The following is a 56,236-nucleotide window of genomic DNA, read 5'->3' on the forward strand; positions in this document are numbered from 1 at the left end:
CGTTCTGTATATTGAGCGCGTTTTGCGGTTTCTAAAATATGAAAATCAAGATCTGTTGCTTGAATTTCAAAACGAAATGGAGCTAGATGCTTTGATAAAATTAAAGAGAGTGTATATGGTTCTTCACCAGCAGCGCAAGCGGCACTCCATACCTTTAATTTTCCGCTATTTTGTTCGAGTAATTTTGGTAGTGCTTTCGACTCTAAAGTTTGCCATCGTTCTTTATTTCTAAAAAACTCTGAAACGTTAATTGTAATATAGTCAATAAAATTTAAAAATAAATTTTGATCAGCGCGTAATTTGTTTAAAAAATTAGTGTAGTTTTCGAAGCCTTTTCTCGAAATGAAAGCATCGATTCTACGGCGCATTCTATCTTGTTTATATGAAGCGATGTCCATATTGAATTGTTGTTTAAAACTCGCGATAAAATGATCATAATCTTGTTCAATTATCATATTTACAATGGGCACAATAATGGTATTGTGCCTCCCCCTTTACATCATACGAATTTTTTGTTCAAAGCTTTTTTTCATTTGCTTTTCATGTAATCCTGGTAAATCATAAATGACAGCATCAATACCTGCTTCTTTTGCAACATCGACAGGGATGACAGATGTATGTTTGTCACCATTATAAAAACAGAGAACTAAATCAGTGTCTTCAATAATTTGTTTAACAAAAAACATATAATCTGATCGGTAAATGGAGTCAGAAGGATGATCAAAAGCAACATATTCGGCTCCGTGTTTTTTTAAGTAATCAACGACTTCTTGAAATTCATCTGTTATTGCTTGCAATGGTTGCAGCGTGTAAAGGCATAAATTTTGAGCGAGTCTTTCATTCTCAACGAAAAAACGAAGAACCTCATTTTCAATAGATTTATAACATAATATGTAAATTTTATGTTTGTGAGCATAGTCAGTTAAAAATTTTTTAATTTCTTCTTGATCTAATGCTGTTAATTGATTTGAACCACAAAGGAAAATATTCATAGAATTGTGCCACCTCATGCTAAATTGTAACATATCTTTTATAAAAAATAACTGCAAAATATTACTGTTCAGAGTATAATTATAAATAACTGGATTTTACGATTAAGTTTAGGAAGAAATAAAAAAATAAATAGGTGATATATATGCTACGTTCTATCTCGCATAATCCAATTTTATCGCATATACCGCCTGCTACTCAAATGCCGAAAGAAGCAAATGTCAGAACAGGACTTGCATTTTCGGATAATTTGCATGCAGATCCGAAAAAAGATAAATTGCTAGAACAAATGGAAGCGTTTGTCGATAATATTGGAGAAATTAAAGAGAAAATTGAAATGGAATTAACGCTTGATAATGTAATGGAATACAAAAATACAGTAAAATCATTTTTGAATTTTTACGTTGATAATGTATTGCAGTATAAAGATGTCACGTCTCGTCACCCGCGTTACGGATATTCACAGAAAATGACGATTGTGAAACAGGCAGAAATGGGATTGAATGAATTAGAAGATGTTATGAATTTAATCAATACGAAAACAGGACATTTAGAAATGTTAAATCAAATTGGAGAAATCCATGGTTTAATTGTGAATTTAGTCTTGTAAAAGAAAGGAAGCTATATGTACATACAATTATATGAAAAACTCGTTATTATTCAAAAAGCGTATGAAAATATTCAAGCGCTTGGAGAGCAAATATATGAGAATTTAAAAAATAAAAATGTAAATGCAGTTCAAAAATTGCAAGTAGAGCAATTGCAGTACATTGATGGTTTAAAAGGGTTATCAAGCTCATTTGAAGAAATGGTTGTTCAGTTCTGTAAAGAACAAGGGGTTGAATCGTTTCGTGTAAGTGCGTTATTTTCGTATTTTTCTCAAGAAGAAATTGAAAAAATGGAAGAATTACAAAAAAACGTAACTGAATTAGAAGAGAATGTAAAAATGATTCTTTTGAAAAATCAATATTACTTAAACGTACTATTAAAAACTACAGAAAGTATTGTGGATTCTGTTTCTGAATATAACTTAGAGCGAAACAATAATTCGCAAATCTTTATGAATGAACTATTGTAAAGGAGAAGTGAAGCTTTATGAGATTATCTGATTATAATACACCGCTATCGGGTATGTTAGCGGCTCAAATGGGGTTACAAACAACGAAACAAAACTTGTCTAACATTCATACACCAGGTTATGTTCGTCAAATGGTGAATTACGGATCTGTTGGAGCAAGCAATGGTCATACGCCAGAACAGAGAATTGGTTACGGTGTACAAACGCTAGGTGTTGACCGTATTACTGATGAGGTAAAGACGAAGCAGTTTAATGATCAATTATCTCAGCTCTCTTACTATAACTACATGAATTCAACATTATCACGTGTAGAGTCTATGGTTGGAACGACAGGAAAAAATTCATTATCTAGTTTAATGGACGGTTTCTTTAATGCCTTTCGTGAAGTAGCAAAAAATCCAGAACAACCAAACTACTACGATACATTAATTTCTGAAACTGGGAAGTTCACTAGTCAAGTAAATCGTCTTGCGAAAAACTTAGATACAGTGGAAGCGCAGACGGCAGAAGATATTGAAGCGCATGTTAATGAATTTAATCGTCTGGCTGCTAGTTTAGCAGAAGCGAATCATAAAATTGGACAAGCGGGTACACAAGTGCCGAATCAACTTTTAGACGAACGAGATCGCATCGTTACAGAGATGTCTAAGTATGCAAACATCGAAGTATCTTATGAATCTATGAATCCTAATATCGCGAGTGTTAGAATGAATGGTATTTTAACAGTAAATGGACAAGATACATATCCACTTCAATTAAATAAAGAAAAAGACCCAATGTCAGTTGAGATTTACGGTTCAGAAATCTCTGTAACTAGCGGAGCGATAAAATCAGCGATTGATACGAAAGCAAAGATTGTTGATTATAAAAAAAATCTCGAAGACTTAATGAGTTCAGTGAAAAATCAAGTGAATACAGTGATGGGAAAAGATTTCTTCGTTGGAGATTATGCGAAAGATATGAAGTTAAATCCAGAATTCCAAAAAGATGTTTCGAAAATGAAAATGTCTGCTGAAACAGCAAATAAACTAGCAGCAGTTACAGATGGAGATTATAAAGAAGGTCTTTCTTATAAACAAGCATTAGACCAATTTATAGTTCGTGTTGCATCTGATAAAAGTGCAGTAAATGGTTATCAAAAAATTCATGGAGACTTATTAGAAGGTATTCAGCAAGAAAAAATGAGCGTTGAAGGTGTAAATATGGAAGAGGAAATGGTAAATTTAATGGCCTTCCAAAAATATTTCGTCGCAAACTCTAAAGCTATTAATACGATGAATGAAGTGTTTGATAGTCTATTTTCGATTATTCGATAAGTGATAATAATTGATTGGAAATATATAAGGAGGAGATAGAAATGAGAGTATCTACATTTCAAAATGCAAACTGGGCGAAGAATCAGTTAATGGATTTAAATGTGCAACAACAATACCATAGAAACCAAGTAACTTCAGGGAAGAAAAATCTTCTTATGAGTGAAGACCCACTTGCAGCAAGTAAATCATTTGCGATTCAACATTCATTGGCAAATATTGAACAAATGCAAAAGGATATAGCGGATTCGAAAAATGTATTAACACAAACTGAAAATACTTTACAAGGTGTTTTGAAATCTTTAACGAGGGCAGATCAATTAACAGTACAAGCGTTAAATGAAACAAATAGTGAAAAAGAATTGAAAGCCATCGGTGCAGAGATAGATCAAATTTTAAAACAAGTTGTATATTTAGCGAATACGAAAGAGCAAGGTCGTTATATTTTCGGTGGTGATAGTGCAGAAAAGTCACCATTTACAGAAGATGGTACGTACCAGGGCGGAAAAAATGATGTGAACTGGCAACTAAATGATGGTTATGAATTAAAAGCATTCCGTAACGGAGAAGCATTGTTATCCCCGGTAATAAAAACGTTAAAACAGATGAGCGAAGCGATGCAAAAAGGTGACCAAAAAGCGTTACAACCGTTATTAGGAGAAAACAAGAAAAACTTAGATGGCATCATTAACCGTACGACTGAAGTTGGTTCAACAATGAACACAATGGAGACGTTTAAAACAATTTTAAGCGAGCAAAACTTAGCGCTTCAAGAAAACCGTAAAGAAATTGAGGATGTCGATTTAGCGGTCGCGATTTCTGACTTGGCATATATAAATGCAACGTATGAAGCGACGCTTAAAGCGGTTAGTACGATGAGTAAAACAAGTATTTTAGACTACATGTAATCTATAAGGAGTGAGAAAAATGGCAGGAACAACGATGACAGGTATTGGTGGTAGACAACAAATTTGGAACCTCGGAAATAATATGATCGATACTTCTAACCTAGTAGAATTAGAGATGCAAGCGTTAGATATGAGGAAAACACCGTATACTACTGAGAAGCAAAAACTTACGCAAGATAAACAAGTATATGCAAGTTTAAAGACACAATTTACTCCTTTTACTCAAGTGTTTAAAGATTTAGCAGCTTTTAAAGGGAATGAGAAAAAAGTAACGACAACACAAGACGGCTACATTAATGTGAAAGCTGATGGTGGGGCGATTGCAGGAACTTTTAATATGACTATTACACAGCTTGCGCAGCGTCATCAAATAGCTTCAAATGACATTAAAGATATAAATGCGAAGCTTCCTAAAGATGAAACATTAAAGCTAGGCGGTAAAGAATTAAAAGTAACAACTGATATGACATATAAAGATTTAATTAATAAGATTAATGATGGAGATTATGGTGTATCAGCTTATACACTTGGAAATAAGATTTTCATGACCTCGAAAAAAGAGGGAACAGATGGACAGATTAAGTTTGAGGGGAACACATCTACACTATTTCAAGATATTGGTTTAGCTAATGCGGATGGCCTAGCGCTTAATACAATCAATGAAGCACAAAATGCTAAATATAGTATTAATGGTATTGAAGCTGAAAGTTTTACTAATACAATTGAGGCTCTTCCGGGCGTGAAAATTGAATTGTTAAAAGTAACTGAGCCGAAAGTAGAAGGGACACCAGATGCGGGTACAACAACAGATCCAAAAACAAAAGGTGTAGAATTAAAATTTACGGTAAGTGATTCCAATGTAACAGACACAGCCAATATTATTAAAAAGATGGTAGCAGAGTATAATAAAGCAGTTTCTACAGTTGACCTTTTTGCTGGGAAAGATGGAGTTTTCCAAGGGCAGGTAATTATGCAAAGCGTACGTCAAGCGATGAACAATGTTGCAACATTTTCTCAAGATGGTAATTATTTATTCACATTTGGTATTCAATTAAAGCAAGATGGAACGATGGAAGTTAATGATGAAAAATTAACACAAGCGCTAAAAGAAAAACCCGATGCAGCGAAGCAATTTTTCTTTAGTTCTAACGGTTTAGGAAAAATGATGGAAGAACCACTTGATAAAATATTCGGTGATAAAGGTGTAGTTGGAGAACGTGTAAAAAATATTGATTCACGTGTAAGTGATTTAGATAAAAAGATTAAAGATATTGAAACGCAAAACTTGCAAAAACAAGATGAAATTGTGAAGAAGTATCAAAAGCTAGAGAGTACATTAGCGGCGCTTGATAGCCAACTAAAAACAATTAAAGCAATGACAAAACAAAAAAGTGATGATTAATGAAAGTTGAGGAAGTGATCGTATGCAAGCATGGCAACGTTATATGCAAAATGATATTATGACGAGTAATCCGATTAAAAATACAATTTTTATTTATGAAAGATGTATTGTAGAGTTTCGTAATTTAGAAGAACTTTTACATACTTTTAAACTTCAAGAAGGGGACGCACTTCTTGAAAAATTAGAACGTATTTTTGAAGAACTAAAGCTTCAATTAAATCCTGAGATTACGAAAGATTTATATGATAGTCTCTATGGTTTATATGATTGGATTAGCATTCAAATTCAAACGATGAAAGTAACGCGTGAAGCAAAAGATATTGATGCAATTGTGAAAGTGTTACAAGATTTAATAGACGGTTACCGCGGAGCACTTGAAAATGAACAATGATATTTATCGGACGTTTGTCAGCTGTTTTAATGAAATCGGTGAATTGCAAGTGTCAGACAGAGAGTTTGCTGAGAAGAGTGAGATGTTAAATCGCTGGATGATGACATTGGATGAAGAAACGCGTGCACAAGTTGCAGCAGAAGTAAGCCCGTTCATTATTAAGGCAGCACAGCATATTCGAGATAAGCAAAAGATTTTGGAAGAAATGATTATGACAAATGATGGGCGAATGAAGGCTAATTCATTTTACGGTAAATATTAATAATAACGTTTGGAAACAGATTCCCCTTTTAAAAGGGGGTCTATTCCTTCGTTTACATAAAGAACTCCGCTGATTGAGGTTTCATTTTATGACTGTGATGAAAAAATAATAGTAATCTAAATAATAGAAAAATGGACTTTAGTTTATATATTGAGATGTTCTATAGATTACCGTGTGTATACAGTTTTTTGCATTCTTTTTTATATTTTTATATTTTTCTAAAGACAACAATGAAAAAATGGAATAAAATATGTAAGGGTACATAATAGTAAATATTTTAATAAACGCATATAAGAAAATAAATAATGAAGTGAAACTTCTATCAGTGGATCATTACGTTAGAAAAGGAAGGGTGTGGAATATGCCAGATTTAGTGAGTGATGTAAGCCATTATATGAATTATTTAGTAACGAAACGAAATACTGTTTCTAGTAATATTGCAAATGCGAATACACCTGGCTATAAAGCACAAGATGTAACATTTGCTGAGCAGATGAATAAAAGTAGTGCGTTATATAAAAATAATGCGGCTGATTTAAAGAGCAATCCAGATTTATATCAAACGAATGAAATGCACTTGCCGACAGTAAATACGAAAAATACATATGCAAAGATTCAAACAAAATCAATGCAAACGAATAAAGACGGAAATAGTGTGGATGTAACGACAGAAATGCTAGATTTAATGAAAGCAAATCAGTTATACGGTATTTCAGTTAACGCAATTAATACACAATATGCAATTAACCAAGCGGCACGCGGACGTTAAAAGTAGAAGGAGAGACAACGGATGTTTCAGGCAATTAATGCAAGTGGCTCAGGACTAACGACAGCGAGAAAGTGGATGGAAGTTACTTCTAACAATATTGTAAATGCAAATACGACGGCGGCTCCGGGGGCAGATTTATATGAGCGTCGTAGTGTGGTGCTAGAATCAAACAATAGTTTTGCAAGTATGCTAGATGGGGCTCCTACTAACGGAGTAAAAATAAAAAGTATTGAAGCAGACAAAACGGAAAATTTAGTGTATGATCCGACGCATCCGCACGCAAATGAAGAAGGATATGTACGTTATCCCAATATTGATGTAACTGCTGAAATGACGAATGTAATGGTGGCTCAAAAAATGTATGAAGCGAATACGAGTGTATTAAATGCGAATAAAAAAATGCTTGATAAAGATTTAGAAATCGGCCGAGGATAAGGGGGAAGATAGTAATATGAAAATTCAACCAATGTTACATACACAACCATTTGGAGCAATTCAGTCAATTGGTGCACCGAAAACTTCTCAAACATCTGTAGTTGAGGGGAAAAAGTTTATTGATTTATTGGAAGATATGAATCAAACGCAAAACAATGCGCAAACAGCAGTATATGATTTACTAACTAAAGGGGTAGGAGAAACACATGACGTTTTAATTCAGCAAAAGAAAGCTGAGTCTCAAATGAAAACAGCTGCTCTTGTACGTGATAATCTTATTGAAAATTATAAGTCACTAATTAATATGCAAATTTAGGAAAGTGGACGGGTGTGTTTAAATGGAAAAGATGAAAAATGTTATCCAATCGTTAAAAACGTGGCATAAGTTAGTAATTGGTGCTGCGCTTTTAGCGATTGTAACAGGAGCACTTTTATACTTCACCTTGCCAGATAAATATGTTGTTGTATATCAAAATTTAAATGATACAGATAAACAAGAGATTACAGCAGAATTATCGAAGTTAGGTGTCGATTATCAATTAGCGGCCGATGGTTCGATTCGTGTGCAAAAGAATGATGCTCCATGGGTTCGAAAAGAAATGAATGGGATGGGCTTACCGTTTAATTCGAAAAGCGGTGAGGAAATTTTATTAGAAAGCTCGCTCGGTTCAAGTGAGCAAGATAAAAAAATGAAGCAAATTGTCGGTACGAAGAAGCAATTGGAGCAAGATATTGTAAGAAATTTTGCGACAGTTGAAACGGCAAATGTTCAAATTACATTGCCTGAAAAAGAGACAATTTTTGATGAAGAAAAAGCAAAAGGAACAGCGGCGATTACGGTTGGAGTGAAGCGTGGACAATTGTTAACAGCTGATCAAGTTGCGGGTATACAGCAAATGATTAGTGCAGCAGTTCCTGGTGTGAAGGCAGAAGAAGTAAGTGTTATTGATAGTAAAAAAGGTGTTATCTCAAAAGGTACAGATGAAGCACATTCTAGTAGTTCCTCTTCTTACGAGAAAGAAGTAGAGATGCAGCACCAACTTGAAGGTAAATTAAAGCAAGATATTGATGCAACGTTAATGACGATGTTTAAACCGAATGAATATAAAGTGAATACGAAAGTATCTGTAAACTACGATGAAGTTACACGTCAGTCAGAAAAGTATGGTGATAAAGGTGTACTTCGTAGTAAACAAGAGCAAGAGGAAAGCTCTACTGCGCAAGAAGGGGCAGATACGAAGCAAGGTGCTGGTATTACAGCTAACGGTGAAGTGCCAAACTACGGTACGAACAATAATCAAAATGGTAAAGTTGTCTACGATAATAAAAATGGCAACAAAATCGAAAACTATGAAATAGATAAAACAGTTGAAACAATTAAGAAACACCCAGAATTAACGAAAACGAATGTTGTTGTATGGGTAGATAATGATACGTTAGTAAAACGTAGAATTGATATGACAACTTTTAAAGAAGCAATCGGAACAGCGGCAGGACTTCAAGCTGATCCGAACGGTAACTTTATAAATGGTCAAGTTAACGTTGTAACTGTTCAGTTCGATCAGCCGAAAGCCGAAAAAGAGAAAGAGCCAGAAAAAAGTGGTATGAACTGGTGGTTATTCGGTGGAATTACAGCTGGCTTATTAGCAATCGGTGGTCTAGTATGGTTCTTATTAGCAAGACGTAAGAGAAAGAAAGAAGAAGAGGAATATGAAGAATACTTAGCAGAAGAGGAAATTGCTGCAAGTAATGAAAGTATCTTGGAAATTCCTGAAGAAAAAATAGTGCCAGAGCCAAAACCTGAACCAGAAGAACCGAAAGAACCTACGTTAGATGAACAAGTGCAGGATGCTACGAAAGAACATGTAGAAGGTACTGCAAAAGTAATTAAAAAATGGTTAAACGGACAGTAAGGGAGGAACAACGATGTTAGATGAAATCTCCTCCAAAGAAAAAGCTGCCATCCTTATTCGTACATTAGAAGAAGGGGTGGCAGCAAAAGTCATTGAATATATGACAGCTGAGGAAAAAGAAGTATTACTTCGTGAAATCGCAAAGTTTCGTGTATACAAACCAGAAACGTTAGAAAATGTACTAGGAGAGTTCTTATATGAACTAAATGTAAAAGAATTGAACTTAGTCACTCCAGATAAAGAATACATTCGTCGCATATTTAAAAACATGCCAGAAGACGAACTGGAAAAATTATTGGAAGATCTTTGGTATAACAAAGATAATCCGTTTGAGTTCTTAAATTCACTTACAGATTTAGAGCCACTTCTTACAGTGCTTAATGATGAGTCACCACAAACAATTGCAATTATCGCTTCTTATATTAAACCGCAACTTGCGTCTCAATTAATTGAGAGATTGCCAGATCATAAACGAGTAGAGACGGTAATGGGTATTGCGAAGTTAGAACAAGTTGATGGCGAATTAATTAATCAAATTGGTGAGTTGTTAAAATCGAAATTAAATAATATGGCATTCAGTGCAATTAATAAAACTGATGGCTTGAAAACAATCGTAAACATTTTAAATAATGTTTCACGTGGTGTTGAAAAAACAGTCTTTCAAAAGCTGGATGAAGTCGATTATGAGTTATCTGAGAAAATTAAAGAAAATATGTTTGTCTTTGAAGACTTACTTGGTCTTGAAGATCTTGCGCTTCGCCGTGTATTAGAAGAAATTACAGATAACGGTGTTCTTGCGAAAGCACTTAAAATTGCAAAAGAAGAAATTAAAGAGAAACTATTTACATGTATGTCTTCAAACCGTAAAGAGATGATTCTAGAAGAATTAGATGGCTTAGGACCGCTTAAGATGACGGATGCTGAAAAAGCACAGCAAACGATCACTGGTACAGTGAAAAAGCTAGAGAAAGAAGGAAGAATTATCGTTCAAAGAGGTGAAGAGGATGTCCTTATTTAAAAACAGAATTCCGAAGAATTCTGTTTCTTTTTCTGAAGAAACGTATGAATTACAATTTCCAAAATCAGCTTCAGTCCAAATAGAAGAGGAAGAATTACAAGCTGATCATGCAGAGCTTCGCGCCCAGCAAGAATCATTACATATGGAAATGAATCAGCTAAGGCAAGAGCAGCAAATGCTAGAACGAGAGCGTCAGCAGTTATTACAAGATAAAGAACAATTTCAAATGCATATTCATGAACAAATGGAACAGATGGAAGCAGCGCGTGTGCAGTTTCAAAAAGAACAACAAGAAATAGCATATGAATGGACAGAGTTATTATGGGATCAATCATTTCATTTAGCAGAAAAAATCGTGAATCAAGCGGTAGATTCACGATTGCTTGATGTGTTACCTATTTTAACTGGCATCGTGCAAACATTGCCAACTTCGTTTGAAAAATTAATCATTACAGTACATCCAGAAACGTTTGAACGTATTCAAGAAGAGAAGGAGAATACGAGAGAATATTGGTTACTACAATTAGTAGAATGGAAATATGATTTCTCCCTGCAGTTTGGTGAATTTGTTCTGGAAGAAGAGAAAGAGTTCTTTGAATTTAAATTTGCACCTATATTTGCGAAACTTCGTCAGAAATGGGAAGAAGAGAAGTTATTTGAGGAGCAAAATGTATGAGCCGCCTGTTAATGAATGAGAACGAAAAATGGAATAAGTTCATTGAAACACCGCTGTATACAAAAGTAGGCAAAGTTCATAGTGTACAAGAACAGTTTTTCGTAGCAAAAGGGCCGAAAGCGAAGATCGGAGATGTTTGCTTCGTTGGAGAACATAACGTCTTATGTGAAGTGATTGCCATTGAAAAAGAAAATAATATGCTACTTCCATTTGAACAGACAGAAAAAGTATGTTATGGAGATTCAGTGACATTAGTTTCAGAAGATGTTGTTGTACCACGTGGTAATCACTTGCTCGGAAAAGTGTTAAGTGCAAATGGTGAAGTGTTAAATGAGGAAGCTGAAAACATTCCATTACAGAAAATAAAACTAGATGCACCACCTATACATGCATTTGAACGTGAAGAGATTACCGATGTATTTGAAACAGGAATAAAATCAATTGATTCTATGCTAACAATTGGTATCGGTCAAAAGATTGGTATTTTTGCTGGGTCAGGTGTTGGTAAATCAACTTTACTTGGAATGATAGCAAAAAATGCAAAAGCTGATATAAATGTTATTAGTTTAGTAGGAGAACGTGGCCGGGAAGTAAAAGACTTTATTCGAAAAGAGTTAGGCGAGGAAGGTATGCGAAAAAGCGTCGTTGTTGTAGCGACGTCAGATGAAAGTCACCTTATGCAACTTCGTGCAGCGAAACTTGCAACGTCTATTGCTGAATACTTCCGTGATCAAGGCAATAACGTATTACTTATGATGGACTCTGTTACTCGTTTTGCCGATGCACGAAGAAGTGTTGATATTGCTGTTAAAGAGTTACCGATTGGTGGTAAAACACTGTTAATGGAAAGTTATATGAAGAAGTTGTTAGAGCGTTCCGGAAAAACACAAAAGGGATCTATAACAGGTATTTATACGGTGCTTGTTGATGGGGACGATTTAAATGGTCCTGTACCAGATTTAGCACGTGGTATTTTAGATGGACATATCGTATTAAAGCGTGAGCTTGCAACGCTTAGTCATTATCCTGCAATTTCAGTATTAGATTCAGTAAGTAGGATTATGGAAGAAATTGTTTCGCCACATCATTGGCAACTTGCAAATGAAATGAGAAAGATTTTATCAATTTATAAAGAAAATGAATTGTATTTTAAGCTAGGAACGATTCAAGAAAATGAAGAAAATGCTTATATTTTTGAATGTAAAAATAAAGTAGAAGGCATAAATACATTTTTAAAGCAAGGTCGATCGGATAGTTTCCAATTTGATGATATCGTTGAAGCGATACAGCATATAGTATAAGGCCTCTGCATAAGAGGTCTTATTTTTTTGTTTTTTAATATTTCACAGATTTTTTTGGAAAAAAACTATATAATAGAAAAAGAGAACGTTATAATAGAAAGGGGTTATGAAAACAGGTGGATAAACAGCAGTACGACACAATAAAATTGCAAATAAATCAAGAAAAAGAACATATTTTAAAAGAAGTGTATGAATTAACAGCTGAAAAAAGAAAAATAGAACAAAAAAAAGAATATGATTTATATGTTGTGAAATCGCGTAGTAAAGTCGTACAAACTGGGCAACGTATTATGGCTGGTATGCTTTCTTCACATACGTTTTCACCTGAAAGAATAGAAGAATGGAATCGGAAAATTAAAAAAACGGAAGGTTTTATTCAAAAAAATGAAAGTCTTTTAGAGCAAGTAAAAGAAAAAGAACGTGTCATTGATGAGATGTATCAAGAAGATTGCAAAAAGCTTGCGAAAGCACAAGAAAAGCTGGAAGAAAAAATGCTTCTGGATTTGAAAATGTGTATGAATGGATGAGGTGAATGTAGTGATACAGTCTGTATTACCGGTGCAACAAAGTTTACCTCCGCAAAAAGAAAAAGGGCTAGAAGTACAATCAAAAAATGAAGATTCTTCATTCGATCGTACGATGAGAATGGAAAATAAAAAACAGCCGCAAACGGAGAAAACGAAACGAGAAGAAGCACCAAAAGAAGAGAGAAAAGATTATATTCTTTCTAAAAAATCGGTAACGGAAGAAGAACCTATTGTAAAGAAAGAAGAAAAAAAAGAGACAGAACAGTTGTTATTAGCTGTATCTGAGCAAATGGTTGCAATTGAGCAATTACATGTGCAGCCGGAATTGTTATATCAATACATACAAAAAATACAAGAGCTATATAAAGAATATGGCAATATTAAACTTAATGAATTACCTGCAGCTGAATTACAACAATTACAAGAACTTCTTTCAAATATGAATATCAAAAATGCTATATGTTTAGAAGATACAATGCAAATGGTATTAGACAAAATGAAGATGCCAGAGCAAGCGATGCAAGCATTGAAGGCTGTAGAAACAGAAACTTGTAATATTGCAAAGAAACAAGAAGAGTTTAAAGACGTAGATCTTCCGAAAGCTGAGAGTGATGATGCAAAGATAGAGTTGCCAGAAGTTGATGCATTAAACGATTCGAGCTCTGCAGGTGCAGAATTATTAAATAAAACGACGAGTACCGAACAAATAGGGAAATCAAATAGTGGTGCTGAGAAAGTTTCATTACCTGACTTAGGAAAGAAAATGGAAGCGCAAGTAGAAGCGCTGCAAAAATTTGTAGTGAAACAAGAACGTGTTTTATTTCAGTTAAATCCAGAAAAACTTGGTACATTAACAGTGTTTATGAAAAAACACGGAGATCAAATTGACGTTCACGTAGAAATGGAAAAACACGATGCGAAAAAACGTGTTGAAATCATTTTTGATGAATTGAGATTAAAGTTAAAAGAAAAAGAAATCAATATTCAAATTAGCTATTCAGATAAAGATGAAAATCGTAAAGAACAGCGAGAACAAGAGCAAAGGCAAAAACAGAAATTAGCAAATACAAATCATGAAAAACAACAATCAACAGAATTTGCGGGATTATTGGAGGAATAAAGCGTGCCAACAGTTGGATTAAATACAACGAGTACAAATCATATTCCGTTACAAGCAGGAGCGCAAAAAAGTAATGTACCTGTTAATGGTGTACAATCGCCAGTGCAACAAAGTAATGGAGTTTCAGCAGGAGCGCAAAAGACTCCTGGGGTAATGGGGAAAGATGATTTCTTAAAATTGTTTTTATCAAGTTTCCAACATCAAGATCCATTTAATGCGATGGATATGAATCAAATGATGAATCAGACAGCGCAGCTATCTCTTATGGAACAAGTACAGAATATGACGAAAGCAGTAGATAAGCTGCAATCAACGATGTATTCAACAGCACTTGATGGTGGAATGAAGTTTTTAGGGAAATACGTAAGAGGTGTTGACGGTGACGGAAACAAAGTAACCGGTCAAGTAGAAACGGTTCGTCTTGCGGAAAATAACGATGTACAGCTCGTTATTAATAATAAAGTTGTCTCTCTTCGTTTCGTTGAGAGAGTGTCTGATAAACCGATTGGGGAAACGAATCCAGAAGACGCAAAGAAAGACGATCAAAAAGTAACTGAAGAAGTAAAAACTACAAATTCATAAGGAGTGTCCATACGTTATGATTAAAGCGTTATATACAAGTATTACAGGGATGAATGCAACACAAAATGCATTAAGTGTAACTTCAAATAATATTGCCAATGCACAAACAGTAGGTTATAAAAAACAAAAAGCAATGTTTGATGATTTACTATATAACAATTCGATTGGTGCAAAAGGTGACGGTAAGTACGCAGGAACGAATCCGAAAAGTATTGGTAACGGTGTGAAAATGAGTGGTACTGTTACGGATTATAGTGATGGTACAATTACGTTAACAGGTGGAAAAACACAAGCAGCAATGGAAGGTAATGGTTTCTTCGTTGTAGGTGATTCAAAAGGCGGAAATATGGAATTTACTCGTAAAGGTACGTTTGGGATATCTTCAGATTACTATATTACGAATACTGAAGGTCAATACGTGTTTGCATACCCTGCAAATGAGGCAACTGGTGAAGTTGATTTATCTGGAATTCCAGGACCGTTGCAAATTCCAATGGGAACAGCAATTGGTGGTATTCGAACATCGAAAGGGACAATTAAAGGGAATATTCCAACTGGTGAAAAACAAATTACACAAGATTTACCTGTATATGATAATGCGGGGAATACATGGACAATGCGTGTAGAGTTTAAACAAACGAGTGAACATAACTATACATATAAAGTACAAATGCGCAATGACTCGAAAAAAGAAACAGAGTTTAAAGATGTTCCAGGTGCAGGTGGTAATATGACATTTGATGCTGTTGGAAATCCAAATCCGAAAGAGCAAGGAGCCAATATTCCATTTGATGGCGGCTCTATTAAATTAGACTTAAGTCATTTAACAAACCATCCAACAGATAAAACATTATCAGTAACAGACGTAGATGGTAGAGCAGCAGCGACGGTTAAAGATTGCTTCATTGCTGACGGTGGATACGTAATGGTAAAATATTCTGATGGAAGTATGAAATCTGCAGGTCAATTAGCTGTTGCAATGTTCCCGAACGAAGGCGGGCTAATGAAAACAGGTAATGGTAACTATACAGCAACGAATACAACAGGTATTTTAGCTCTTGGTACATCTGGTCAAAACGGTGCAGGTAAAGTACGCGGTGGTGCACAAGAAGGTGCTAACGTAGATTTATCTGTAGAATTCGTTGACTTAATGTTATACCAACGCGGATTCCAAGGAAATGCGAAAGTAATTAAAGTTTCAGATGAAGTATTAAATGAAGTTGTAAACTTAATTCGATAATATATCGCATGGAAAAAATGTAATGGAGTAGAAAGGGTTTTTTATTCGTATGACAAGACAAGAGCGAATTTTACAATTGCCTTTTTTCGAAAATAAACGTGAACTTGCCGAGCAAGTATTAAAAATAGAACGAGAAGAGCATGTATATTTACCAGATCAATTTGAAATTAAGCAAGTGCCTCCGTATTCATTTGGTGAAAAACAAGCAATCATTGGCCGTATCCATGAGTTTTATTTCATAAGTGTTGGTAGCGATACTGTTTGGAAGTATCAACTGTTTAAGGATGAGATGAAGTGTCGTGAGTTTTTTGTTATGTTGCCAAATATTACGGATCAGCAAATAGCGTTTTGGTTTAATAACATAGAGTTATTGAAAAGTTCTTAAAAAGATCTTTTTAGGGTTGACGAGAGGACCCAGCGTTGTTTTTGAGCGGTTAGTGCCTAATAGGGACTCGACTGATGTGTAAGGATAGAGGTATGGAGAGTTACTAGGGTAGTATAAGAAGAGGTAAGCAAAGTTTAGTGTGGATAAACAGTTATGGTCGAGAAGAGCTCCGAGTTGTAAGAATAGAGCTATGGAGGCGTACTGAGATAGTTGGAGATGAGATAATCATTTCATAGTAGACCAGTGCCTTCTGGATAGTATGTGACGATAGATTTTTATAAAAGGAGAGGTGAGGAGGATGGCGCAAAATAAGTATCGCGTTACATTCATTTCGCCGAGTGAGGTTGAGCAGCGGACTGTAATGGCGGCGAATAGTTTGCCAGATTTAATTCGTAAAGTAGAGAGTATTATCGCAGATCCAAACGGTTATTTTGTGAATGATAAAAAAAATAATTGTTATTTTAAAGTGATTAAAGAAAATGTTACGTTTATTCAATATGAGTTACTATTTTCGGATAAGGAAATTCATATTGAAAAATTAAAACATATAGCACCGGTAGTATTAAAACGATTATTCGAAGAAATAAATGACCCGGAATTATATGCACTTGCGCTACTTGATGTTGATATAGCAACGAAAGAATATGTGCTAGCAGAAATGAATTCTGAGCTGAGAATAAGAGTAGAGACGGAGCTTTCGAAAAAATGGGAAGCAATGCCGACGGAAATTGTAGGAGCACAAGAAGTGTTATTAGAGGCACTTGCTTCGTTTATACAAGATTAATTGTTTTTTAATAAAATGAATCGTTCGACTATCTATATTTTTTATATAGGTAGTTGACTTTTTCGCTTTTATAAAGCTTAATAATTAGATATACGGAATTAATGGAAGGGGAGCGACACCTTTATGTCACAAGCACAAAGTATTTTATTAGAAAGCGGAACAAATGAATTAGAGATTGTTACGTACACTGTTGGTGAAAACTTATTTAGTATTAATGTAATGAAAGTACGTGAAATCATTAATCCATTCCCTGTTACAACTGTGCCAGAATCTCATCATGCAGTTGAAGGTGTTGTTCAAGTACGTGGTGAAATTTTACCTGTTATTAACTTGGCAATGGCTCTTAATTTAAAGTCAACAAAGCCACTTGATCAAACGAAATTTATCATCTCAGAATTAAACCAAATGAAAGTTATTTTCCGCGTTGATGAAGTGCATCGTATTCAACGTATTTCGTGGGAACAAATTGATGAACCAGCTTCATTATCTATGGGACTAGAAGAAACGACATCTGGTATTGTAAAACTAGATGGAAAAATCATCTTACTATTAGATTATGAAAAAATTGTATGTGAAATTAGCGGCACTGGTTATGACAATAAATCAATTGCAGGGTTAGAACAAAAAACAGATCGAGCTGAAAAAGTAATTTATATTGCAGAAGATTCAGCAATGCTTCGCCAAATATTAGAAGAAACATTATCATCAGCTGGATATACGAAAATGAACTTCTTCAGCAATGGTGCAGAAGCGTTAGCGCAAATTGAAAAATTAGCGAAAGAGCAAGGCGAAAAAATGTTTGAACATATTCACTTGCTAATTACGGATATTGAAATGCCAAAAATGGATGGACATCATTTAACGAAAGTGGTTAAGGATAGTGAAGTAATGAATCGTTTACCAGTCATTATTTTCTCTTCATTAATTACAAATGAATTATTCCATAAAGGTGAAGCTGTAGGAGCAAATGCTCAAGTAAGTAAGCCAGATATTCAAGAGCTAATTGGTTTAGTTGATAAGTTAGTGTTGTAAGAAAAGTACTTTTTTAGCTGGAATAGAGGAACTAGCTATGTGTGGCAGCGGTCAGTGCCTAATAGAGACCCATGCGATGTAAGACCAGAGATATGGAGTGTTTTTTAGGTAAATGGGACGAGAGAGCCGCCGAGATAGCTTTAGAAGAAGTGAGACTTCGATTGAGGATTTGAAGACTGGGTTTATAACTCTATTCTGTTAGAGAGAGGAAGGAATTAGCCAATGCTACATATGGCTAATTCCTTTTTAGTATTCTATACTCTAAACTGGTAGAAAAATGAAAGGTTTCTTGGGTGTTTGTCGCTGTATGTGTGAATAATCTTTATTTAGAGATTTTTAATTTAAAAATATAAGTGAACTTATTTTTTTGATTACCTTAGTAACATTTCGTGGTAACGCAAATTTTTTCGGTGAAAAAACATTCAAAATACCATATAATATAATTAAATGTAATTAATATGCAATTTTGCATATTAATAAAAAACATTTTCCAAATTTTTATACTTTCTATACATTTTTGTATGTTTATTATTTGACAGATAATTTCGAACTGTTATAATATGGATATGTAAAAATTGCTATTTTCTTAAAAGACATGGGAGTCAGATGAGAATTGTGAAAGGATGAGGGGGAGTGGCACAGATTATGTATCACCACATAGCAATTAATGTATTAGGTCTTTTACAAAACATGTCAAATAATAAAATGAACGATATGCAACTAGAGGCGGAATTAAAAAAAATAGAAAAAGAATTCCAAGTAAAGTATGAAGAATTAGTTGATTTACATAATAGAATGGTATTATTCCAAATAGATATAGAAAAAAATGGCGGGATGCGAGCATATGAAAAATCAACAATTACATGGCTGAAGTCTGAACTAGAGCTACTGTATGAAGTGTATCAATTTTGTCAACGTCACGGTTTAAACATTTTAAATATTTCAAAATACGTAAGTAAAAATGAACTAAATCTTTTTCCTAAAACGGAAAGTCAATTGCAAAATACGTATTATAAATTGAAAAAACGTGAAATACCGTTTGAAAATATTGAAAAACAAAAACCGGGACGAAAGCGAAAATATATACCAGTAAAAGAGACAATCGTTGCAAGAAAACAAGAAAACGAGTACGAATTAAAAGAAGAAATCCAGCATAAAGAGGATGAAAAAAATCTTGTAACAGTTATATCTGGTATCGTTGATAACTTTGAAACAATTAATCAATGTAGTGAAAGGAAAGAAGACGAACTACATCAGTTTATGGAAGGTATTTATAAGCTTTCTAGCATGGCGGCAGGGCGTTCTAGAGAAGCAAAGAATACACGTAGCTTAGAAGGTGAATTGCAGTCGTTACAAATAGAAAATGAAAGGCTAAAACGAGAGAAAGAAGAGCTTGTACAAGATATTAAAGGTATGACGCAGCTTTTAATTCATTTCATTACAAGTTCTGATATCGATCAAATTCGTAAATTACCAACTTTCGTACAAGATTGTAAAATGGAATTACATAAACTCGGGCTATATAATGCACAAGACGGAAAAATGAAAATAATGGTTGACCGTAGCGGACAAGTTATGACGGTAACACAGTAATAAAATTTGGGTACAAAATAAAAGGGAGATACATAGTTTATATGTATTTCCCTTTTATTTTGTATGGAATCGTTCCAAAGAAGGAAGATGAATTTTTATGATTGTAGTAGTTTAGAGACTATTTGTGGAATTTGGTTCGCTTGTGAAACCATACTAGTTGCAACTTCAGTCAATAATTTGAACTTTAAAAAATCACTCATCTCCTGCGCCATGTCTGTATCTTCAATTAGAGATGCAGCATCTGTTAACGCCATACTTTGGCTATTTAAATTTTCAATATTAAACTGTAAACGATTTATCATAGAGCCAAGGTCGGCACGATGAAGTGACACACTTTGCAAAGCCTCTTCGATTTTACGAATTGTCGTTCTTGCTTCTTGTTCCGTTGAAATCTTGATGTCATGTTGTGTAGGGGAAGGGGGAATAGATTTTGATATATGTACCGTATGACCGATATCGTCTAATGTAACACGGCGGTTTTGACCGTCAAATACAGATAAATCATTAAACTCAGTCGTCTCGCCAATATAGCCAATTTGTTCTGTTAAAGACTGAAACTCTTTATTCAGCGAATGACGGTTTTTATTTGAATTTGTACCGTTTGAGGATTGAACGGCTAAATCACGCATACGCTGTAAAATATTTGTCACAGTTTGAAGGGCAGCTTCCGCCGTGCGAAGCATCGATATCGCATCTTCATTATTACGAATCGCCACACGCATACCACTTGCTCTCGCATGCATCCGAGTAACAATTGCAATATTAGCGGGATTATCCGAAGCGTTGTTCAACTTCTTACCAGTCGCCAAATGCTCCATTGCAACATTCATATGCTTCTCATTCTCATACAACGACTGCCTAGCATTCATACTCAAAACATTCGTACCAATACGCATAATAGACACTCCTTATAGATTGATATAATTAATATTCAAAAGCTAATAAACGGCTATGAAGAGAAAAAGAGACTTATTCTCACTTTATCTTTTTGTTTTCATACACGGAACGAGAATAAAATAGGCCCTGACCGCTACTAAATATGGCTAGAGCTTCTCTTTAAGTTAAAAAATCTTTCAATCTATCTATATAGAAAAAATAAACCTCTCCGCAAGCAGAGAGGTTTATTCAGGAAACTAACTCAAATGGCTTATTGTAATAATTTAGAAACCATTTGTGGAGTTTGGTTTGCTTGAGAAAGCATGCTGATTCCAGCTTCGTTCAAGATTTTGAACTTAGTCATTTCAGACATTTCTTTCGCCATGTCAGCGTCTTCGATTTGAGAAGCAGCTGAAGCCATAGAAGAAGATTGGCTCTTCAGGTTGTTTACGTTAAAGTCTAGACGGTTTAATGTAGCACCTAGAGTTGCACGGTTAGAAGCAATATTTTTTAATGCTGTATCGATAGATGCGATTGCACCAGAAGCATTAGCTTTAAGATCTGTAGTCTCAAGTTTTGTTAATGTAGCAAATTCTTTACCAAGTGCTTGTGCAGCAGCTTGTGCACCAGCATCATTTGCTTTATTGTAATCTTCAAGTTTCGTTTCAATTTTCTTTACATCGTCTGCAGACATGAATGGTTTAACCTTATCGAATTCTTTCATAGCAGCAGTTACATCTGCAGCAAATGCTGCTTTATCAGCACCTGTTTTTGCTCCAAGATCAGCAAATGCTTTTGTAGTTGCATCATATACTGTTTTTTCTACTTTTTCAGTTCCAATAGATAAAGTATCAAGTCCTAATTCTTTAGTAGAAACATTAGATAAGTTGATGTTAATTTGCTTACTTGTATCAGCATTATCTAATGTTTGAACTGCGATAGTTTTATTTGAACCATCTAATAATTTTTTATCATTGAACTCAGTGTTTGTAGAAATATAATCGATTTGTTCTTTTAATGCATCAAACTCTTTGTTTAATGCAGCTTGGTTTTCGTTAGTATTTGTACCATTTGCAGATTGGTTTGCAAGGTCACGCATACGAAGTAAGATGTTAGATACTGAGTTCATTGCTGAATCAGCAGTACGGATTAATGAAATACCGTCTTGTGTGTTGTTAGCTGCTACTCCTAATCCACTTTCACGAGCACGCATACGAGTTGCGATTGCAAGACCTGCTGCATCGTCAGAAGCGTTGTTGATACGTTTACCGCTTGATAAACGGTCCATAGCGTTGCTCATTTTAGCTTGGTTTTGGCGCATGTACTCTTGAGTACGCATGCTGTTAATGTTTGTATTAATTCTCATGTTAAGAAACCCCCATTTTTTTATATTGACTTTTCTGCAAATTGAAAAACGGTAATATGCGAAAAAATCAATTTCGAGATTTATTGTAATCCTTGCCACAACGGGTGTCAACTAAAAATTCGAATTAATAAATATAAAAAAATAACAGTTTAACAATATATTCATTTTTTTATTACATAATTATTAAAAGGATTATTGCAAACTTTAAAAAAAAACTCTAATATTAGATTATCTTTGTTTACCGAAAAGGTGATATTATGATAGTTGGAAATATAGTAAAAGAAGTGCTTGCATATAAGAAAGGGCAAATTCAGCAAAAGCTAAGTAGTCCACAAGCATTTGTTAGTAGTCGTTTTCAAGAAAAGTTGCAGAGTGAACCTGTGAAGGAGACGAAGGCTACTACGCAACCGGCAAAAGTAGAAGATATGAGTCAGCCGGTACAATCTACGAAAATAGAAACGGTTGTTAATAAGCGGGAACAATCTATTAATAAAGTAGATGAAGCAAGTAAGCCCGAAGAAAAGGGTGAAACGAAGAAAGCAGATGAAGTGCAAGTTGCGCAAAAAGAGTTTGAACGACGTTTCCCAGAAACGAAAAATGAGGCTGCTGATACGTGGGGATTAACGAAGAAGTATAATATTCAAAAAATACGTTATTCCAATGAAGGGAAGTATGAGGATATTATTGATCATGTAAGTCGTACATATGGAATTCCGAAAACGTTAATTCAAAAAATGATTGAAGTAGAGTCTAATTTTAATCCGAAAACGGTGTCACATGCAGGTGCGATGGGTCTTATGCAGCTTATGCCAGCGAATGTGAAGGAGATGGGTGTGAAGAATCCCTTTTCACCAGCTGAAAGTATTGAAGGTGGCGTGAAAGAGTTAAGCGGTTATTTAAAGAAAAATAACGGCGACTTAGTATTGGCACTTGCTTCTTATAATGCTGGTCCTGGCAATGTGAGAAAGTACGGAGGCGTACCGCCATTTAAAGAAACGCAAGGATATATTAAAAAAATATTAAATATCGACGTTTCAAAATAAGAAGTTTCATATATAGAGAGAACATGAAATTTTCGTGAACATGATATGGGAGTTGGCTAGATTTGAAATTACAAGATGATATTCCGTTAACAATTTATTTTGAAATCGGAAATACGAAAAAGAAAATTGAAGATCTGCTTCATATTACGAAAGGTACATTGTATCGTCTTGAAAATTCAACGAAAAATACGGTGCGTCTTATGCTTGAGAATGAAGAGATTGGAACCGGAAAGATTTTGACGAAGAATGGAAAGATGTACGTTGAAATCGTTGAATTGAAAAGGTAGGGAAGGGGATTGTCATGAGTGGCGAAAAATTAAGCCAAGAGCAAATTGATGCCCTGCTGAAGGCGGTAAATGAAGGCGAGGAAATGCCAGCTTTCGCACAAGAAGCAGGAAAGCAAGAGAAATTTCAAGAGTATGATTTTAATAGACCAGAGAAGTTCGGTGTTGAGCATTTACGTAGTTTGCAAGCGATTGCTTCTACGTTTGGAAAGCAGACGTCACAGACGTTATCAGCGCGTATGCGTATTCCAATTGAACTAGAACCTTCAACAGTTGAGCAAGTTCCATTTACGAGTGAATATGTGGAGAAAATGCCGAAAGATTATTATTTATATTGCGTAATTGATCTCGGTTTACCAGAGCTTGGAGAAATTGTTATTGAGATTGATTTAGCATTCGTTATTTATATTCATGAATGTTGGCTTGGCGGAGATAGTAAGCGTAACTTTACGATGCGCAGACCGTTAACAGCGTTTGAGTTTTTAACGCTTGATAATATATTCTTGCTTCTTTGTAAAAATTTAGAGCAATCATTTGAAAGTGTTGTTGCGATTGAACCGAAATTTGTAACGACGGAAACAGATCCGAATGCATTAAAGATTACGACAGCGAGCGATATCATTTCATTACTTAACGTAAATATGAAAACAGATTTTTGGAATACGACGGTGCGTATCGGAATTCCATTCTTATCTGTTGAAGAAATTATGGATAAGTTAACGTCTGAAAATATTGTCGAACATTCTTCAGACAAGCGTAAAAAGTATACGTCTGAAGTGGAAATGAAAGTAAATCAAGTGTACAAACCTGTTCACGTTGCAATTGGTGAGCAGAAAATGACAATGAGTGAGATTGAACAAATTGAAGAAGGCGATATTATTCCGCTTCATACGAAAGTTTCGGATGAATTACTTGGTTATGTAGATGGAAAGCATAAATTTAATTGTTTTATTGGAAAAGATGGAACGCGTAAGGCGCTCCTATTTAAAAGTTTTGTAGAGTAGGAGGATCCATATGAAGCATGAAGTATCTCCCGTGTCATTAATGGGATTAGAAGATTTTGCAGGAAAGCGAAATGAAGCAGGTAAAGCACATATCGATACTGTTTCAGATATTTCGATTGAACTTGGTGTAAAGCTTGGAAAGTCATCTATTACGCTTGGTGATGTAAAGCAGTTAAAAGTTGGCGATGTTCTTGAAGTAGAGAAAAACTTAGGACATAAAGTAGATGTGTATTTAAGTAATATGAAAGTCGGCATCGGTGAAGCAATCGTAATGGACGAGAAATTCGGTATTATCATTTCTGAAATTGAAGCTGATAAAAAACAAGCGGCGCTTATGAAAGCGCAAAGTCAAATGAAAGATAAAGAGTAGAGGAGGAGTCATATGTCGTATATGACGACCTTATTTCAAGTCGTTTTACTGTTTGGTGCGCTCGGTTACGGTGCATATTATATGACGAAAAAGACGCGCAAACAGCAGTTTTTTAAGCAGGGTGAAAATGGATATATTCAAGTAAAAGACGGCGTGTATTTAAATCATCAAACGAGTGCCTTTTTATTTGAAGTGGACGGAAAGCAAGTGTTCACTGTTATTAGTAATAACGGTGTGCAGTCTGTGCAATTAACCGGAACAGGAAATCAGTTTCAACAAGCACTAGAAGACGCGGTAAAGACTGAAACGAAAAAAGTAGAGGATCCATCATGAGAATAAAGAAACAGTTATCATTATTAGCCGTTATTTTCGTATTTTCTATCGTTTTTTCAATTGTTTTTGTAAATCCAGCGTATGCGGCCCCGAACGGTTTTATTAATTTCGAAAATGGAAAAGAGTTTACGAGTAATTCAAGTGTACAACTATTTGCGCTCGTTACCCTTTTATCATTATCTTCTTCTATCGTTCTATTATTTACACATTTTACTTATTTTATGATCGTTCTTGGGATTACACGTCAAGGACTTGGGGTAATGAATTTACCACCAAACCAAGTGCTTGTTGGACTTGCATTATTTTTATCACTCTTTACGATGCAGCCTGTACTCGGGCAACTGAAGAGCGATGTGTGGGATCCGATGACGAAAGAGAAAATAACAGTAAGTCAAGCTGCGGAAACGACAGCTCCTATTATGAAAGAATATATGTCAAAGCATACGTATAAGCATGATTTAAAAATGATGCTGAAAGTACGCGGAGAAGAGTTGCCGAAAGATTTGAAAGATCTTTCACTATTTACGCTCGTACCATCCTTTACGTTAACGCAAATTCAAAAAGGTTTACTAACAGGGATGTTCATTTATTTAGCGTTTGTATTTATAGATTTGATTATTAGTACACTTTTAATGTACCTCGGGATGATGATGGTACCGCCGATGATTTTAAGTTTACCGTTTAAAATACTCGTTTTCGTATATTTAGGTGGATATACAAAAATCGTCGACATTATGTTTAAAACGGTCGCCTGAAGCGTTTGATGCTATGTGATAGGAGTCATATAAATGAATACGTCACCAATTATAGATATTTTTCAAACCTTTTTTTATAAAGGGGTTATGATTTTAATGCCGGTTGCCGGCGTAAGTATGATTGTCGTTATTATCATCGCTGTCATTATGGCGATGATGCAAATTCAAGAGCAAACGCTGACGTTTTTACCGAAAATGGCGAGTATTGTCCTCGTTATTATCATTTTAGGTCCGTGGATGTTCCAAGAGTTAACGACGCTTATTTTAGATTTATTTGATAAAATCCCATCGCTATTGCGTTCGTACTAAGATAGGTGAACTGAAATGAATATGGAATTATGGGCGGCGACGTTTTTTGCGTTTTGCCGCATTACTTCATTTTTATATTTTTTACCGTTTTTCTCAGGACGATCTATTCCAGCTATGGCGAAGGTTACATTTGGGCTCGGTCTGTCGATTACAGTTGCCGATCAAGTTGATGTTTCTCATATAAAGACGGTTTGGGATGTAGCTGCTTATGCAGCGACGCAAATTGTCATTGGATTATCTCTTTCAAAAATTGTAGAAATGCTGTGGAACATTCCGAAAATGGCTGGACATATTTTAGACTTTGATATCGGTTTATCACAGGCGAGTTTGTTTGATGTGAATGCAGGATCACAGTCTACTTTACTTTCAACACTTTTTGATATGTTCTTCCTCATTATTTTTATTTCACTTGGCGGCATTAATTATTTCGTTGCCACGATTTTAAAGTCGTTTCAATATACAGAGGCGATTTCAAAATTGCTGACGACTAGTTTTTTAGATAGTCTACTCGCAACGCTATTATTTGCGATCACATCAGCGGTTGAAATTGCTCTTCCGCTTATGGGAAGTTTATTCATCATTAACTTTGTTCTAATTTTAATTGCAAAAAACGCTCCGCAATTAAACGTTTTTATGAATGCATACGTAATTAAAATTACGTGCGGTATTTTGTTTATTGCGATGAGTGTACCGATGCTCGGTTATGTGTTTAAAAATATGACGGATGTATTACTTGAAGAGTATACGAAACTATTTAACTTTTTCTTAACGAAGTAGGGGGACGCGCATGGCAAAGGATAATAAAACAGAAAAGGCCACCCCGCAGAAGCGTAAAAAATCGCGTGAAGAAGGGAATATTGCCCGGAGTAAAGATTTAAATAATTTATTTTCCATTCTCGTATTAGCAGTTGTCGTTTATTTCTTCGGAGATTGGCTAGGATATGAGATTGCGAATTCCGTAGCGGTGCTGTTTGATCAAATTGGAAAAAATACAGATTCAACCGAGTATTTTTATTTAATGGGGATTTTATTACTGAAAGTATCGGCTCCGATATTAATACTCGTATACGCTTTTCATTTATTCAATTATATGATTCAAGTCGGGTTCCTATTTTCTTCTAAAGTCATTAAACCGAAAACATCACGTATTAATCCGAAAAACTATTTCACGAGACTGTTTAGTCGTAAAAGTTTAGTAGATATTTTGAAATCACTGTTTTATATGGGATTAATCGGTTACGTCGCTTACGTTCTTTTTAAAAAGAATTTAGAGAAAATCGTGAGCATGATTGGATTTAACTGGACTGCGTCACTTACTGAAATTATTAGGCAAATTAAATTTATTTTCTTAGCAATTTTAATTATTTTAATCGTTCTTTCTATTATTGATTTCATTTATCAAAAATGGGAGTACGAGCAAGATATTAAGATGAAAAAAGAAGAAGTGAAACAAGAGCATAAAGATAATGAAGGGGACCCGCAAGTAAAAGGGAAACGAAAAAACTTTATGCATGCAATCTTGCAAGGAACAATTGCGAAGAAGATGGATGGCGCAACGTTTATTGTAAACAACCCGACTCATATTTCGGTCGTACTTCGTTACAATAAACACGTTGATGCAGCACCAATTGTCGTTGCAAAAGGGGAAGATGAGCTCGCGTTATATATACGAACGCTTGCCCGTGAACAAGAAATACCAATGGTGGAAAACCGTCCGCTTGCTCGTTCTTTATATTATCAAGTCGAGGAAGATGAGACGATTCCAGAAGATTTATATGTAGCTGTAATTGAAGTTATGCGCTATTTAATTCAGACGAATGAACTTGAAGTATAATAGCGCGTTTGGAGGAGATCTCTTTGTTTAAGATAGATTCTGCAAGAACCTATTTTTCTATCTTTTTAGCAGCGTCATTCGTAGTGGCGCTCTTAATTCCACTTCCACCATTTATACTTGATATTATTATCGTTTTTCTACTAAGTATGTCAGTGCTTATTTATATGCGAGCGACAAGTATTAACGAGTGGGATGAATTAAAGTCATTTCCAACGATGCTGTTATTAATCGGGATTTTCCGCGTATCGATTAACGTTTCGACGACGCGAGCGATTTTGACAGATGGAAATGCAGGTCATGTTATTGAAGAGTTCGGCCAGTTCGTAATTGGCGGAAACTTATTAATTGGTATCGTTATTTTTACAGTATTAATCATATTCCAGTTTATTGTTGCAAACGGTGCGTCTCGTACAGCTGAAGTTGCAGCTCGTTTTACACTTGATTCTTTACCAGGGAAACAAATGTCTATCGATGCTGATTTAAACCAGCGTATTATTTCAGAAAAAGATGCACAAGCAAAACGAAAAAAATTAAATATGGAAACAGAGTTTTACGGGGCGATGGATGGTGCCGGAAAGTTCATTAAAGGGGACGTTATTTTCGGGATTGTCATTTTATTCGTAAACATTATTTTCGGTTTAATTGTCGGAATGATGCAGCAAGGGATGAGCTTTGCGGATGCGGCTCTTCATTATACACAGTTAACTGTCGGTGACGGAATCGTAAACCAAATTGGATCGCTTATGCTTGCGATTTCAACTGGTATTATCGTAACGCGTGTATTTGACGGTTCACCGGATACAGTAACAGAAGGTATCTTTAAAGAGTTATTAGCGCATGAAGTCGTTGTATATGCGCTCGGTGGTTTATTTATCGCAATGGGTATTTTTACTCCGCTACCGTTTCTACCATTCGCACTCGTTGGCGGAACAATTATCTTCTTAGGAATTCGTAATAAAAATCGAATAAAGAAAGAAAAAGAAGACGAGCTTCAAAAAGAAATAGAAATGATCCAAGGCGAAGATGAGCAACTGCAACAAGTGGAAGATTCATTCGGAGTATTTACGGACAAATATCCAATTATAGTAGAACTCGGTTTAGATTTAGCAGCACTTGTAAAGCAGAAAATTAACGGGGAAACAGCCCGTGATAAAGTTGTTCTTATGAGGAAGTCAATTATTACTGACCTTGGTATTAATGTTCCTGGAATTAATTTTAAAGATAATACGAGCTTTAGACCACGCGGACGTTACATTATTCGAATTAAAGGTGCGAAGGCGGCTGAAGGTGTTTTAAAATCAGGTTATTTATTAGCATTGAAAACACCAAATGTAATGGCTGATTTAGATGCAGAGCCAGCGAAAGATCCAATTTTCGGTGAAGATGGATATTGGATTTTAGAGCATATGGTGCAAGATGCACAAATGAAAGGCTATCAAGTTTTAGAGCCACTTAGCATATTAATTACACATTTAGATGTTGTCGTTAGACGTAATCTTCACGAATTAATTCAGCGCCAACATGTAAAAGACTTAATTAACTCGCTTGAAAATGATAATGGCGTTCTATTAGAAGAGATTAAGAAAAAAGAAATTGATTTATCACTCGTTCAAAATGTTATTAAACAACTTCTAAAAGAAGGTATTTCTATTCGTGATTTACCAACAATTATTGAAGGTATTATTGACGGCAAAGAAATTTATCAAAACCACGTTGATGGTGTAACATCATTTGTTCGTGAATGTATTTCAAAAGTTATTTGTGAAAATGCGAAAAATCCGGACGGAAAAATATACGCAGCGCTCTTCTCTGATTCAATTGAGTTAGATGCGGATGTTGTGAATAATTCATATCAAGGTTACTTATTAAACTGGGATTTAGATTTAGAAACACGTGTCGTTGAGCAAGTGCAGCGCGTCTTTAAGCAAGCACGTTTAATGGGAAGAGAACCAGTGTTATTAACACGTAGAAAAGATTTTAGATTTGCGATTGTAAGACTGCTAGAACGTTATCAAGTGGAAGCACAAGTACTTTGTATTAGTGAATTAGCACCAGAAATTGTTGTGGATCAAATTGCCTATATTGAATAGTAGGGGGTGAAGTAATGGAAAGTACAGAAAAGAAAGAAGCGTTAATGCGAATAAAAGCAGCTTCGAAAAATGAATTGTATCGAAAGTTATTTGACCAATATGGTACAGATTATTATTACGTTGTCGATGAAAGTGTAAAACGAAATATACCGTTTTTTTGGAAAAAGGATTATGAAATGTTAGTTGCTTTTCCAGAAGAAAAACAGGAAGAAGTGAATGAAGGTACAGCTCAATTTCATGAACAGTTAATGGATGTTGTGAATGATCCTTCAGAACAAATTGTGAAGGCGAATGGAATTCAATCAGTACTGCACAATTTAGAAAACGTAACGACTTCTATGTCATACGCGGCGATGCAAACAGGAAATAGTGAAGAATGGGCAAGAAAAAAAGAGAAACTATTAAAGCTGTTTGAAAAAGGAATCGTCGTTGTGAAACCGATGAAAGAAACGGAAGTAACGAAAAAGAAAAAAGTTGTGAAACAAGTCGTTCCAGTAAAGAAAGAAGAAGTAGCTCCAAAGAAAGAAAATCAAGAATCTGTACCGTTTATTATTCAAAAAGTAATTCGGATGCTAGAACAAAACGATGTGGAACAATATTTCATTCATGCATATGCTGAAAAGTTAAAAATAAAGTTTGAAAATGCAACGATGATTACGGAAGAAGAAGTTATCAGGTACATATTGGAAGATATGAAATCTCATTTTAATACGGAAAACGTCTTTGAAAAAGAAGTACAAACAATTGCATTAATAGGTCCAACTGGCGTTGGTAAAACGACGACACTGGCGAAAATGGCATGGCAATTTCACGGTAAGAAAAAAACAGTTGGTTTTATAACGACCGATCATTCGCGCATAGGGACAGTGCAGCAATTGCAAGATAACGTAAAGACAATTGGATCTGAAGTAATTGCTGTGCGTGATGAAGCTGCAATGACAAGAGCGCTTACGTATTTTAAAGAAGAAGCACGCGTCGATTATATTTTAATTGATACAGCCGGAAAAAATTACCGTACGTCAGAAACAGTGGAAGAAATGATTGAAACGATGGGACAAGTAGAACCAGATTATATTTGTTTAACGTTATCAGCTTCTATGAAAAGTAAAGATATGATTGAAATCATTACAAACTTTAAAGATATTCATATAGATGGTATTGTGTTTACGAAATTTGATGAAACAGCAAGTAGTGGCGAATTGTTGAAAATTCCAGCAGTATCATCAGCTCCTATTGTATTAATGACAGATGGCCAAGACATAAAGAAAAATATACATATCGCTACAGCTGAACATTTAGCAAAACAAATGTTACAAACATCGTAGAAAAGAGGTGAAGAATAAGGCGCTTGCCTTATTCAAACGAATATGAACGGTCTTTATATAGGTTCTATGGGCATGATGAATTACATGCAGCGCATTAATGTTCATTCGAATAACGTTGCAAATGCTCAAACGACAGGATTTAAAGCAGAAAATATGACGTCTAAAGTATTTGATGTACAAGACACATATCGCCGCGGAGATGGGGCGGTAACAAATATCGGTTCGGTCGATTATGCTGTAGTACCAGCTGCAACGCATGTGAATTTAGTACAAGGAAATATACAAATGACAAATAGCGCTACAGATTTCTTTTTAGATGACGGCGCGGCCGGCACAACATCATTTTTTGTTACTTCTAAAAATGATGAAACGTTTTTAACGAGAGATGGTAGTTTCACATTAAATAGTGATCGATATTTACAAACATCTTCAGGTGCTTTCGTAATAGGAGAGAATAATGAGCGTATTCGTATTCCAGAAGGAGCAAAGGTTGCTGTACAAGCAGACGGTACATTATATGATGAAGTAACACAAAATAATATTGGTCGTTTGCAAACAAAAACAGTAGATGCAGAAACGAATGCACGTCTCGTGCAACGTGAAAACAAAAGCTTTACACTAGCAGAAGGAAACATTGCTAATTTACCGAACGGAACAGGAATAGTAAAAAATCATATGCTAGAAAATTCAAATGTAGATATGACGAAAGAGATGGCAGATCTTATGACAGATCAAAAGATGATTCAAGCATCACAGCGTGTTATGACGTCATTTGATAAAATTTATGAAAAAGAAGCGAATGAAATATTGAGATAGTGGACTCCTAATAAAGGAGTCTTTTATTAATTTTAAATTTCAGAATTATCAATTGACTTTACGGAGCTTCTTTTTTATATTAGTAGGTATAACTATAACTACTAAAGAGGTGAGAGTATGGCAACGGCATTATATTTAGAAGATGCATACAAAACGAGTTGCGAAACAGAAGTGATAAGAGTAGAAGGGAATAAAGTATTTGTAAAAGAAACAGTTTTTTATCCAACTGGTGGAGGACAGGAATGTGATACGGGTGTCATTGTACAAGATGGGTCTGTATTTGAAGTTGAAAAAGTAAAGAAGGAGCAAGGAGAAATAGTTCACTATATAAAAGACGAAGCACAAGTAAAGTTAGGTCCAGTTAAATTAGAGATAAATTGGGAAAGACGTCATAATTTAATGCGTCATCACTCTTTACTGCATCTTATCGGAGCTGTTGTTTATGAAAAGTATGGAGCTCTATGCACCGGAAATCAAATTTATCCTGATAAAGCACGTATCGATTTTAATGAGTTACAAGAGTTGTCGAGCGTGGAAGTAGAAGAAATTGTTGAGGAAGTGAATAAACTTATTAAGCAAAATAAAGAAATTTCCACTCGTTATATGAGCCGCGAAGAAGCAGAAAATGCTGTAGGAATGATTAAAACAGCAATAAATCTCCTGCCAACTACCATCCAAGAAATCCGCATTGTTACAATTGAAAATTTAGACGAACAAGCTTGTGGAGGCACACATGTGAAAAATACGAGTGAAATAGGAACACTTGTTATTGATAAAGTAAAAAGTAAAGGGAAGCAAAATCGTCGTTTTGAAGTAAGGGCGATTTAGATTGTGAGGGGTTACCGATGGATGAAATTATAAAGGAATTACAAAAGTTAGGATTTTCCCAATATGAATGTAAAGCGTATATTGGACTACTAAAACATTCCCCAGTAACAGGCTATGAAGTGAGTAAACAAACAGGAGTACCTCGTTCTATGATTTACGAGGTACTCGGTAAGTTAATGGATAAAGGAGCGGTGCATATTGTACCTTCTGAACCAGTTAAATATGTACCAGTACCAGCTACCGAATTAATGAATCGAATGCGAAAAGACTTTGAAAAGTCCTTTGAGTTTTTAGACCAGAAATTAAATTGTTTAGAACAAGAGAGACAAATAGATGTAATTTCGCATATTCGTTCAAATGATCGTGTTTTGAAAGAAATATGCAATATAATTAGTAGAGCTAAGGAAGAGTTATGGGTTTCTTTATGGGAAGATCAAGTGCATGAAATTGAACCATACATTCATCAAAAGGAAGAGGAAGGCGTACATATATTTTCAATCTTATTTGGAGCTCCAGAAACAAAAATAGGAGCGACATTTCACCATAATTATATGACGCCCCACGTTGTTGAAAAGAGAATGGGTGGTCATTTAACTGTTATTGCTCGTGATGGAGAGGAAGTATTAATTGCGAAATTCTCAAATGATAGCACTTCATGGGCCGTTACAACGTATGACCCAGCGCTAGTTCTCGTTGCTACAGAGTATGTGCGGCACGATATTATGGTTGAAGAAATTACGAAGGAATTTGGAGCTGATAAGTTAGATACGTTATGGCGTGAAAATATAGATCTAGTTCATGTCGTAACAGGAAAACGAACTTTAGAAGGAATGGAGGATGATAAGGATGAGTAAAGCTCAGCCACATGTAGCTTTGCAGAGCGATGATACATTTCAGCAAGGAGTAAAAGATTGTTTACCAACTGTGTTTGGTTACTTGAGCATCGGTATAGCAGCTGGTGTAATTGCAAAAACTGCAGGTTTTTCTATCATTGAAATTGCATTTATGTCCGCTTTAATTTATGCAGGTTCTGCTCAGTTTATATTAGCTGGTATGTATGCAGCCGGTGCTCCTGCTTCCGCAATTATTTTTACTGTATTTTTTGTTAATTTACGCCATTTATTAATGAGTGCTGCCCTCGCACCGTACTTTACGAAACTACCTCTATTAAAAAACGTCATTATCGGTTCTCAAATTACAGATGAAACTTTCGGCGTTGCAGTGCAGCATGCAGCGCAAAAAGGATATTTAGGTGAAAGATGGATGATTGGGCTTAACGTAACAGCGTATTTAAATTGGATACTTGCTACTATTATTGGTGGTCTGTTTGGGGAGTGGATACCAGATCCACATACATACGGGATGGATTATGCATTACCAGCGATGTTTATCGGATTATTTGTACTTCAGCTCATAAGTAGTAAACCGAAGCTAGCAATTCATTTAAGTGTTGCAATTGTAGCGATTATTATCGCATACGTTGCACACCTATTTATGCCAGATAGTATAGCGGTTATTATCGCAACCTTACTAGCTGCGACGATTGGAGTGGTGATTGAAAAATGGAAATGAGATTAGATGTATTATTACTTTTACTAGCAGCAGGAGCTGTTACACTCGTGCCACGTATTTTACCTCTACTCGTATTTAGCAAACTACAAATTCCTGACTGGGGTTTAAAATGGTTAAATTACATACCAATTGCGATATTAGCAGCGCTTTTAGCGCAAGTTTTATTTATGCATGAAACGATGCAGTGGGATTATCTTATTGCAGCAATTCCAACATTTCTTGTAGCGATATATACTCGTAGTTTATTAGGTACAGTATTAACGGGAGTGATTGTGATTATTTTGTTACGTTTCCTTTTCTAAAAAGGATTACACTCATATCATAGCGAAAAGTGTAATAACATGAAAAATATAGGGGTGGTGTTATGATACTTTTAACGATAGGAGCAATTTTGTTAACGTTGTTTATTTTCTTTATTATCGGTTTCGTTACGTTTATGATGTTTGTTGATAAGGCGACACCTCAAATATATTATACACCTTGTGAATCAGTGACAGTGAAAACTAAAGGTAAACATAGAAGGAAGAAAAGTTGAACGTTGGCTTTTCTTCCTTCTTCTATTACATCCCGGAAAGAACTAACAACAATAACCCAAATAAAAAACTAGTCAAGGAAAGAAAACCAATACATATTGAGAATACACGATTATTTCCCCATTCGCGCCAGAAAGTTATAAAACCTAAAATACAAAGGAAAAACCAAATGGGTAGGAATAGGAACTCACTAACTTTCTCGGGGAGTAGCGAATAAAAAGTTGTTACATATAAGATCCAATTAGTAAAAAATAAAATGCAAACGATAATAGATTGTAAGTAGGGGCGGTTGAAAAATCTCCCTTTTTTTACGGTTATAAAAATGATAGTTAGCACTGAGAAAAAGGCAATGAATATGAAAATAAGTAAGAGTAATGTAAATGTCATTTACATCTCCTTTATAAGAGTGTTTTTTACAAGAAATGAATCTATTACATTATATGCTTGTTTTGTAGAGTGCTCGTTATATTTTTCAGTGTACGGATTTAGAAATCCATGTTCACCGTGTAGTTGTTTTATTTCTAATAAAGGGTTATTCTGTTGCTGCAATGTTTGAATGAAAGAGGATACTGAAAAACTAGCTTCTTTTTCAGGGAATATAAGTAGTGTAGCGCATGTAGGCTTTATGTGAACATAGTCGCGTATACGAGAACCGTAACATCCGATAATAAAATTTATTTTCGGATTGTTACTACATAGCCATGAGATGGTAGCTCCAACACTAAAGCCGATAAGTCCAATATGTGTATAACTACTAGAAAGATGAGAAATGAATTCTTCAATTTGCTTTTTTCCATCATCAAATCCAATATGATTTACAAAATGTTCATATGCCTTTTCTTCATCACGATAATGAAATGCATGTTGTAAGTGTAGAAGATTAGGACAGAATACATCTATATGAGATGAAGTAAAGTGCTGGGTAACGTGATGCATATGGTCGTTCACACCATATATTTCATGAACAATAACGAGAGCTAATTTTTCCTTCATAGTTATATTGTGCCTCTTTGAAACTTAAATTCTTTCTCAACAAGGCAAATACGCAGGTGGAAGTTTTCATACCATTGCTCACGACCTCTTTTTTTCGCTTCTTTATGTAAGGTGTTCTTTTTCCAATTTTCAATCGCATCAAGTGATTGCCAATAAGAAATTGTTATTCCGAGTCCAGAATTACCTCTTGCACTTTCTACACCTAAAAATCCAGGTTGTTGCTTTGCAAGTTTCTCCATTTCTTCGGCAACGGTATTATAGTCTGTTGTATCATTTGATAAATTAGAAGTGAATATAACTGCATAATAAGGCTTGTTTTTTTCTAAAGTAGATGCCATTATTTTTCCTCCTTAATGTATAGTACGAATAATTAATCCATAGTTTGTATTTTAGCAGGTCACAAAAAGAAAAGAAGTAGAAAATTCTTATTTTTTCAGCTCATGTAAAATAAAGGGTTGAAGAAATTTATAATAAGTAATCTGAAAGAAGACAAATGCCACTTCAAAAGAGAAGTGGCATTTCTTATATTTCCTCTAAGCTATTAACTGGAACAGTTAATTCGCGTCCTGGGTTTTTTACTTCATATATGCGGGCGGTTTCATTGCTTTCATCGACGTGTTGAATCATAACAGGCATGCCTTGAAAACTAACATTAGCTTGCTCTGCTGACACAGAAAGCTCTTTTGCACGTTGTATATTCATTTATATTCCTCCCATCATTATTATCTTTGCTAAAAAAGAGGAATAATATACCATTTAGAGACATTCTTAAAGTTTTTGTATTATTTGTAATGTTTCTTTAATAAATGAAGAAAAGATGGAATCAGGATAACCATCTATCGTTTGAACTGCTTCTTTTGCTTCTTTCAGAGCAGCTGGTTTATCTTGAAGTTTTATATGACACAGGGCACGATAAGACCCAGCTGTTAATACCCACGATTGATCAAGTGGATGACTCATATAATCTGGTATGGTAGCGTGTTTTAATATTACCAAAGCTTCCTTATAACGTTTTAAGCCATACAAAGATTTTCCTTTTTCAAGATAATATAATCCATCGTCTTGAAAGATTGGTTCATCTTTTAGTTTTTCTCGGAATTGTTCTAGATGTTCTAATGCGATTGTATATTCATTAGTAATTGTGTTGTAGTAGTAAGCTTTTAAAATATCAATAATCGCAATGGATAGAATATCTTCTGTAAAAATGGCAAATTGCTCCGATTTTTTTATGTAATATAAATACTGTTCTTTATCAGCTGTAATGACTTTTTGGTAAGATAAAATGCGATAAAATTCATCTGTTTTATAATACACTTGATGTTTTTTTGAAAATGCAAGTGCATCTAAAATGACTTTTTCACATTTTTCATAATTGCCGTATGCGAGTAAAATAATGGCTTCTTTTAAGTATAATTGTATATGTGTAATGAGATCCATTTCTAAATTCTTTGCTTTATATTCATCACGAATTGTAGCAATCATCTGTAAACATTCTTTATATTTTTTACGTTTGAAGAGCATATAGTAAAACAGTAGTTTCGTTTCAGTACTTTCTCGATATAAAGTATATTTTTCAAATATAGAAACAGCAGTTTCAACGTAATATTCAATATGATAATCGTTCATAATGGCCGCTCCAGTTATGAACTGTTTATATAAACGTGCTGTGTTTAAAGTAAGGGGTAGTTCTTTTTGAACGATAGGTAGTAAAGTCTTGTATACTTCATCGCATTTATTTGATTTTATTAATGGCTCCATTTTTTGAATGAGTTCCACAATTTCATCTTCATCTTCTTCTAATAAAAAGCTCGTTTCACATTCAAGTTTTTCCGCAATATATTGTAATGTTTTCATAGAAGGTGTAGCTTTTCCATTTTCAATTTGACTAAGCATACTTTTTGTCAGTTCCGAACCTGCCAGTGCTGTTTGTGTAAGCTTTTTTTCTTTTCGTAATGCTTTAATTTTTTCACCGAGAGTTGCCATATTGTTGCTCCTTTATATTTAAAAAGTTTAATTGTATTTAACTTTTTGTTGTGAAAATTGGAAAGTTGATTATATAATAAGTTTAACACAATTTAACTTTTAAGGGGAGAGAGTCAAAAATGGAAGATATAAGTATAGAACAACATGATTCAAGAATGAAGATTGCAACGAGAAATATCATTTTAATGATGATTGGAAAAATGACGTCTTTATTAGGCGCAGGTATTTATACGTTCGCAATGGGGTTATATGTATTAAAGACTACTGGTTCAGGGATGGGGTTTGCAACTACGCTCGTTTGCGGATCACTTCCAAGGATGATCTGTGGCCCAATTGCTGGTGCTGTAGCAGACCGTGTGAACCGAAAATGGCTTGTCATTGGTACTGATTTATTAAGTAGTTTAACGATGCTTAGTATGTTTATTCTTGCTACTATATTTGGACCATCACTTCTTTTTATTTATATTTCAGCAGCATTATTATCAATTTGTGCAAGTTTTTATTCCGTTGCATTAACTTCGTCTATTCCGAGTTTAGTAGATGAAGGACGTATTCAAAAGGCGAGTGCTTTAAATCAAACGGCGGCTTCTTTATCAAATATTTTAGGGCCGATTATTGGCGGAGTTGTATATGGTTTCTTTTCAATTAAATCGTTTTTCCTATTAAATAGTATTACGTTCTGTTTAGCGGTTATTTTGCAATTATTTATCGTATTTGATTTATATAAAAAAGAAGTGGCTGAGAGTACAGAGCATTTCTTGACGAGTATAAAAGAAGGTTTTTTATATGTAAAAAGACAACGTGAAATATATGGTTTAATAAAAATAGCATTGTGGGTAAACTTTTTTGCGTGTGGTCTAACAGTTGCACTTCCATATATTATCGTCCATACATTGCATTTATCTTCAAAGCAACTCGGTACTGTAGAGGGAATGTTAGCAGTCGGGATGCTAATGGGAGCGATTGCTTTATCAGTGCGTAAAGAAGTGAATAATCCGTTTCGTTCTATTTATACTGGACTGTTTTTGTTTGCAGGTTTAAGTCTATGTACAGTCTTTCCGTTGTTAGTTATCATTCCAAAAGTAGCAAGTTTTATTTACTATATTGCTTTTATGATGTTAACTGGTATAGCAATTATGATTGTAAACATTCCAATGCAAGTACATATGCAAAAAACGACAGATCCGAGCTACCTAGGGCGTGTGTTTGGCCTACTTGAAACAATTGCGACTGCAATCGCACCACTTGGTATGATTGTATATGGACTACTATTAGATATGTTGCCAACTAGCATTGTTATGATGACAATAGGTGGAGGTTTATTGTTAGTTGTATTAGTTGGAGTAAAGCAACATATGGCGAAAAAACAACTAGATGTGTCCGCTTAAAAATAAGAAAATAATAAAAATTTGACTTATCATTATAAAAATGACTAAATTAGTATTTTAGTTTTTGAAACTCTTTTTCATGTATGTTAAAGTAAAGTGAGCTTGCAAAGAAAAGGAGACAACAGCATGAAAAAATTAAGTTTTGTTATGCTTTTTCTGTTAGTCGTGATGGCTGGATGTAGCAATTATGACACATATATTGAAACAGGTATGCAATCATTGAAAGATGAAAAATATAGTGATGCAGCAATGTGGTTTGAAAAAGCAGAAAAAGAGAAGTCCGGGAATGAAGCGAAATCATATAAAGAAATGGCCGAGAAAATGGATCACGGAGCAACAGCATTAAAAGACGGTAAGTATTTAGAAGCGAAAGACATTGCAAATGAAGTGTTACAAATGAAAAAAGACGATGCACTTGAAAAAGCTGTAACATCAAATGCAGAGAATATGCTTCAAAAAGCAAAAGATGTGGAAGAGAAAGTAAATGAAAGAGTGGCAAAGCGTAGAAAGGTAGAAGAAGAAGGAATCGATAAAATTATTAAAGCTGTCGATAGTATAGATGAAGTGAAAGAAAAAGAGAAGAAAGTATCAGAAGCATTAGATAAGGCTGAAGAGGCGCAAGCAAAAATTGAGGCAAAGAAAAATAAATAGATTTATAGTTTAAAAGGCTGTCGTGCATAACGACAGCCTTTTAATTTTTTGTTGCAAATGAAGTGATGCTCTGTAGTAAAAAAGAAATGATTTTAGAATTCCATCTGTCCTCATGATGAATCGTATAAATATTACGCTGAAATTCAAATTCAGGGATTGGTATATAGCATAGCTCATTTCGTTGTATTTCTTGTTCGATAGCAAGTTTAGAAATCAAGGCAATTCCATTACCATATTTTAAAATTTGTTTCATCGTTTCTAATGAATCTAATTCAATTTCTGATTGGAATGTAATGTTGTGCGCTAACGTCCATTGTGTAAGTAAATCTCTCGTTGTAGATGGGTTACGATGCAATAGTATGCGTTCCTTTTCTATATTTTGTAACGATACATTGTCTTTTTTTGAAAAATGATGTTCTTTGGAAAAGGCAAGAACAAGTGTATCGGGCATTATATTCGTTTGTTTTAAAAGTGGTTCATCAAATGGAGCAGCGGAAATTATCCCAAGATCGATTTCGTGATTTTGTAGCATCATTCGAATTTCAGGGGCTGTTTTAACTAGTAGCGTTATTTTTATATTGGGAAATTCACATTGAAATTGATGAACGACTTCTGGCAAAAGATAAGTCGCTGGTACATAACTAGCGCCGATTGTTATAGCACCTTTATGAAAATCTTTAAACTCTTGCGTGACACGTCTAGCTTCTTTCATAAGTGCATCTATTTTACAAGCATAATGGTGCAAAGCCTCACCAGCCTCTGTTAAGAAATACCTTCCAGAACGTAATTCGAATAAAGACACACCGAGTTCTTCTTCTAAGCTTTTTATATGAAATGTAATAGTTGGTTGTTTAACGCCAAGTTTTTCTGCAACGATTGTAAGCTTTTTGTATTTCTTAATAAGTACTACAATTTCTAATTTTAAGAGATTCATTATGAATTGCCGCCTTTTTATTTTAACTATAGAAAAAATCTATAGAAATAAATAGTTTATTAGAAGTTTTTTAATTTAATCTTTACAGTCCATTAACATTCAGTATAAATCTTCCATATAGAATGAAAGCAGGTTAAGAATGAGGGGAGAGAGGTGAAACGATGGATATTATAATTAGTGGATTAGAAAAAACATTTGGAAAAACACAAGCGTTAAAGCCATTGCAGATTGTAATGAAACAAGGGGAATTCACTACACTTTTAGGACCTTCAGGATGTGGGAAAACGACTTTACTTAGAATGATAGCAGGACTTGAAGACCCAGATAAGGGAGAAATATATTTTGGAGAGCAGTGCATGTATTCTGCTACAAAAAAGATAAAGACATCTCCTCATGAACGGAATATCGGTATGGTATTTCAAGATTTTGCTTTATGGCCGCACATGACTGTTTTTGAAAATGTTGCATTTGGTTTAAGGGCTACAAAACAAACGAATCATTTACGAGAAAAAGTAGAGGATGCGATAAAGCGAGTTCGCCTGCAAGGTATGGAGAAAAGGTATCCACATGAACTTTCTGGTGGACAGCAACAACGTGTCGCATTCGCTAGAGCAATTGTAACAAAACCTCATTTTATTTTGTTTGATGAACCGCTAAGTGCACTCGATGCAATTTTGCGAGAAGAAATGAGAATAGAGCTTATGGATATCGTTCATTCCATTGGTTTAACTGCACTGTATGTCACTCACGATCAAACAGAAGCAATGTCAATGTCAGACCAAATTATTGTCATGAAACAAGGAGAAGTATTACAAAAAGGAACACCGGAAGATATTTATGTGAAACCGTCTCATGAATTTGTTGCCAAATTTGTTGGTAAGGCGAATTGGCTTGTAGAGGGTGAAAAAATGATTCGTCCAGAGCATGTGAGTTGGACAAAAAATGATGTGTGCGAAATGTATACAGGTGAAATTCAGCACGTTATATATGTAGGAGAACGTTATGAAGTGAAAGTAAATATGGGGACTTTAGGCATCTGGACAGCCTATCACAATAGTAAGCTAAGCATCGGGAAACCAGTATCTTTATATGTGCCAAAAAAATGTATTCATCATATAGGGGGAGAATCGTATGAAGAAATTCAGTTCGCTTAAGTCTTTATTTGTATGTACTTTACTATTTTCTACTGTAGTAACAGGTTGTAGTTCAAAGACAGGTAATGCAGATGCAAAAAGTGAAAATACGAATGAAAAGAAAATTGTTGTATATAGTGCAGGGCCAAAAGGATTAGCAGAAAAAATTCAAAAAGACTTTGAAAAGAAAACTGGTATAAAGGTGGAAATGTTTCAAGGGACAACTGGTAAAATTTTAGCGAGAATGGAAGCTGAAAAGAAAAATCCAGTCGTTGACGTTGTCGTACTCGCTTCCTTACCAGCGATGGAAGGATTAAAGAAAGAAGGTCAAACGTTAGCTTATAAAGAGGCGAAACAAGCTGATAAGCTGCGTTCTGAATGGTCAGATGATAAAGGACATTATTTCGGGTATAGTGCTTCAGCATTAGGGATTGTGTACAATACAAAAAATGTGAAGACAGCGCCTGAAGATTGGAGCGATATAACGAAAGGAGAATGGAAAGGGAAAGTGAATCTTCCAGATCCAGCACTTTCAGGTTCAGCTTTAGACTTTGTAACAGGATACGTGAAAAAGAATGGACAAGATGGATGGAATTTATTTGAGCAGCTTAAGAAAAATGAAGTTACAGTAGCAGGAGCAAACCAGGAAGCGTTAGACCCAGTTGTAACAGGTGCGAAAGATATGGTCATTGCGGGTGTTGATTATATGACGTATAGCGCAAAAGCAAAGGGTGAACCTGTTGATATCGTATATCCAAAAAGCGGAACAGTTATTAGCCCACGTGCAGCGGGGATTATGAAGGATAGTAAAAATGTTGAAGGTGCAAAAGAGTTTATTGATTATTTGTTATCCGATGATGTACAAAAACAAGTTTCTAAAGCGTATTTATTGCCGGGTAGAACAGATATAAAAGCTGAAAATAGACCAAATGTAGAAGAGATTCCAGTATTAAATATTGATTGGAAAACAGTTGAGAAAGAGCAAGATGAAATAGGAAAACAATTTAAGAAAGTATTTCAATAAGATGGTGATTCCATGGTAAATCGATTCGTATCAGTAAGACAATTTGGAATGACGGTAGCGTTATTACTTGTGGCGATGTTAATCGTCATTCCACTTTTTCTTATTTTATTTTCTAGTGTATATGAAAATAGCAGTTGGAATTTTTTAAAGCCTTTTGAAGTGATGCAGAGTGGTGGATTAGCTGGAATTTTTCTAAATTCGATGCTTCTAGGTGTACTCGTTGTAATAGGAGCTACAATATTTGCATTTCCATTGGCATTTATTATGAGCAAAACAGATGTAGGAAAGTATAGTAAGTTAGATATTGTTTTTATGATTCCATTTATGACACCGCCGTATATTGGATCGATGGGCTGGATTTTGTTCATGCAACCTAACGGCTATTTTGAACAATTTTTCCCGATGCTAAAGACAGTTTCATCATCGTTTTTTAGTTTAGGAGGTATGGTATTAATTATGAGTCTGCATTTATTCCCATTCCTTTATTTCATGCTGAAAAACACGTTACTTCAGATTGGGAGTAGTAAAGAAGATGCTGCAGCAGTTCATGGCGGAAGTTTTTTCTATCGCTTAAGAAAAATAATATTGCCGTTATTAGTATCAAGTTATGTAATGGGTGCTTTACTCATTTTCGTAAAGACGATTGCTGAATTTGGAACACCGGCTACATTCGGACGTAGAATAGGATTCCACGTGTTAACATCAGAAATCCATAAATTTATTTCGAGTTGGCCTATTGATTTTAGTAGTGCAACAGCATTATCTTCTTTATTACTTAGTGCTTGTATGCTCATTTGGTATATGCAAAATGTATTGAATCGAAAGTATTCATATGCAATGGTTAGTGGAAAAGGTGTGAAATCTAAAAGATATACTTTGTCTATATTTACACGTGTTGTAGCATGGATGTATGTAATTGGCTTATTAATCGTATCAATTGGAATTCCATACTTTTCTATACTTATTGCATCTTTGTCAAAATTAAGAGGCGACGGTTTACATGTAAATAACTTTACAACAAGCCATTATGAGGCATTGTTTACAATGGGATCTCCGGGATTAGAGGCTTTATGGAATAGTTTTCTTTTTTCACTCGTAACAGCGATTATTGCGGTAATGATTGGAGTCTTTTTGACACTTATGATTCGAAAGGGGAAAAAAAACTCTGAAAAATGGCTTGATATGTGCGGTATGTTACCGAATATGGTACCAGGAATCGTTATGGTTGTAGGTCTTATTCTATTTTGGAATTCACCATATATGCCTATGTCAATTTACAATACACCAATCATGGTTATCGTAACGTATGTTGTTCTGTTTTTACCTTACACGGTGCAATATGTAAAATCATCACTCGGACAAATTGATGATTCTCTCATGCAGGCAGGAAGTGTTTTTTCTGGAAATTATATTTATATTTTTAGAAAAATAATATTGCCTCTTATTATCCCAGGCATTCTTGCTGGATGGGCGATGACATTTACAATTTCAATAAGAGAGTTAGTAGCATCGCTTCTCGTATTACCTCCATCAGTAGAAACGTCAGCAACGTTTATTTTTGCTCAATTTGAACAGGGTGAAGTATCTATAGGCATGGCGATGGCCGTTGTTTCTGTTGGACTTACAACAATGTGCTTATTACTGCTGCAACATATGGAGCAAAAGCGAAAAGGGGTAGCATGATGAGGGTAGAAGTATGGGGAGGAGCAGGAGAGTACGGTCGCTCCTGCTATTTTGTAAAAAATAAAGAGACGAAAATAGTATTTGATTGTGGTATTAATCGATCTTATGAGGATAGTTATCCAAAAATAGAGAGAGAAGCTGTTCCATTTTTAGATGCGGTATTTTTATCACATATTCATGAAGATCATACGATGGGTGTACCTTTATTAGCGAAGTATGGTTATAAGAAAAAAATTTGGACGACTCGTTATACGAAGGAGCAACTGCCGTTATATTATGAAAAATGGAGAAACTATAATGTGATGCAAGGGTGGAATTTACCTTATAGCGACCAAAATATAAAAGATTTAAATTATGTATGTATTGATGAGATTAGCAATCCAAATGAATGGGTACAAATTACTCCTACATTGCGGTTTCAATGGGGATATAGTGGGCATGTATTGGGAGCTGTTTGGTTTTTAGTTGATATGTGTAATACATACGTGTTTTATTCAGGCGACTATTCAGCAGAGTCTAATATACTACGAGCTAATTTACCTGAGAGATTGGGCCACAATATAAAAGTTGCAATTGTAGATGCCGCTTATCACACAGAGGATGTTTCGCAAAATGAAAGATTAGACGATCTATGTGCAGAAATTGAACGAGTTATGCAAAATAAAGGAATAGCATTATTACCGCTGCCACAACTTGGTAGGGCGCAAGATATAGTATTGTATTTATATGAACGATATAAAGAATTTCCGCTTATAGTAGATAAAGAAATTTTGGCTGGATTTGAAGAGATGTTCGTATATAAAGATTGGATAAAAAATAATGAAGAACTTAAATGGATTATGGAGAGTTTAAAAAGAAACATAATAGTGATGGATAATGACATTAGTATGCAAAATAGTTACGGAATAGTTGTAATGAGTGATGCGAATATGCAAACGAAACGAGCACAGTTATACTATGAACAGCTTCGGAATGAAAAGCGGAATGCCGTTATTTTTACTGGGCATATTGCGAAAGGGAGTTTTGCAGAAAAAGTTATGAAAGAGCATGTAAGGAATACATGTAGGGTGAATCGAGTTTCGTATAAAGTTCACCAAAGTATAAGAGACGTTAAAAAGATGTTAAATACATTATTACCAGAACATACGGTGCTAGTGCACGCTTTGAAAGAGGATACGGATCGATTACAACAGAAGCTAAGTACAGCAGGATATGAAAATGTATATTCACTTGCAATGGAACGTATAGAAGTCATTTAAAATGCAAAGGGGATAGGTATATGAAAAAAGTATTTGTATTCGTAAGCATTTTCTTTTGTTGTTTCCTTTATAACGTTAAGGAAGGGTTTGCTGCTAGTCCAATGAAACCTAGTTTTGAAGTAAAGTTATTATTGAAGCCAGAACAAGTATTAGGTGATAACAAAGAGATGAAGCAAGAGGTGCTAGAACATTTCCAAGCTGGTACAAAATATGAAAGAATACAAGTGCAATTTTTAGATACTGCAAATAAAAGTTTAAGTGAGGAAGGTTGGTTCGCTAGAATTCGAAAGAAAGAATTTAGTAAAGATTTTGAACTAACATATAAAAAAAGATATCCTATTCCAAATGGTGTAATTCAAGATGCACTAGAAGTAGCTAAAAAAGAAGGATTCGATAGTAATACGGATAGTTATGAGGCGGAAATAGATTGGGGATTTGAGAAGAAAACATTAAGCATTTCAAATAAGAAAAGTTACAGTGCTAAAGGATATGGAATACTTGATTTACCAAATAAACAAGCTGCTCAAAACATGTTAATAGAAAAATTACCAGGGAAAATGAACAAATGGTTGTATACAAATTGGGGAGAAGAGATGTTAAAGAATTCCCGTATTTACGGTCCTGTATTAATGAAGCGATATACAGGAGAGTTTGAAAACATAAAAGCAAATATTGAAATTTGGCCATTAAGTAATACTGAGAAATTAGAAGATGACTTCGTAATAGAAGTGTCATTTAAAACAAATGAAGAAAGTATTGCGACAAAACAAAGGGAATTATTAATGGCGAGTTTAGAGAAAAAAGGCTGGTTGTTACCGAAAGATAGTTTGAAGACAGAGCTTATTTTTCAGTAAATGAGAAAAAAGGAATCCATATTTCGTGGATTCCTTTTTCTAATATATGAGTATTAAGCTAAGTCAGCTGACACGAACATATCACTATTTTGAAGGTTTTTAGAGCGTAAACTATAAGCAACTACCTTCTTTTTATATTGTTTTACAACATCAACATGCTCTTCATGACTATAAATATAAAATGTGAAATCTTTTTTACCACGTTTTGCATTGATAATTAAAGGAGTACCCTCATTGTGTGGCGGTGCATAATAGCGATCTAAAAATAAACCTTCGTTAAAATCATGAATAATTTTTGATTTCTTTTCGCCTACTAAGTTATTTCCGTTCATTGTAACAGTCACATTCTCTTCTTCCAGTTGTGGATGTGTTTCAAAGCGACTAATAATGGATTCAATAACAGAGTTAGGAAGGCTAGAAACGATAATTTTAAATGCTCCAAATACAACTAACATTACAATAAACCAAGTCGTCATAGTATATCATCCCCTTTATTCTATTTAATAATATAACTCATATGGTAATAGTACATATGGTGAAGTTTTGTATAATTTGTGAAAAATATGCCATTTTTACGAACGAAATATTAGAAAAATCAATTTTGTTACAAAAAGTTGAAATTGAAGTATTTTAAAAGAAAAAGGTTTATAATAAAAATATAACTAATAACCACATTACTAATTATAAGGAAGTGTAACTATGAGTACTGTAGCAATCGTATATGGTATTATTCTTTCCACAATTATTGTTTTGTTTTTTGTTGGGGTTTCACGTTATATTCATAAATGGAAAGAAGGCGTTGCGAAATTAAATCACATTGAAGAAGAACTTAGTGATTTAATGTTACATCATGGTAAGTAAACATTTATTTTTTAACTAAAAAATGTGAAGAATATCACAAAACGTGCTTTCCTAATGAAGGCATGTTTTTTTGTTATGTGAAAGTTAGACATATTCATGAAATTTTCCATACAATACAGTGTGAAATAAAATAATGATTCTTTGTGTGTAGGAAGAGTCAATCTGTTTTGTATAATTTTGTAATTTCATTCGGTATAATTATGATATAGAAGGAAATTTGTTAGAGGAGGTATATTGTGAACATATTAAAGATTATAGGAATTGTTGCAGGAGTCATTATAGTAGCCGTTATAGCTTTCTTTGTTATTATGAAGTACTACTTGTCAAAAGAAGATCCGAATTACGTATTAAAGTACATAAAAGAACATAAAAGTGATAAAACATGTTCATTACTGATTAGAAAAAATGGGGAAATACTAACATCTATAAATGAAAATGTAAAATTGCCTTTAGCGAGTACAGCAAAAATCGTAATAGCAGTTGAATTTGCTAAACAAGTATCAGAAGGGAAAATAAGTAAAGATGAACAAATTTCATTGCAGGAGCTAGAAAAATATTATGTTAAAAACACTGATGGTGGAGCACATCCTGACTGGTTAGAAGATGCCAAAGTGAGAGAATTAGTGAAAAACGGAAAAATTTCTTTAGAAGAAGTCGCTAAAGGGATGATTCATTATAGTTCTAATGCAAATACAACATATTTATTAGATAAGCTTGGATTAGAAAGAGTAAATGAAAGTATAAAAGAGTTAGAGCTTACTAGTCATGACAAGTTCTCTTCGTATACTGCTTCACTATATATGAGAGGGTATGTAGAAAATGAGCTTCATGAGCCAGAAAATCAATCATTAGAAATGATACGTAACATGTCAAAGGATGAGTATAATAAACATGTGTTACAAATTCATGAATGGATGAAAGATGAAGAAGCATGGAAGAAACGGGATATCCCATTAAAGGTAGATATGGAATTTCAGCGAATTTGGTCAGATCGATTAGTGGGTGCAAACGCTAAAGATTATATGAGTATAATGGAAAAGATAAATAGTAGAAATTATTTTCCAAAATCAATGCAAGAAGAGATCGAGAATATTTTCAAAGGAACAGTTAATAATAGTAAGTTAGAATTTGCGGGGCAAAAAGGTGGTTCTACCGCATTCGTATTGACAAAAAGCTTGTATACTACAGATAAGAAAGGGAATAAAGTAGAAGTTGTCATTATGTTAAACGATATAGAAGATCAATTTGCATATCAAAAGCATCTTGAATAATATAAATTATTTTATTCAAGATGCTATAACAGATGAAGAGTTTAGAAATAAATTATAATGAAATAATTTTATTATGTAAACAAAGGGCACTTATGAAAAGTGCTCTTTTGTAATACAGGATTTTCCAATCTTATTATTGAATATAGATGGAAAATAAGAAAGGAGGTTGAAAAATGACAACAATATATTTCGTTCGCCATGCCCATTCTACATATACAAAAGAAGAACGGGAACGACCTTTATCTGAAAAAGGGCACTGTGATGCAGAAAATGTAACGCATTTATTAAAAGATAAACATATTGATGTTGTTATTTCTAGTCCTTACAAAAGAGCAATCCAAACTGTACAAGGAATTGCGAATACATATAAATTATCAATACAAACTGAAGAAGATTTGCGTGAAAGATTATTGAGCACAGAGCCAGTATCAAATTTTAATGATGCTATGCAGAATGTGTGGAAAGATTGGAGTTTTGCATACGAAGGCGGAGAATCGAATACTGTAGCACAAAAGCGCGCTGTAATATGTATACAAAATATATTAAAAAAATATAAAGGTAAGAATATTGTAATAGGTACGCATGGAAATATTATGGTATTACTCATGAATTATTTTAATTCGAAATATGATTTGGAGTTTTGGAAAACACTTCATATGCCTGATGTGTATAAATTAAATTTTGATAAAAATCGTTTCATTTCTGCTGAAAGAATAGAGAAAACAGGTCATCGGTTAAATATTTTGTAAAAGTTTATCAAAAAAAGAGGAAAGAGAGAAGTTATTGTAGAAGTATGACTTTGTAACATAAAAAATATATGTTAAAGGAGGCTGTTTACATGTTTGAGAAAGAGAAAGAAGGGCTTATTGAAGTTCACAACGTATATGAAATTGCACCAGCAGATGGAACAATTATTGGTATGGCAACAGAAGAAGAAATGGAAATTGCTGCTGAACTAGAGCTGCAGTACTATGCCCATTCTCGTTTGCTAGAAGCAAATATTCAGTTAGACGGTTCCTCCTATAAAGAGTTACTTCAGGAGTTCCAGGAGTACGAAAGAAAATCAATGAGCTTTTGGCGAGCAATACATAAGCGTTTAGCTGTGCCATGGGCATGGGTATTACGTATTGATGTTGCGAATGGCCCTATTTATGTAAGTAATGGGAATGCGTATTACGAAGAAATCGATGATGAAGAAGATTATGAATAGATAAGTAAGGAAGCAACTTTAGTTGCTTCCTTTTTTTATTTATAGAGATTGAACAGCCTCAATAATAATATCAGGCCGATCAATTTCGATTCCGTGACCAGCATGTTCGGCAAGTATATATTGCCTATGTAGGGAGAGTTGTAATTGTTCATGGATCAGTTCTTGCCACATTGATTCAAGTTGTGTCGCTTCCTCTTTTGGCATGCCACCCTCAGTCAACTGAGTGATAGAATAATGAGGATCTCTACCGATAACGATTAATGGTATTTCTAATGTTTTACATAGCTCCTTTATTGAGCGAGCACAGTTTTTCCACTCTGATAATTCAGAAGCTGTCGCTTTATATAATGGAGGCGAGGTAGAGAATTCAATTTGCTGTTTTGATTGATCGGTGAGAATAGGTTTTAGTTCATTATAAAGTGTGTCTACATCCATTTTGGAATATATATTATATTTTTGAAACCAAACATCATCAGAATCAATTTGATCAGAAAGTGGTAAATGAAGTTCATCTAAACGGTGTAAGTTCATCGAAGTAGAATCAACTAAAATAAGTGCTTGCAGCTTATCTTCATGTAACATCGCAAAATGTTGTGCACATAAGCCTCCGTAGGAATGCCCGATGAGAATGATTGGCCCGTGAATATCTAGTTTTTGTAGTAACATATGAAGTTCTTTTGTAACTTGCCTTATTGTACGTGGCTGATTTCCTAGCTCACTTTTCCCGTAACCTGGGCGATGGTATGAAACAACTGTAAAGTGCTTTGAAAGCTTTTCTATAATAGGAAACCAATCATAAAATGAGCAACTCATTCCGGTTTGAATGACTACAGTTTGTTTACCGCCTCCTTTTATATGTACTTCTATATTTTGCCCCATTATTTCTACAAATTTATGAATGTTAATTCCTCCTAAGCTTGAAATAATTTTTGAAAAGCAAAAACGATACACCAAACACCTATACCGAGTAGGACAGATGTACTAAGTGTAAATGAATTTTTTAAACCAATATAGACAATAAATAATAGTAGTGCTGATGCGGGGAATCCATATAATACCCCTAAAGCAAATTTACTCAATTCTTGTTTATTCCCGCCTTCAAATGAAATCCAAAATAGACTAAGTAAACTCACGAGAGGAAGGGCAGCAATAAAGCCACCTATTGTACTGTAGTGTTTAGCGACTTCAGTAATAACGCCGATAATAAGTGCCGAAACGATTACTTTAACGAGGAAATGCATATTTTGCCTCCTTCGCTAATAGTGAAAATGCTTTTTCAATTAATTGTTGTTCTTCTTTTGATAACTGTGATTCTAATATTTTTATCTTTTCTTTATCTAGTAAAGTATGTTTTTCTAATACTTCAATTCCTTCAATTGTTAATGTAAGGTTTACCACTCTTTCATCTTTTTTATTTCTCTCTTTAACGATGAAACCCTTTTGAATAAGGCGTTTTATATGTTCAGATGCTGTGTTATGAGAAAGACTAAGCTCAGTAGCGACTTTTCCAATTGTTATATCTTTCTCACGAGAAACGATTTGTAAAATACGAATTGCCTGGTGGGAAAGATTGTCCTCGTATTCGTATCGTAAGTGATAATAAATGCTCTCCCAATGTTGATTAATGTTGTTCATAATAATAAATCCCCTTTTTATATCGTATATTAAGATATATTCGTTGTTTTAGAAATAAAATCCTTTTATTTGGATAAAAAATGTTGAAAAAGTTTATTTTTATTGAAATATAAGGTAATCTATGTGTAAAGGTATACATTTAGGAAGAGAGAGGATGATAGCTGTGAATACATTCAAATGGATGAGTCATGAACAGATGTATGTAGATGAAATACATGTTGAAAAATGTGGTCCTCTTTCAGTCGGCGTATATGGGGGAAATCAAGAGAGTGATGCATATGAACGAGGAGATGCGGTGCTGGCTTGGTGGGATCCTGAATTACACTTTGAATTTGTTATGATTTTTGATACACATCACAAAACAAAAAATATAGATTATATAATAGAAGCGATTTCGGAAAGAAAAGAAAAACTAAAAGAGTTATTCTCATATCCAATACATTTAGCTTTTCATCATACACATATGTACTTATTAGCGTTATTTACAGATGAGTTATTTATTAAAAAGTGTGATCAAGATGATGAGGAACTCGCTTGCTTAATTTGTTTACGAAAAGGCGAATTTTTATATTGGTTATCAGTTGGTGATTGTTTCGCGTATTTATTCCATTCTGAGAAAACGAAAAATGGAAAAGGACGATTAAATAAACGGAAAAATTACGAATATATTGGCAGGAAAAATATTTTTGCAGCAAATACACCTTGCTTTACGTCAGGTGTAAGAGGATTAGAAAAAGGAATGAATCACATTGTAATGGCAACGGACGGTATTTTAGAGTGTGATAAACGAAGGTTTGATGATGATCAATCTTTAGTAGAAATATTACATGACGGGAATAGCTTGCAGATTGAGCCAGTATTAACAAATGTACTGCAGTGGAAAGGTAGAGATTGTGCCACGATTATTGGGTGGTCTATTGATACTGATAATAAACAATGTGCTAATTAATATAAAAGGAGTTCAAGGCTTTTATCCTTGAACTCCTTTTTGTTAAGCAATATGAATATGATATGTTTTTAACCATTCATTTACTTGTAGCATATACTCCATGGCACTTCTTGCCTCAAAATTGTTAATCTCTTTATTACTTTGATCAGCAATTGAAAGTAAGATGGAATGGTTAATAAGTGAGAAAATAGGATTGTTTTTATTGCTACACATATCAAGTGTTAAATTACGGATTGTTTGTAAGTAGTGTGGATCTTGTGAAGTTGGATAAGCGCTTTTTCTTCTATTACGTACATCGTCAGGTAAAGCTGGTTGTAGTGCTCTACGTAAAATGCCTTTTTCAATATTATCAATACTTTTTATGTTGAAAGGAACATTCCATAAATATTCAACTAATCTATAATCGCAAAACGGTACACGAACTTCAAATCCAACAGCCATACTCATACGATCTTTACGGTCAAGTAAGAAAGGAAGGAATCTTGTTAAAAATAAATAAAACATTTGACGTTGTTTCGCGGATTTTTTACTTTCGCCTTCAAGAGTAGGTACTTCAAGTATCGCTTCTTGGAATCGTGTATCAATATAGTCTTCTAGATTACATTGGTTACTTACTTCATTTAGTAGAAGAGGAGATGTATTTTTCCAATTTGTTAGCCAAGGAAACTTATCTACATATAGTAGTTCTTCTTGATGAAACCAAGGATATCCACCGAATACTTCATCAGCTGATTCGCCGGATAAAGCTACGGTCGCATCTTTTTTCATTTCGCAAAATAGTAAATATAGTGAAGTTTCCATTTCACCAGCACTCGGTAAATCTTTCGCATGAAGGGGAACGAATAAGTGATTTGCTAATTCTTCAGCATTCACAATAATATCATGATGCGCTGTCCCTACATGTTCAGAAACGCGTTTTACCCAAGGTGCGTCTAAACCAGTGCGAGCAAATGTCAGTTCGAAATCTTTTGCGCTATTTACAAAGTCAACAGAATACGTATGAAGTGTTTTATTTTCAGCAGCAAATTCTTTACCCGCAAGTGCAGTAATACCGCTAGAGTCTAATCCGCCTGACAACATACAAACGAGAGGAACATCGGCAATTAATTGTCTTTTTACTGTATCTTGTAAAATAGATAAAATATGCGAAGATGTATCTTTTATAGAGTCTGTATGGAACTTACTTTCTAAATTCCAATACTTGGTAACTGCTTTTTTATGACGTGTAAATGTTATAGAATGTCCAGCACGTACTTCTTGAATATGTGTAAAGACGCCACATCCTGGAGTGCGAAATAAGCCTAATCCAAATATTTCATTTATTCCACCCGCATCAATTTCAGCAGGGACAGATGGATGCGCTAATAATGCTTTAATTTCAGAGCCGAAAATAATACTGCCATTTCTTTCTGTAAAAAAGAGTGGTTTTACACCTAAATGATCTCGTGCTAAAAACAATTTTTGCTTCTGATCATCCCATAAGGCAAAAGCGAAAATTCCGTTTAAATGTCGTACGCAGTCTTCTTTCCATTCTAAATAAGCATGTAGTAATACTTCTGTATCTGAATGGGTTTCAAATGCATGCCCACATTTTTGAAGCTGCTCTCTCAGTTCACGGAAATTATAAATTTCTCCATTATAAGTAAGAGCATACGTATAATCACCAGCACGAAATGTCTTCGGCTGTGTCCCGCCTTCTGGATCAATTACAATTAAACGCCGGTGTGCAAATGCTGCATGAGGTGAAAACCAAAACCCCTCAGCATCCGGACCACGATGCTGGATACTATTTGCCATCTTTTTTAAAATAACATGTTGATTTGAAAGGTCTTCTTTCCAATCTACCCAACCTGTAATTCCACACATACACATCTCATCTCCTAATTTTTAAAATAGATTAATGAAATAAAATGTACACTAAATTAAAGAGTGACTATATAAATAGTGTACTACATGAATTAAATTACAGACTTGAGAAAGTTTTCTTTGAATGCATAGTTATGTGAGAAAATGGCTAAGGGAAAGTAGTCCATTACATACAAAAAATAAAAAAGATGAGAGAAAAAATTTTCTCAGACGTTATATAGGATGTAAAAGCTTTTACAAAACAATAAGGGGAATCGCTACATGAAATCAAATGAGAAAAATTTTATAAAAAGATTACAGCGGCAAAAAGAAGACGCGTTAGAATTTGTTGTCGATACATACTTACCACTCATAAAAGGAATCACGCATAAAGTTCTTCCTCCAGTTCAAAATGATGGACTCATAGAGGAATGTGTAAATGATATTTTCCTATCCATTTGGAATAACGCAAATAAATTTCATGGAGAGCCGAGTGATTTTAAAAAATGGATTGCAGCGATTGCGAAGTTTAAAGCAATTGATTATTACCGGAAATCGACTAAAACAGTAGAAATCATTTCAGATGAGTTTTATATTAGTACAGAAAAATCAGCAGAAGACGAATTAATCGTTATGGAAGATAGGGAAGAATTATTGAAGCTCATTAATCAATTAGAACCGCTAGATCAAAAGGTGTTCATTATGAAATATTTACTTGGTATGAAGACAGAGGAAATAGGTGACAAGTTAGGATTAACCCGGGCAGCAATCGATAATCGAGTGTACCGGGGAAAAAAGAAACTACAACAAAATGCTACGAATATTAGTTTTGGAGGTAGTGCAATATGAAAGACATTTATGAACTATTAAATGATATTGATATAGATGAAAAAGAACTAGAGGAAATTGAGATTTCTGAAATCGAAAAGGAAAAAGTAAAACGAAATGTAAAACAATCGATACGTACGAAGAAAAAGATGAAAAGTTGGAAAAAAGGTGTCGCTGCTGCATCTATTTTAGTAGGATTATCAATTGCAACACTCGGTATCGGATTTCCTACATATGCTGGGGGATTGCCAATTGTAGGTGACATATTCCGATTTTTAGATAATGGTAGAACAGGGTTATATGAAAACTCTAAAGCTGACGCAGGGAAGATAATGGAGCCTCATTATAATTATAAACAATACGCTACAGTACTAAATATGACAAAAGAAAGCAAGGGAATAAAGATAACGATTAATGATGCGATTTTTGATGGGAAGACAATATCAATAAACTATTCTATAGAAAGTAACAGAGATTTAGGCGAGAATCCAATTACGTTGGATTTTTTAACTATTAAAGGAGCAGGTGCCCAATCAGGTAGCAATAAAATTACTAAAGTCGCAGATAGAAAATATACAGGTTTAATCAAAACAAGTAGCGATCTAGTTGGTAGTAAAGAAACTATAGTAAATGTTGAATGGATTGTACAAAGTATAGCCATTTTAGAAACTGAAGAAG

The 56,236-nt window shown here is 34.4% G+C and carries 68 protein-coding genes and 1 pseudogene (2 of these 69 running past the window's edge); 54 read left to right on the forward strand and 15 right to left on the reverse strand.

The genetic code is table 11. The features are described 5' to 3' along the window. Positions 1-455, reverse strand: partial view of a CheR family methyltransferase gene (locus BAQ53_RS07950; RefSeq protein ID WP_021728666.1) — the 5' portion only. It extends 328 nt beyond the left edge of the window; only the first 455 of its 783 coding nucleotides appear in the window; it begins with the start codon at positions 453-455; the stop codon falls past the left edge of the window. A gap of 39 nt (positions 456-494) precedes the next feature. Next, the gene (locus BAQ53_RS07955) at positions 495-992 is read right to left on the reverse strand and encodes a flagellar motor switch protein FliG (RefSeq protein ID WP_001020110.1); all 498 of its coding nucleotides are present in this window, start codon (positions 990-992) and stop codon (positions 495-497) included. Positions 993-1,135: 143 nt separating this feature from the next. Between BAQ53_RS07955 and BAQ53_RS07960 the strand changes: the two genes are divergently transcribed. The 22 genes from BAQ53_RS07960 to BAQ53_RS08065 all read left to right on the forward strand — a co-directional run bounded on the left by BAQ53_RS07960 (position 1,136) and on the right by BAQ53_RS08065 (position 19,719). After that, positions 1,136-1,600 (forward strand): YaaR family protein, encoded by a 465-nt coding sequence (locus BAQ53_RS07960; RefSeq protein ID WP_208906680.1) that lies wholly within the window; start codon positions 1,136-1,138, stop codon positions 1,598-1,600. Between the two features lie 15 nt (positions 1,601-1,615). Continuing rightward, positions 1,616-2,068: a hypothetical protein gene (locus BAQ53_RS07965; protein ID WP_000275878.1), complete on the forward strand. Its 453-nt coding sequence runs from the start codon at positions 1,616-1,618 to the stop codon at positions 2,066-2,068. Between the two features lie 17 nt (positions 2,069-2,085). Further along, entirely contained in the window at positions 2,086-3,384 is a 1,299-nt protein-coding gene (flgK, locus tag BAQ53_RS07970) for a flagellar hook-associated protein FlgK (protein ID WP_208906681.1), read from the forward strand. 41 nt (positions 3,385-3,425) lie between these two features. Beyond that, positions 3,426-4,289, forward strand: coding sequence for a flagellar hook-associated protein 3 (locus BAQ53_RS07975; RefSeq protein ID WP_134995227.1), 864 nt, complete (start codon positions 3,426-3,428; stop codon positions 4,287-4,289). Between the two features lie 19 nt (positions 4,290-4,308). Further along, a complete protein-coding gene (locus tag BAQ53_RS07980; protein ID WP_134995228.1) occupies positions 4,309-5,691 on the forward strand; it encodes a flagellar hook-associated protein 2 in 1,383 nt (460 codons plus the stop codon). 22 nt (positions 5,692-5,713) lie between these two features. Then, positions 5,714-6,082: a flagellar export chaperone FliS gene (locus BAQ53_RS07985; protein ID WP_001149516.1), complete on the forward strand. Its 369-nt coding sequence runs from the start codon at positions 5,714-5,716 to the stop codon at positions 6,080-6,082. Beyond that, complete coding sequence (locus BAQ53_RS07990) at positions 6,072-6,344, forward strand: hypothetical protein (RefSeq protein ID WP_001058088.1); 273 nt, start codon at positions 6,072-6,074, stop codon at positions 6,342-6,344. The genes BAQ53_RS07985 and BAQ53_RS07990 overlap by 11 nt, the downstream gene beginning before the upstream one ends. Before the next feature lie 310 nt (positions 6,345-6,654). Then, entirely contained in the window at positions 6,655-7,113 is a 459-nt protein-coding gene (flgB, locus tag BAQ53_RS07995) for a flagellar basal body rod protein FlgB (protein WP_372588481.1), read from the forward strand. A 21-nt stretch (positions 7,114-7,134) separates the two neighbouring features. Then, positions 7,135-7,548 carry a flagellar basal body rod protein FlgC gene (gene flgC, locus BAQ53_RS08000; RefSeq protein WP_000484680.1) on the forward strand — a complete coding sequence of 138 codons (414 nt, stop codon included), beginning with the start codon at positions 7,135-7,137 and terminating at the stop codon, positions 7,546-7,548. A gap of 16 nt (positions 7,549-7,564) precedes the next feature. Continuing rightward, on the forward strand, positions 7,565-7,864 hold the full coding sequence (gene fliE, locus BAQ53_RS08005) for a flagellar hook-basal body complex protein FliE (protein ID WP_000701672.1): 300 nt from the start codon (positions 7,565-7,567) through the stop codon (positions 7,862-7,864). A 22-nt stretch (positions 7,865-7,886) separates the two neighbouring features. Next, entirely contained in the window at positions 7,887-9,461 is a 1,575-nt protein-coding gene (locus BAQ53_RS08010; RefSeq protein WP_000413957.1) for a flagellar M-ring protein FliF C-terminal domain-containing protein, read from the forward strand. Positions 9,462-9,474: 13 nt separating this feature from the next. Next, positions 9,475-10,479: a flagellar motor switch protein FliG gene (fliG, locus tag BAQ53_RS08015; RefSeq protein WP_000883364.1), complete on the forward strand. Its 1,005-nt coding sequence runs from the start codon at positions 9,475-9,477 to the stop codon at positions 10,477-10,479. Then, positions 10,466-11,155: a FliH/SctL family protein gene (locus tag BAQ53_RS08020; RefSeq protein ID WP_208906682.1), complete on the forward strand. Its 690-nt coding sequence runs from the start codon at positions 10,466-10,468 to the stop codon at positions 11,153-11,155. The genes fliG and BAQ53_RS08020 overlap by 14 nt, the downstream gene beginning before the upstream one ends. Continuing rightward, positions 11,152-12,456: a flagellar protein export ATPase FliI gene (gene fliI / locus BAQ53_RS08025; protein ID WP_000088693.1), complete on the forward strand. Its 1,305-nt coding sequence runs from the start codon at positions 11,152-11,154 to the stop codon at positions 12,454-12,456. The genes BAQ53_RS08020 and fliI overlap by 4 nt, the downstream gene beginning before the upstream one ends. Positions 12,457-12,572: 116 nt before the next feature. Next, a complete protein-coding gene (locus tag BAQ53_RS08030; RefSeq protein WP_000360855.1) occupies positions 12,573-12,983 on the forward strand; it encodes a hypothetical protein in 411 nt (136 codons plus the stop codon). Between the two features lie 10 nt (positions 12,984-12,993). Further along, on the forward strand, positions 12,994-14,103 hold the full coding sequence (locus BAQ53_RS08035) for a flagellar hook-length control protein FliK (protein WP_000616454.1): 1,110 nt from the start codon (positions 12,994-12,996) through the stop codon (positions 14,101-14,103). A 3-nt stretch (positions 14,104-14,106) separates the two neighbouring features. Then, the gene (locus tag BAQ53_RS08040) at positions 14,107-14,685 is read left to right on the forward strand and encodes a flagellar hook assembly protein FlgD (protein WP_001143462.1); all 579 of its coding nucleotides are present in this window, start codon (positions 14,107-14,109) and stop codon (positions 14,683-14,685) included. A gap of 16 nt (positions 14,686-14,701) precedes the next feature. Next, on the forward strand, positions 14,702-15,925 hold the full coding sequence (locus tag BAQ53_RS08045; RefSeq protein WP_000588321.1) for a flagellar hook protein FlgE: 1,224 nt from the start codon (positions 14,702-14,704) through the stop codon (positions 15,923-15,925). A gap of 49 nt (positions 15,926-15,974) precedes the next feature. After that, entirely contained in the window at positions 15,975-16,310 is a 336-nt protein-coding gene (locus tag BAQ53_RS08050) for a DUF3964 family protein (protein WP_000198170.1), read from the forward strand. A 298-nt stretch (positions 16,311-16,608) separates the two neighbouring features. Beyond that, positions 16,609-17,094, forward strand: a complete 486-nt coding sequence (locus BAQ53_RS08055) for a hypothetical protein (protein ID WP_000068298.1) — start codon at positions 16,609-16,611, stop codon at positions 17,092-17,094. A gap of 123 nt (positions 17,095-17,217) precedes the next feature. After that, positions 17,218-18,126: a chemotaxis protein gene (locus BAQ53_RS08060; protein ID WP_000075943.1), complete on the forward strand. Its 909-nt coding sequence runs from the start codon at positions 17,218-17,220 to the stop codon at positions 18,124-18,126. A gap of 645 nt (positions 18,127-18,771) precedes the next feature. Continuing rightward, positions 18,772-19,719 carry a DNA-binding domain-containing protein gene (locus tag BAQ53_RS08065; protein ID WP_208906939.1) on the forward strand — a complete coding sequence of 316 codons (948 nt, stop codon included), beginning with the start codon at positions 18,772-18,774 and terminating at the stop codon, positions 19,717-19,719. 95 nt (positions 19,720-19,814) lie between these two features. Here BAQ53_RS08065 and BAQ53_RS08070 read toward each other — a convergent pair whose 3' ends face one another. Then, a complete protein-coding gene (locus BAQ53_RS08070) occupies positions 19,815-20,615 on the reverse strand; it encodes a flagellin N-terminal helical domain-containing protein (protein ID WP_208906683.1) in 801 nt (266 codons plus the stop codon). A gap of 251 nt (positions 20,616-20,866) precedes the next feature. Continuing rightward, the gene (locus BAQ53_RS08075) at positions 20,867-21,961 is read right to left on the reverse strand and encodes a flagellin N-terminal helical domain-containing protein (protein WP_078439636.1); all 1,095 of its coding nucleotides are present in this window, start codon (positions 21,959-21,961) and stop codon (positions 20,867-20,869) included. Between the two features lie 257 nt (positions 21,962-22,218). Between BAQ53_RS08075 and BAQ53_RS08080 the strand changes: the two genes are divergently transcribed. From BAQ53_RS08080 to BAQ53_RS08160, 17 genes are all read left to right on the forward strand, one after another. Continuing rightward, positions 22,219-23,004 (forward strand): lytic transglycosylase domain-containing protein, encoded by a 786-nt coding sequence (locus BAQ53_RS08080; protein ID WP_208906684.1) that lies wholly within the window; start codon positions 22,219-22,221, stop codon positions 23,002-23,004. A 62-nt stretch (positions 23,005-23,066) separates the two neighbouring features. Next, positions 23,067-23,291 (forward strand): flagellar motor switch protein FliN, encoded by a 225-nt coding sequence (locus BAQ53_RS08085; RefSeq protein ID WP_000775712.1) that lies wholly within the window; start codon positions 23,067-23,069, stop codon positions 23,289-23,291. A 14-nt stretch (positions 23,292-23,305) separates the two neighbouring features. Continuing rightward, positions 23,306-24,292 (forward strand): flagellar motor switch protein FliM, encoded by a 987-nt coding sequence (gene fliM / locus BAQ53_RS08090; protein ID WP_000012356.1) that lies wholly within the window; start codon positions 23,306-23,308, stop codon positions 24,290-24,292. Between the two features lie 10 nt (positions 24,293-24,302). After that, on the forward strand, positions 24,303-24,662 hold the full coding sequence (gene fliN, locus BAQ53_RS08095) for a flagellar motor switch protein FliN (protein ID WP_208906685.1): 360 nt from the start codon (positions 24,303-24,305) through the stop codon (positions 24,660-24,662). Between the two features lie 12 nt (positions 24,663-24,674). Next, on the forward strand, positions 24,675-24,995 hold the full coding sequence (locus BAQ53_RS08100) for a flagellar motor switch protein FliN (RefSeq protein WP_208906686.1): 321 nt from the start codon (positions 24,675-24,677) through the stop codon (positions 24,993-24,995). Beyond that, positions 24,992-25,750 carry a flagellar type III secretion system pore protein FliP gene (locus BAQ53_RS08105; protein ID WP_001220587.1) on the forward strand — a complete coding sequence of 253 codons (759 nt, stop codon included), beginning with the start codon at positions 24,992-24,994 and terminating at the stop codon, positions 25,748-25,750. The genes BAQ53_RS08100 and BAQ53_RS08105 overlap by 4 nt, the downstream gene beginning before the upstream one ends. Before the next feature lie 33 nt (positions 25,751-25,783). Further along, positions 25,784-26,059, forward strand: coding sequence for a flagellar biosynthetic protein FliQ (locus tag BAQ53_RS08110; RefSeq protein WP_001098085.1), 276 nt, complete (start codon positions 25,784-25,786; stop codon positions 26,057-26,059). A gap of 15 nt (positions 26,060-26,074) precedes the next feature. After that, entirely contained in the window at positions 26,075-26,836 is a 762-nt protein-coding gene (locus BAQ53_RS08115; RefSeq protein WP_001055706.1) for a flagellar biosynthetic protein FliR, read from the forward strand. 10 nt (positions 26,837-26,846) lie between these two features. Continuing rightward, positions 26,847-27,893: a flagellar type III secretion system protein FlhB gene (gene flhB / locus BAQ53_RS08120; RefSeq protein ID WP_208906687.1), complete on the forward strand. Its 1,047-nt coding sequence runs from the start codon at positions 26,847-26,849 to the stop codon at positions 27,891-27,893. 23 nt (positions 27,894-27,916) lie between these two features. Next, entirely contained in the window at positions 27,917-29,983 is a 2,067-nt protein-coding gene (flhA, locus tag BAQ53_RS08125) for a flagellar biosynthesis protein FlhA (RefSeq protein ID WP_000472534.1), read from the forward strand. A 14-nt stretch (positions 29,984-29,997) separates the two neighbouring features. After that, the gene (gene flhF, locus BAQ53_RS08130) at positions 29,998-31,308 is read left to right on the forward strand and encodes a flagellar biosynthesis GTPase FlhF (protein WP_000446169.1); all 1,311 of its coding nucleotides are present in this window, start codon (positions 29,998-30,000) and stop codon (positions 31,306-31,308) included. Between the two features lie 42 nt (positions 31,309-31,350). Further along, positions 31,351-32,124 carry a flagellar basal-body rod protein FlgG gene (locus BAQ53_RS08135; protein ID WP_001013930.1) on the forward strand — a complete coding sequence of 258 codons (774 nt, stop codon included), beginning with the start codon at positions 31,351-31,353 and terminating at the stop codon, positions 32,122-32,124. A gap of 117 nt (positions 32,125-32,241) precedes the next feature. Continuing rightward, entirely contained in the window at positions 32,242-32,952 is a 711-nt protein-coding gene (locus BAQ53_RS08140; RefSeq protein ID WP_202822497.1) for an alanyl-tRNA editing protein, read from the forward strand. 17 nt (positions 32,953-32,969) lie between these two features. Continuing rightward, positions 32,970-33,806 carry a TrmB family transcriptional regulator gene (locus tag BAQ53_RS08145; RefSeq protein WP_061883970.1) on the forward strand — a complete coding sequence of 279 codons (837 nt, stop codon included), beginning with the start codon at positions 32,970-32,972 and terminating at the stop codon, positions 33,804-33,806. After that, positions 33,799-34,524 carry an AzlC family ABC transporter permease gene (locus BAQ53_RS08150; RefSeq protein WP_208906688.1) on the forward strand — a complete coding sequence of 242 codons (726 nt, stop codon included), beginning with the start codon at positions 33,799-33,801 and terminating at the stop codon, positions 34,522-34,524. Before BAQ53_RS08145 ends, BAQ53_RS08150 begins: the two co-directional genes overlap by 8 nt. Beyond that, a complete protein-coding gene (locus BAQ53_RS08155; protein ID WP_000425943.1) occupies positions 34,515-34,826 on the forward strand; it encodes an AzlD domain-containing protein in 312 nt (103 codons plus the stop codon). Before BAQ53_RS08150 ends, BAQ53_RS08155 begins: the two co-directional genes overlap by 10 nt. A gap of 62 nt (positions 34,827-34,888) precedes the next feature. After that, complete coding sequence (locus tag BAQ53_RS08160; RefSeq protein WP_000602244.1) at positions 34,889-35,059, forward strand: DUF3951 domain-containing protein; 171 nt, start codon at positions 34,889-34,891, stop codon at positions 35,057-35,059. A gap of 25 nt (positions 35,060-35,084) precedes the next feature. Here the strand turns inward: BAQ53_RS08160 and BAQ53_RS26190 are convergent, their stop codons facing one another. From BAQ53_RS26190 to BAQ53_RS08180, 5 genes are all read right to left on the reverse strand, one after another. Further along, on the reverse strand, positions 35,085-35,444 hold the full coding sequence (locus BAQ53_RS26190; RefSeq protein WP_002163917.1) for a hypothetical protein: 360 nt from the start codon (positions 35,442-35,444) through the stop codon (positions 35,085-35,087). Beyond that, positions 35,445-36,050 (reverse strand): dienelactone hydrolase family protein, encoded by a 606-nt coding sequence (locus tag BAQ53_RS08165; RefSeq protein WP_208906689.1) that lies wholly within the window; start codon positions 36,048-36,050, stop codon positions 35,445-35,447. 2 nt (positions 36,051-36,052) lie between these two features. Then, positions 36,053-36,388 carry an antibiotic biosynthesis monooxygenase family protein gene (locus BAQ53_RS08170; protein ID WP_208906690.1) on the reverse strand — a complete coding sequence of 112 codons (336 nt, stop codon included), beginning with the start codon at positions 36,386-36,388 and terminating at the stop codon, positions 36,053-36,055. Between the two features lie 184 nt (positions 36,389-36,572). Further along, positions 36,573-36,752 carry an H-type small acid-soluble spore protein gene (locus BAQ53_RS08175; protein WP_001025740.1) on the reverse strand — a complete coding sequence of 60 codons (180 nt, stop codon included), beginning with the start codon at positions 36,750-36,752 and terminating at the stop codon, positions 36,573-36,575. Positions 36,753-36,818: 66 nt separating this feature from the next. Further along, a complete protein-coding gene (locus BAQ53_RS08180; protein WP_208906691.1) occupies positions 36,819-38,033 on the reverse strand; it encodes a helix-turn-helix domain-containing protein in 1,215 nt (404 codons plus the stop codon). A gap of 119 nt (positions 38,034-38,152) precedes the next feature. Here BAQ53_RS08180 and BAQ53_RS08185 point away from each other — a divergent pair, with 119 nt between their 5' ends. Both BAQ53_RS08185 and BAQ53_RS08190 read left to right on the forward strand, forming a co-directional pair. Further along, positions 38,153-39,421: an MFS transporter gene (locus BAQ53_RS08185; protein WP_208906692.1), complete on the forward strand. Its 1,269-nt coding sequence runs from the start codon at positions 38,153-38,155 to the stop codon at positions 39,419-39,421. 126 nt (positions 39,422-39,547) lie between these two features. Next, positions 39,548-40,072, forward strand: coding sequence for a COG3014 family protein (locus tag BAQ53_RS08190; protein WP_000736424.1), 525 nt, complete (start codon positions 39,548-39,550; stop codon positions 40,070-40,072). Positions 40,073-40,112: 40 nt separating this feature from the next. Here the strand turns inward: BAQ53_RS08190 and BAQ53_RS08195 are convergent, their stop codons facing one another. Beyond that, positions 40,113-41,006: a LysR family transcriptional regulator gene (locus BAQ53_RS08195; RefSeq protein ID WP_001050613.1), complete on the reverse strand. Its 894-nt coding sequence runs from the start codon at positions 41,004-41,006 to the stop codon at positions 40,113-40,115. Positions 41,007-41,167: 161 nt separating this feature from the next. On the opposite strand from BAQ53_RS08195, the gene BAQ53_RS08200 reads away from it, so the two are divergent. The 5 genes from BAQ53_RS08200 to BAQ53_RS08220 are packed head-to-tail and all read left to right on the forward strand — an operon-like array spanning position 41,168 to position 46,959. Further along, positions 41,168-42,160, forward strand: coding sequence for an ABC transporter ATP-binding protein (locus BAQ53_RS08200; RefSeq protein ID WP_000351365.1), 993 nt, complete (start codon positions 41,168-41,170; stop codon positions 42,158-42,160). Then, complete coding sequence (locus BAQ53_RS08205) at positions 42,138-43,163, forward strand: ABC transporter substrate-binding protein (RefSeq protein ID WP_000714713.1); 1,026 nt, start codon at positions 42,138-42,140, stop codon at positions 43,161-43,163. Before BAQ53_RS08200 ends, BAQ53_RS08205 begins: the two co-directional genes overlap by 23 nt. A gap of 12 nt (positions 43,164-43,175) precedes the next feature. Next, positions 43,176-44,846 (forward strand): ABC transporter permease, encoded by a 1,671-nt coding sequence (locus BAQ53_RS08210; protein ID WP_208906693.1) that lies wholly within the window; start codon positions 43,176-43,178, stop codon positions 44,844-44,846. Beyond that, the gene (locus tag BAQ53_RS08215; RefSeq protein ID WP_002181700.1) at positions 44,843-46,105 is read left to right on the forward strand and encodes an MBL fold metallo-hydrolase; all 1,263 of its coding nucleotides are present in this window, start codon (positions 44,843-44,845) and stop codon (positions 46,103-46,105) included. Before BAQ53_RS08210 ends, BAQ53_RS08215 begins: the two co-directional genes overlap by 4 nt. Positions 46,106-46,125: 20 nt before the next feature. After that, the gene (locus BAQ53_RS08220; RefSeq protein ID WP_208906694.1) at positions 46,126-46,959 is read left to right on the forward strand and encodes a hypothetical protein; all 834 of its coding nucleotides are present in this window, start codon (positions 46,126-46,128) and stop codon (positions 46,957-46,959) included. A gap of 53 nt (positions 46,960-47,012) precedes the next feature. Here the strand turns inward: BAQ53_RS08220 and BAQ53_RS08225 are convergent, their stop codons facing one another. Further along, positions 47,013-47,435, reverse strand: a complete 423-nt coding sequence (locus tag BAQ53_RS08225) for a YfmQ family protein (protein WP_000214579.1) — start codon at positions 47,433-47,435, stop codon at positions 47,013-47,015. Between the two features lie 41 nt (positions 47,436-47,476). On the opposite strand from BAQ53_RS08225, the gene BAQ53_RS08230 reads away from it, so the two are divergent. The 5 genes and pseudogenes from BAQ53_RS08230 to BAQ53_RS08250 all read left to right on the forward strand — a co-directional run bounded on the left by BAQ53_RS08230 (position 47,477) and on the right by BAQ53_RS08250 (position 50,301). Beyond that, positions 47,477-47,593, forward strand: a complete 117-nt coding sequence (locus BAQ53_RS08230; protein WP_002011946.1) for a hypothetical protein — start codon at positions 47,477-47,479, stop codon at positions 47,591-47,593. Between the two features lie 65 nt (positions 47,594-47,658). Next, entirely contained in the window at positions 47,659-47,820 is a 162-nt protein-coding gene (locus tag BAQ53_RS08235) for a hypothetical protein (protein ID WP_000108701.1), read from the forward strand. Positions 47,821-48,056: 236 nt separating this feature from the next. Next, positions 48,057-49,149: pseudogene (locus BAQ53_RS08240) on the forward strand (serine hydrolase). A 115-nt stretch (positions 49,150-49,264) separates the two neighbouring features. Next, the gene (locus BAQ53_RS08245) at positions 49,265-49,840 is read left to right on the forward strand and encodes a histidine phosphatase family protein (protein ID WP_208906695.1); all 576 of its coding nucleotides are present in this window, start codon (positions 49,265-49,267) and stop codon (positions 49,838-49,840) included. Positions 49,841-49,929: 89 nt separating this feature from the next. Further along, the gene (locus BAQ53_RS08250) at positions 49,930-50,301 is read left to right on the forward strand and encodes a hypothetical protein (protein ID WP_000461766.1); all 372 of its coding nucleotides are present in this window, start codon (positions 49,930-49,932) and stop codon (positions 50,299-50,301) included. Between the two features lie 39 nt (positions 50,302-50,340). Here the strand turns inward: BAQ53_RS08250 and BAQ53_RS08255 are convergent, their stop codons facing one another. From BAQ53_RS08255 to BAQ53_RS08265, 3 genes are read right to left on the reverse strand one after another with little or no spacing between them, the layout of a single operon-like run. Next, positions 50,341-51,252 (reverse strand): alpha/beta fold hydrolase, encoded by a 912-nt coding sequence (locus BAQ53_RS08255; protein ID WP_208906940.1) that lies wholly within the window; start codon positions 51,250-51,252, stop codon positions 50,341-50,343. Further along, entirely contained in the window at positions 51,213-51,542 is a 330-nt protein-coding gene (locus tag BAQ53_RS08260; protein WP_208906696.1) for a DUF3147 family protein, read from the reverse strand. Before BAQ53_RS08260 ends, BAQ53_RS08255 begins: the two co-directional genes overlap by 40 nt. Beyond that, entirely contained in the window at positions 51,526-51,936 is a 411-nt protein-coding gene (locus BAQ53_RS08265) for a MarR family winged helix-turn-helix transcriptional regulator (RefSeq protein WP_001059785.1), read from the reverse strand. Before BAQ53_RS08265 ends, BAQ53_RS08260 begins: the two co-directional genes overlap by 17 nt. 121 nt (positions 51,937-52,057) lie before the next feature. Between BAQ53_RS08265 and BAQ53_RS08270 the strand changes: the two genes are divergently transcribed. Continuing rightward, entirely contained in the window at positions 52,058-52,885 is an 828-nt protein-coding gene (locus BAQ53_RS08270; protein ID WP_208906697.1) for a PP2C family serine/threonine-protein phosphatase, read from the forward strand. A gap of 42 nt (positions 52,886-52,927) precedes the next feature. On the opposite strand, the gene asnB is transcribed toward BAQ53_RS08270, so the two are convergent. Next, positions 52,928-54,751 (reverse strand): asparagine synthase (glutamine-hydrolyzing), encoded by a 1,824-nt coding sequence (gene asnB / locus BAQ53_RS08275; protein WP_208906698.1) that lies wholly within the window; start codon positions 54,749-54,751, stop codon positions 52,928-52,930. Positions 54,752-55,012: 261 nt separating this feature from the next. Between asnB and BAQ53_RS08280 the strand changes: the two genes are divergently transcribed. Together BAQ53_RS08280 and BAQ53_RS08285 are read left to right on the forward strand one after the other, a co-directional pair. Next, positions 55,013-55,579 carry a sigma-70 family RNA polymerase sigma factor gene (locus tag BAQ53_RS08280; RefSeq protein ID WP_208906699.1) on the forward strand — a complete coding sequence of 189 codons (567 nt, stop codon included), beginning with the start codon at positions 55,013-55,015 and terminating at the stop codon, positions 55,577-55,579. Next, positions 55,576-56,236, forward strand: the 5' portion of a protein-coding gene (locus BAQ53_RS08285; protein WP_208906700.1) for a DUF4179 domain-containing protein. It continues 485 nt past the right edge of the window; 661 of the gene's 1,146 nt are visible here — the first part of the coding sequence; its start codon is at positions 55,576-55,578; the stop codon falls past the right edge of the window. The genes BAQ53_RS08280 and BAQ53_RS08285 overlap by 4 nt, the downstream gene beginning before the upstream one ends.

It is taken from the genome of Bacillus sp. B25(2016b) (assembly GCF_001679765.1).
Taxonomy (GTDB): domain Bacteria; phylum Bacillota; class Bacilli; order Bacillales; family Bacillaceae_G; genus Bacillus_A; species Bacillus_A thuringiensis_K.

What these genes read in the sequence shown, in the direction of transcription:
- BAQ53_RS08100 (WP_208906686.1), top strand. Translation starts at nt 24,675, where the DNA reads ATGTCGTATATGACGACCTTATTTCAAGTCGTTTTACTGTTTGGTGCG.
- BAQ53_RS08175 (WP_001025740.1), bottom strand. Translation starts at nt 36,752, where the DNA reads ATGAATATACAACGTGCAAAAGAGCTTTCTGTGTCAGCAGAGCAAGCT.
- BAQ53_RS08075 (WP_078439636.1), bottom strand. Translation starts at nt 21,961, where the DNA reads ATGAGAATTAATACAAACATTAACAGCATGCGTACTCAAGAGTACATG.
- BAQ53_RS08080 (WP_208906684.1), top strand. Translation starts at nt 22,219, where the DNA reads ATGATAGTTGGAAATATAGTAAAAGAAGTGCTTGCATATAAGAAAGGG.
- BAQ53_RS08010 (WP_000413957.1), top strand. Translation starts at nt 7,887, where the DNA reads ATGGAAAAGATGAAAAATGTTATCCAATCGTTAAAAACGTGGCATAAG.
- BAQ53_RS08105 (WP_001220587.1), top strand. Translation starts at nt 24,992, where the DNA reads ATGAGAATAAAGAAACAGTTATCATTATTAGCCGTTATTTTCGTATTT.
- flhF (WP_000446169.1), top strand. Translation starts at nt 29,998, where the DNA reads ATGGAAAGTACAGAAAAGAAAGAAGCGTTAATGCGAATAAAAGCAGCT.
- BAQ53_RS08070 (WP_208906683.1), bottom strand. Translation starts at nt 20,615, where the DNA reads ATGCGTATTGGTACGAATGTTTTGAGTATGAATGCTAGGCAGTCGTTG.
- BAQ53_RS08060 (WP_000075943.1), top strand. Translation starts at nt 17,218, where the DNA reads ATGTCACAAGCACAAAGTATTTTATTAGAAAGCGGAACAAATGAATTA.
- BAQ53_RS07990 (WP_001058088.1), top strand. Translation starts at nt 6,072, where the DNA reads ATGAACAATGATATTTATCGGACGTTTGTCAGCTGTTTTAATGAAATC.
- BAQ53_RS08185 (WP_208906692.1), top strand. Translation starts at nt 38,153, where the DNA reads ATGGAAGATATAAGTATAGAACAACATGATTCAAGAATGAAGATTGCA.
- BAQ53_RS08250 (WP_000461766.1), top strand. Translation starts at nt 49,930, where the DNA reads ATGTTTGAGAAAGAGAAAGAAGGGCTTATTGAAGTTCACAACGTATAT.
- flgK (WP_208906681.1), top strand. Translation starts at nt 2,086, where the DNA reads ATGAGATTATCTGATTATAATACACCGCTATCGGGTATGTTAGCGGCT.
- BAQ53_RS08225 (WP_000214579.1), bottom strand. Translation starts at nt 47,435, where the DNA reads ATGACGACTTGGTTTATTGTAATGTTAGTTGTATTTGGAGCATTTAAA.
- BAQ53_RS08165 (WP_208906689.1), bottom strand. Translation starts at nt 36,050, where the DNA reads ATGAAGGAAAAATTAGCTCTCGTTATTGTTCATGAAATATATGGTGTG.
- BAQ53_RS08155 (WP_000425943.1), top strand. Translation starts at nt 34,515, where the DNA reads ATGGAAATGAGATTAGATGTATTATTACTTTTACTAGCAGCAGGAGCT.
- flhB (WP_208906687.1), top strand. Translation starts at nt 26,847, where the DNA reads ATGGCAAAGGATAATAAAACAGAAAAGGCCACCCCGCAGAAGCGTAAA.
- BAQ53_RS08150 (WP_208906688.1), top strand. Translation starts at nt 33,799, where the DNA reads ATGAGTAAAGCTCAGCCACATGTAGCTTTGCAGAGCGATGATACATTT.
- BAQ53_RS08260 (WP_208906696.1), bottom strand. Translation starts at nt 51,542, where the DNA reads ATGCATTTCCTCGTTAAAGTAATCGTTTCGGCACTTATTATCGGCGTT.
- BAQ53_RS08230 (WP_002011946.1), top strand. Translation starts at nt 47,477, where the DNA reads ATGGTAATAGTACATATGGTGAAGTTTTGTATAATTTGTGAAAAATAT.
- BAQ53_RS08115 (WP_001055706.1), top strand. Translation starts at nt 26,075, where the DNA reads ATGAATATGGAATTATGGGCGGCGACGTTTTTTGCGTTTTGCCGCATT.
- BAQ53_RS08055 (WP_000068298.1), top strand. Translation starts at nt 16,609, where the DNA reads ATGGCGCAAAATAAGTATCGCGTTACATTCATTTCGCCGAGTGAGGTT.
- BAQ53_RS08205 (WP_000714713.1), top strand. Translation starts at nt 42,138, where the DNA reads ATGAAGAAATTCAGTTCGCTTAAGTCTTTATTTGTATGTACTTTACTA.
- BAQ53_RS07965 (WP_000275878.1), top strand. Translation starts at nt 1,616, where the DNA reads ATGTACATACAATTATATGAAAAACTCGTTATTATTCAAAAAGCGTAT.
- BAQ53_RS08270 (WP_208906697.1), top strand. Translation starts at nt 52,058, where the DNA reads ATGTGTAAAGGTATACATTTAGGAAGAGAGAGGATGATAGCTGTGAAT.
- BAQ53_RS08110 (WP_001098085.1), top strand. Translation starts at nt 25,784, where the DNA reads ATGAATACGTCACCAATTATAGATATTTTTCAAACCTTTTTTTATAAA.
- BAQ53_RS08145 (WP_061883970.1), top strand. Translation starts at nt 32,970, where the DNA reads ATGGATGAAATTATAAAGGAATTACAAAAGTTAGGATTTTCCCAATAT.
- fliG (WP_000883364.1), top strand. Translation starts at nt 9,475, where the DNA reads ATGTTAGATGAAATCTCCTCCAAAGAAAAAGCTGCCATCCTTATTCGT.
- BAQ53_RS08220 (WP_208906694.1), top strand. Translation starts at nt 46,126, where the DNA reads ATGAAAAAAGTATTTGTATTCGTAAGCATTTTCTTTTGTTGTTTCCTT.
- BAQ53_RS08200 (WP_000351365.1), top strand. Translation starts at nt 41,168, where the DNA reads ATGGATATTATAATTAGTGGATTAGAAAAAACATTTGGAAAAACACAA.
- BAQ53_RS08245 (WP_208906695.1), top strand. Translation starts at nt 49,265, where the DNA reads ATGACAACAATATATTTCGTTCGCCATGCCCATTCTACATATACAAAA.
- BAQ53_RS07980 (WP_134995228.1), top strand. Translation starts at nt 4,309, where the DNA reads ATGGCAGGAACAACGATGACAGGTATTGGTGGTAGACAACAAATTTGG.
- BAQ53_RS08280 (WP_208906699.1), top strand. Translation starts at nt 55,013, where the DNA reads ATGAAATCAAATGAGAAAAATTTTATAAAAAGATTACAGCGGCAAAAA.
- BAQ53_RS08020 (WP_208906682.1), top strand. Translation starts at nt 10,466, where the DNA reads ATGTCCTTATTTAAAAACAGAATTCCGAAGAATTCTGTTTCTTTTTCT.
- BAQ53_RS07985 (WP_001149516.1), top strand. Translation starts at nt 5,714, where the DNA reads ATGCAAGCATGGCAACGTTATATGCAAAATGATATTATGACGAGTAAT.
- BAQ53_RS08235 (WP_000108701.1), top strand. Translation starts at nt 47,659, where the DNA reads ATGAGTACTGTAGCAATCGTATATGGTATTATTCTTTCCACAATTATT.
- BAQ53_RS08180 (WP_208906691.1), bottom strand. Translation starts at nt 38,033, where the DNA reads ATGGCAACTCTCGGTGAAAAAATTAAAGCATTACGAAAAGAAAAAAAG.
- BAQ53_RS08210 (WP_208906693.1), top strand. Translation starts at nt 43,176, where the DNA reads ATGGTAAATCGATTCGTATCAGTAAGACAATTTGGAATGACGGTAGCG.
- flgC (WP_000484680.1), top strand. Translation starts at nt 7,135, where the DNA reads ATGTTTCAGGCAATTAATGCAAGTGGCTCAGGACTAACGACAGCGAGA.
- BAQ53_RS08160 (WP_000602244.1), top strand. Translation starts at nt 34,889, where the DNA reads ATGATACTTTTAACGATAGGAGCAATTTTGTTAACGTTGTTTATTTTC.
- fliE (WP_000701672.1), top strand. Translation starts at nt 7,565, where the DNA reads ATGAAAATTCAACCAATGTTACATACACAACCATTTGGAGCAATTCAG.
- BAQ53_RS07960 (WP_208906680.1), top strand. Translation starts at nt 1,136, where the DNA reads ATGCTACGTTCTATCTCGCATAATCCAATTTTATCGCATATACCGCCT.
- BAQ53_RS08195 (WP_001050613.1), bottom strand. Translation starts at nt 41,006, where the DNA reads ATGAATCTCTTAAAATTAGAAATTGTAGTACTTATTAAGAAATACAAA.
- BAQ53_RS08065 (WP_208906939.1), top strand. Translation starts at nt 18,772, where the DNA reads ATGTATCACCACATAGCAATTAATGTATTAGGTCTTTTACAAAACATG.
- BAQ53_RS08190 (WP_000736424.1), top strand. Translation starts at nt 39,548, where the DNA reads ATGAAAAAATTAAGTTTTGTTATGCTTTTTCTGTTAGTCGTGATGGCT.
- BAQ53_RS08215 (WP_002181700.1), top strand. Translation starts at nt 44,843, where the DNA reads ATGATGAGGGTAGAAGTATGGGGAGGAGCAGGAGAGTACGGTCGCTCC.
- BAQ53_RS08170 (WP_208906690.1), bottom strand. Translation starts at nt 36,388, where the DNA reads ATGGCATCTACTTTAGAAAAAAACAAGCCTTATTATGCAGTTATATTC.
- BAQ53_RS07955 (WP_001020110.1), bottom strand. Translation starts at nt 992, where the DNA reads ATGAATATTTTCCTTTGTGGTTCAAATCAATTAACAGCATTAGATCAA.
- BAQ53_RS08265 (WP_001059785.1), bottom strand. Translation starts at nt 51,936, where the DNA reads ATGAACAACATTAATCAACATTGGGAGAGCATTTATTATCACTTACGA.
- BAQ53_RS26190 (WP_002163917.1), bottom strand. Translation starts at nt 35,444, where the DNA reads ATGACATTTACATTACTCTTACTTATTTTCATATTCATTGCCTTTTTC.
- BAQ53_RS08140 (WP_202822497.1), top strand. Translation starts at nt 32,242, where the DNA reads ATGGCAACGGCATTATATTTAGAAGATGCATACAAAACGAGTTGCGAA.
- BAQ53_RS08045 (WP_000588321.1), top strand. Translation starts at nt 14,702, where the DNA reads ATGATTAAAGCGTTATATACAAGTATTACAGGGATGAATGCAACACAA.
- fliI (WP_000088693.1), top strand. Translation starts at nt 11,152, where the DNA reads ATGAGCCGCCTGTTAATGAATGAGAACGAAAAATGGAATAAGTTCATT.
- asnB (WP_208906698.1), bottom strand. Translation starts at nt 54,751, where the DNA reads ATGTGTGGAATTACAGGTTGGGTAGATTGGAAAGAAGACCTTTCAAAT.
- BAQ53_RS07975 (WP_134995227.1), top strand. Translation starts at nt 3,426, where the DNA reads ATGAGAGTATCTACATTTCAAAATGCAAACTGGGCGAAGAATCAGTTA.
- BAQ53_RS08135 (WP_001013930.1), top strand. Translation starts at nt 31,351, where the DNA reads ATGAACGGTCTTTATATAGGTTCTATGGGCATGATGAATTACATGCAG.
- fliN (WP_208906685.1), top strand. Translation starts at nt 24,303, where the DNA reads ATGAAGCATGAAGTATCTCCCGTGTCATTAATGGGATTAGAAGATTTT.
- fliM (WP_000012356.1), top strand. Translation starts at nt 23,306, where the DNA reads ATGAGTGGCGAAAAATTAAGCCAAGAGCAAATTGATGCCCTGCTGAAG.
- BAQ53_RS08050 (WP_000198170.1), top strand. Translation starts at nt 15,975, where the DNA reads ATGACAAGACAAGAGCGAATTTTACAATTGCCTTTTTTCGAAAATAAA.